Consider the following 57,671-nt stretch of genomic DNA (forward strand, 5'->3'; position numbering starts at 1 on the left):
ACCGTGATCTTCAAACTGCTGTCATAAATCGAATCCCGGCCTTCTTTCTTTAGATTCATACTTGGGTAAATTTAAGTTACAGACTTACTACCCAAAACTGTAAAGCGATTTCAGGACGTGACATATCGTGGTACGGCAAAGGAGCGAGTCAGTCCCCCGTAAATCCCTGATGAAAGTGGCCCCCGCACGTTCGTTCCCTCGACTATACAGGATTACCGGATTAAGTTATTGATTGCCCCGCATTTCGATGCGGGGCTTCTTTTTGGGAGGCAGTGCAATGCTGCTCGGATGGTGCTAAACGTTTATATGTTGGGGAAAGTTAACAGAAATGGCTATATGTAATCGCTGAAAACCTTGCATTGTCATAAATATACCTGGTAATGACTACGTTATCTCGCCAAATTTTTGTAATCTCGAACGCTGCGTTGAATGGACGATTTTCCTGCGAAAATTGGTGTGGTGCAGCCGGGCTTGGTCACGGCCTGTGACTGAGGTGGCGAAGCTGGCGAATGCGGCAAAGTTAATTTATAAATATGCGTTCTACTGCAAGGTATATGTTCGTTGTGTTTTTGACCATGATCTCGTATGCTGTATCAGGTCAGAAAACGGAAAATGGAACATTTATAATGGTCGAAACCGATTCTTTTGGCAGCAGGATTGAAGAAACTATTAAGATCTATCAAGAGTCGATTTGGTTTGAACGAAAGAAGTTTGGCAACAGTGTTCTTCCTGGCGAAAAGTTCACCAACTGGTCGGGAGATGTTATGTATAGCAGGAAGCGGAAGGGGAATGTAGATGGGCCATCCTATTTTGGCTGGTTAATGGTGATGAGTTGTGATACATGTCCGGCGTTTTGGAAACATACGCTAAAATCAAAAGATAGTTTAAAAGCCGAAACTCATGAATGGGTGACTGGCGATACAGATACATTAATTAATAATGGAGATACAACTTATATGACTCCAACGTTTGTGAGTGTTGACGATCCCACTGATTTGGACAGGGTGAGGGCGCTTACTTTTACATTTACATCGGCAGGTGATATTCTAATGGACGGAAAGCTGTATAGGCGGAAAAAGAAAAAACGCTAGAGAATAAGTGGACATCAGGGCCTTTGGTTGTTCACTGTCAATGTAATTAGCTTATGAAAATGAACAAACTTTTTATACTTATGGGATTGATGGGTAGCCTGCCCGATGACGCCAGCGGGCAACAAGCCCAGCGGAACGATAATTCTTATCCCCAGGCGGTTATATCGAGGATGAGAATCCTGGAAGGTCGCTACGTCAACTCAATCATTAATAACGGTGGTATCTATTCCCTGATTGATCTGCCTGTTTATGAAGACGGCGTGGTAAACTGTTGGGATAAAGTCGATTTGGAGGAGTTGAAAGCAAAGATTTCAAAAGGCTGGCTTTCGCCCACTGCGCCGGATAAAGGAAAGATCAGCTGCATCCACCTGGCAGGTTGGGAAATTGCGCGTTCGAAGTGGTATTATACCAAAGAAAACTATCACGACTTTATTGTATCTGTCGTTAAGACTATGAACCCCACACTTTCCAACTTATACTACTCCAATGGAATTACAGCGAAGGTGATCGGCAATGTTAATTATTCTACTTTGTCGTATTCCGGTGAACAGCTCATTAGAAAGGACAGCGAAAAGAATATTTCATTCAAGGATTACAAAGGGAAAAGGGAGCATTATCTATACAAGAAGTCGGACGGCGTATATTGGCTAGCTAATTTCAATGTTTACGCCGATGGCAGTGTTTTAATTGATGGCATAGATAAGTCTATTAAAATTGACAAGGTACAAGAACTGGAGCCTTTGATCCAGCATGGCATCATTGCCACCAAGGTTCCTGATAATTCGACCATCATTATCAAGGATCTGGGAGAATTTGTGGTCGCAAAAACTTTGTACTCCGCTGATGTGAAAGACAAGTTCGTAGAAATAGGCGACATCGTCAGCTCACTGAATGGCAGGCCGACAACTTCTGGTGATTGTGTAAACGCCTTTAATGAATACAATAAGCAACCCACCAAGGAGAATAAAGCCAAATTGAAAGTGGCCTATGAGAGGATTCCCAAACACCTGAGGGTTTATGTTCTCGGCGATATGGATGCGAAGGACTGGCCCATCAGGAAGGTCATTTATGAAAATGAATAAGCGCTTTGCTGCCCGGTGATTTGGCGAAGTGGTAATCGACCATTTTAGATAAATATAGTAACAGTCCGTTTGAATATTTAATAAGGTGCCTGATATGAAAAGATTCTTTGTACGTGCGATTGTCTCGACAGTAATTTGCATTTGGTCGGCAACAGCATTGGGACAGCCACAGTTCGATATACAATCGTTTAATCAAAAGTTTGAGACGGCTCAATGGTTGTATCAGTATGATATTATTGCCTGGTGGACTTCAGATAGTATTCTTGCTGCCCCAAAAGAAGAACAAAGCAAGCTGGGTGGCGAATGGTTTTGCTTTCAGGAGAAGGATATCTGGCATGCTGCCTACGGAAAGTATGTCAATGATCAGTTTGAGCAGGTGTTTCATTATACGGTAGACACTGCTTCGAAAGTCAGGAGGGTCTATAATCCCATAGATACATTTCTTGCTAATTCCTACTCCCGGGCGTTGAGGAATGCCAACAGGCAAATCAAACCGCTGAAAGATACTGTCAATGTCAGGTTCAATCAGTTCATCAAGCGCAACGACGATCAGACGCTGTCTATTTGGCTGTTGCCCGCATTCTCTCAAAGCGGCGTTGCGGTTTATGGAGGCGAATTTTACTATAAGTTTGATCCAAGCGGGCAAGTAATGCTCGATAAGACAGAATACTTTCAAGGCCAATTCAAAGGTTTTAAAGCCGATAACCCCAGAGAGATCTGGCTCAATTATCGCGACGTTGAGAAGCCTACGCTGGGGGCCATTTTCTTCGTGTGGTATTACAAGAAATATTTTACCAGGATCACGATCGACAATAAGCCTTCTAATAGTACTGTTCTTTTTGAACCGGATAAAGGCTACTATTGGATACATGTGGTAAAGGATTAATAGAAGCTGGTTTAGTGAGCCTATTTGAAATCGCCACGTATGTGTATTTATTTGTATGAAGGAATATGATCTTAGTACAAGCGAAGAAATTGCAAGGGTAGCAGGACGAAAGTCTGACTATGAGCTCATTCGTGAATTTGTTATGTGGGATTCCAGGGAAAATGAAGCAGCATTACAGGTAATCGTGTTGGAAGTTTATAGAAGGCGAGGAAGGCTTACCTTCCTTATATTTTCCCTTCTTGCCTTCCTGACCAATTTTATTGTGATGCCTGCAGCACTCATAGCGATGAGTGACCGGTTGTTTTATTTTGAAGATACGCCGAAGGATATAAAAAGGATAAATCTGGTCGGATTTGTTGTGGTTGGATTAGGTCCTCTCTTTTTTTTGGAATAACCCAACTTTTTTCAGCGGATGGTCGAAGGGGTTTATTTATAATATGGAAAATATGGTTAGTGTTGGTGTTTTGTTTTGGTGTAGGCAAGACCATTTTTGACCTGAAAAGATTTGTTCGTTTACGCGATTGGGCGCGATGATCTCAATAAGTTGCCATTGAAGCATTGGGACAGGATGTAAATGCGGCTTGTCAATATGGAAAATCAGGATACCTGCAAGGGTTTGGCCGTTAATGTAAGGTAGACTTTATGAAATATAAAAGCCCCGTTATCACCAGGTAACGGGGCTTCTTATTTACGCGAATGCCGCGCGATTATTTCCTTAAGTTGTCTATTGCTTCGGTACCGAATTGCTGCCGATCACCGTCCAGTCGTTGTTGCCATGCCCCTTGGCGATCCAGCTATCCATTTCGGCCGCGATGGCTGGTAATATGGCAAGATGAACGCCTGCCTTGTCGGCTTCGTTGATGAACAGTTGGGTGTCTTTGCGCGCCATACTGAGCTCCCAGGATGGCTGGTCGTGATTGCCGGATGCCATCCGCTTGAGGCGTGCGGGTAACATCGCCCCGGGGTTCCACATATCGAACAGGCCCGCTACATCGCTCACGGCAAGGTCCATGGATTTTGCCAGGGCAAGGGTTTCGGAAAGGCCCACAGTAAGCGTGACCAGGAAACAATTGCCCATCAGTTTAACCGCTGCCGCTTTGCCTTCCCGGTCGCCCAGGTTGAGCAACTTGCCGGTCAGCGCTGAAAGGGTGGGGGTGAATTGCTCCACCACCGACTGATCGCCCGACACCAGCATGTAGCCGGTGCTTTCGAGGGCATTGATGGGCCCCATGAACACTGGTGCATGCAGGTAGGTGAATCCTTTCGCTTTCCAGTCTTTGGTGCGTTGAACCGCCCCTTCCACGGAGGTGGTGGTATGATCGATCAGGGTGGCACCTGGTTTCAAACCGGCTGCCGCTTGCGCCAGTACTTCTTCTATGGAGGCATCGTCCTTTAAGGTGATGTGTACGATGTCTGCTCCCTTCACGGCGTCGGCCACTGCTGCAAATGCTTTTGCTCCGTCTGCTTCGAGGGCGGTCGCTTTCGATGCCGTTCTGTTCCAAACCTGTACCTGTTCGCCTTTCTTTATTAATGCCTTCACGAAATTGGACCCCAGAAGGCCCATACCTATAAATGCCCGCATAATAGATTGTTTTGATAAAGATATTGAATTAATGGTGTAGCATTTGCTGATAGCAGGAGGTGGTACTTTCCGATATCTGTGCATCTTCTTTTTGATCATCTTAAGGATTTCCCCTACTTTAGAATATCGCTATTCGACCTGCTCACTGTTTCATCCCCTTGCCTGATAACCCATTACATCATTTAACAAAACGGGCCTGTCTCTTTGAAGTGCAGGCCAACGATCCCTTTCTATTCATCCAAAACTCCATTACTATGGGTAAGTTCGTTATTTCTACCAGGTCCGATGGCGAATTTCAGTTTGTACTGAAAGCCGGTAACGGTGAAGTCATTCTCACCAGCCAGGGCTACAGCTCCAAGGCCAATTGCACCAACGGGATTGAGTCCGTGCGTAAGAATTCGCAGGACGACAAATCATATGAGAGAAATACTTCCTCGAATGGTAAATGGTATTTCAACCTGAAGGCCACCAACGGCCAGGTGATCGGCACCAGCCAAATGTATGAGAGCGCTTCCGGTCTCGATAATGGTATCGACTCCGTAAGGTCCAATGCGCCTGATGCTGTCGTTGAAGAACTGACAGCCGCTTAGTATTCACTACCAGTCGCTTTCGATCGGGTCCTGTTGCCTCGGAGGCAGTGGCCCGGTCGTTTGCTGTCATGCTCCCTTTCCCCGTAGTTTTTCCTTCGACTTACTCCTCGTTCACCGGTTGCCCTCCGGAGCTTCCGCTTCGATCCGCTTCCCTTTCTGCTGTCCATCACGGTTAATAGCCCTGTCATTTCCGGATGCTATTGGTGGTTGCGCCGCTGCGCATCGTCCGGTATCTATCCAGTTCATTCAGCTATTCCCAAACGATTAACCTAAATATTCCGCTATGTGGTTTGTTCATGTATTCCGGCAGTATCCCGAACTGGCTGTTTTTCTAACCATCGCACTTGGCTTCTTCATCGGTCCCCTCAAACTTGGTAAATTCTCCCTGGGCACAGTAACCGCCGTTCTACTCATGGGTGTGTTGATTGGTCAAATGGATATCCAGATATCTCCCAACGTAAAGTCTGTTTTCTTCCTCATGTTCCTTTTCGCGGTAGGCTATAGTGTAGGCCCGCAATTCTTCCGCGGTCTTAAAAAAGACGGCATTCCTCAAATGATATTCGCCGCAGTGGTTTGTGTGCTGTGTCTCGTATTTCCGTGGCTATGCGCCAAATTCATCGGCTACAACGCCGGGCAGGCGGCCGGGTTGCTGGCAGGCGCCCAGACCATCTCTGCCGTGATCGGCGTGGCCAGCGATACCATCAACCAATTGAACATCGATGCTGCAGCGAAAACGTCTATGATCAATGCCATTCCGGTTTGTTATGCAGTGACCTACCTGTTTGGTACGGCCGGGTCGGCCTGGTTCCTGGCCAGTGTAGGGCCCAGGTTCCTGGGAGGACTTGAAAAAGTAAAACAACAAAGCAAGGAGCTGGAAGCGAAGATGGGTAGTGGCGGCGAGTTTGACGACCCCGGTATGGTAGCTGCCAACCCCATCATTTCGTTCCGGGCCTACCGCATCACCAATGACTGGTTTGCCAATGGCAGAACGGTTCAGGAACTGGAGGATTATTTATCGCAACAGCAGCTTCGCCTTTTCGTAGAGCGCATACGCCAGAATGGCAAGATCGTTGAGCCTGATTCCGCTGTGAAAGTGTATCCGAAAAATGATATCGTACTCAGTGGCCGCCGGGAAAACCTGGTGGGCGAAAGCAACCTCATTGGTCCTGAGATCAATGATATGGAGCTGCTGCATTTTCCCGCCGAAGTATTGAATGTGCTCATCAGTAAAAAAGAGATAAGCGGTCTAACCGTAAGAGCGATCCGCCAGCAGTCCTACATGCATGGTGTGTTTATCCGCGATATCCGGAAAGCGGATATCTCCATTCCGGTGTTGCCGGATACCAGCGTTGACCGGGGCGATGTGCTGCAGCTGGTAGGTACCAAAAAAGACGTTGAAACGGCAGCAGCCAGTCTGGGATATCCCGACCGCGCTACCAATAAAACCGATATGTTGTTCGTAGGCCTGGGCATCGTGATCGGTGGTTTGATAGGTGCCCTTACTTTCCATGTAGGTGGCGTGCCGCTGAGCCTGAGCACCAGTGGCGGTGCTCTCATTGCCGGACTTTTCTTCGGCTGGCTGCGTTCTCAGCATCCCACATTTGGCCGCATTCCCGAACCGGCTTTGTGGGTAATGAATAATGTTGGTCTCAATATGTTCATCGCTGTCGTAGGTATATCTGCAGGCCCCAGTTTCGTGCAAGGCTTTAAAGAAGTAGGCCTGGGATTATTTGTGGCAGGCGCTATCGCCACGACGGGTCCCTTACTGGGCGGTTTATTGATAGGCCGTTATATTTTCAAGTTCCATCCGGCACTCACCCTGGGTTGTACGGCAGGCGCCCGTACTACTACGGCTGCCCTGGGTGCCATCCAGGATGCCATCGGCAGCAAGACACCGGCTTTAGGTTATACGGTTACCTACGCTGTAGGCAATACGCTGCTTATCATCTGGGGCGTCGTGATCGTATTGCTCACGAAATAGCTTATTCCCCCTTTAAACGCACTTTAAATCTTTATCAATGGCAAAACTTACTAAAATACGCACCACCCGCGCTCAGGAAAAAGAACTGTTGCAACTGAGCCCTTTTGAGTTGAAAAATACGTTGATCAGCCTGGCGCAGGAAGAAACACAGAAGAACGCTACGACGATGCTCAATGCCGGTCGAGGTAATCCCAACTGGATCGCTACTACGCCGCGGGAGGCTTTCTTTACTCTGGGATTGTTTGGCCTGGAAGAATGCAAGCGTGTCGATAACCAGCCTGGTGGCCTGGCCGGTATCCCGGAAAAGAAGGGGATAGCGCAGCGGTTTTTGAAGTTCCTTTCGACCAACAAGAAAGCCCCCGGTATCGAATTGCTGGCGGCCACTTATAAGTATGGCATTAAAGAACATGGGTTCGATCCGGATAGCTGGGTGCACGAATTGGCAGAAGGCATTATCGGTGATCAGTATCCGGTGCCCGACAGGATGCTGCGTTACCCCGAGTTTATCGTGCACGATTACCTCGTGCAGGAGATGTGCGATAACAAGGCGCCCAAAAAGAAATACAAACTCTTTGCCGTTGAAGGCGGTACGGCTGCCATGTGCTACATCTTCGACAGCCTCATGCAAAATTACCTGGTGAAGAAGATGGATTCCATAGCATTGATGGTACCCACGTTCACGCCTTATATTGAGATTCCCGAACTGGAACGCTATGAGTTCAATGTAGTCAAGATCAACGCTTCGGCTATGAACCGCGAAGGGCGGCATACCTGGCAGTATCCCGATAGTGAGCTCGACAAATTGAAAGACCCGGCCATCAAGATCCTTTTCGTGGTGAATCCGAGCAATCCGCCGTCGGCGGCCATTCATCCCAACAGTCTTAAACGCATTGTGCAGATCGTGAAGGACCATAATCCGAATCTGGTGATTGTGACCGATGATGTATATGGCACTTTTGTGCCCGGCTTCCGTTCGCTGATGTCGGTGATCCCTCAAAATACGATCGGCGTTTATTCGTTCTCCAAATACTTTGGTTGTACCGGCTGGCGCCTGGGCGTTATTGCGGTGAACGAGGATAATATCTTCGATACATTTATCGCCAACCTGCCCCTCAAGCAGAAACAGGCTTTACGTGAACGCTACGGTACCATCACCCTCGATCCCGATGAGTTGTTGTTCATCGACCGCATGGTGGCCGACAGCCGCCAGGTGGCGCTCAACCATACGGCCGGCCTGTCGCTTCCTCAACAAATACAAATGATGCTGTTTGCGGCCTTCGTTTTGCTCGATAAACGTAACAAGTACAAAAAACTTACACAAGACCTCGTACAGAAGCGACTAAAGCTGCTGTGGAAGGAATTACAGATACCATTGGTGGCCGATCCGATGAACGCGGGCTATTATACCGAAATAGATATCCTCGTATGGGGCCGTAAGGTATACAGCGACGATTTCAACGAATGGTTGAAGAATAATTTTGAACCGGTGGATATCCTGTTCAGACTGGCAGAAAAGGCTGGTGTGGTATTGCTGAATGGCGGCGGCTTTGAAGGGCCCGATTGGTCGGTGCGGGTGTCACTGGCCAACTTGCCTACCGACATGTACAAGACGATTGGCCAAAGTATTACTGCCATTATGAAAGAATATGCGGCTGCCTGGAAGGCGGGAGAGGGGAGGACTTCCTTATGAGCAATACAATCGTCGTCCTGTCGCTGCTGTTGTCGTGTACCGCTTCATTTGGCCAAAAGCAAATGCAGATCGATACGTTCGCTGTTAAACATCCTTTGATACCGGAGGCCAAACAAAAGTTATTGAGCAATATCGATGTGATCGCCAACATGCAAAGCTCCCTGCGTAATGAATTTGTGGATGGGGAGTATACCAAAGGCCGGTTCATCATGAACCAGTTCAGGCTCGAGCTAAAAGGTAAGATCCATGACCGCGTGTATTTCCGGTTCCGGGACCGCTATACGAAAAATACGGATCCGCAGTCGGAGGATAATATGTCGAGCTCTACCGACCTGGCCTATATACAGGTGCAGGCGAGCAATAAGCTCAGTTTTACGATCGGCAAGTTGTGTGCCGATTGGGGCGGCATCGAGTTCGATATGAACCCGATCGATATTTACCAGTATTCGGATATCGTGGAGTACTCCGATAACTTCTTATTGGGTATGGGCTTGCAATGGCAGGCCAGTGAGAACCATTCCTTCAGTTTTCAGGCTTTGAATTCACGCACCCGAACTTTCGAAGAGATCTATGGTACGGTACCGGGTATTACTGAATCGAAGTTCCCGTATGCTGCTGTGGCGAATTGGCGGGGCACCCTGTTGGGTGACAAGCTAAGCACCATCTGGTCGTACAGTATTTTCAAAGAGGCCAGCAATACGTACATGTATTACGTTGCGCTGGGCAATCAGCTTTCGCTCGGGCGCTTTCAGCTGGCGTATGATTTCAAATACAGCAAAGAAGACCTGGACCGCAAGGGGATCTTTTCGACGTTTACGGATCCGACCAATACACAACCCGCTGCGCAGGATGTATTGTATGCCAGCCATTGGCTGAAAGCAGATTACCGGATCGGTAAGATCAATTTGTCGGCTGTGGGGATGGTCGATTTTGCGAACTGGAAGGGCAATCCCGATCCAAATAAAGAGAATAAGCTACGAACTGCCTGGGGATATATTCCAACGGTAGAATACTTTCCTTTCAAGAATTTCAACCTGAAATTCTTTGTGAATTATGTGGGCCGCGTATACCGGTATACGGATTATGCCAAAAACCGTTTTGGAGCGGTGAATTCGAATACGGGTGTTATTTCGCTCGGCTTTATTGCTCCCTTGCATGTTTTGTAAAAATAATTTGTGTATCAACGCGGGTGGGCAGACGGATAATGTTTTGTGTTAGACTCCTTATGGCGGCGTCTTAACCGCATGGCAAAGGATACCAGGAATATGCCGAAGATCAATGCATAGAACCCAAAGATGAACGTAATGGTGAGCGCGCCGGCTATAGGGTTTGATAACAACAGGATACCAAACAGGATGCTCAATATGCCTGCCACAATATACCAACCTTCGTTCCGGATCAGTTTGCGCAGGTTGATGGCCACTACGATCTCCAGTATGCCGATGATAATGGCCCAGAAGGCTACGAGGTAAATGAGTGCTGCGCCGGTTACGAAAGGGTTCCTGAACGTTATAATGCCTACAATAATGCTGATGATGCCGATCGCCAGCATCCAGCCCCAGGAAGCCATAATTTTACGATTACTGATGGCGGCCACCACGGAGAATATACCGTCTATGAACATGTAGGCGCCCAGGAATATGACCAGGGTGGTGAAGGTACCCGCCGGCGCCCATAATGCGATGGTGCCAAGCAGTATGGCAAATATACCTCTAAGCAGGAAGATCCACCAGTACTGTGAAAAATGCAGACTCATAAGAACTGTTTTATGTGAGGAAATGAAGGCTTCGTTTGTTGGAGCGGGCAGTGGATGTTATCGGTGAACATCCTGTAACAATGTTGAGTCGATTGAGCTGTATGTAGCGGTGTGCAGTGATGATAAAGTTAGCGAAATATATAATACGATCCTGTTCGTGGTAGAAAGTTAGATAGCCAAGCAACGATTGCGGTAATATGGTGGTCATCTAGAGTCTCTATACCTTCCTTGAAATGCACCTACACTACTGCCGGTTTATACGTTATGGTTCTCTTATACTGTTGCTGATGGCGGCAGACGCATGCCGAAGACCCAGGCACGATCCTCCGGGACCTACGCCGCCCGTCGTCATTATCCCCGACGATGCCATTATACGGATTCCGGTTATTGTTCATGTGTTGTATAACCAGCCCGACTTTAACATCTCCGACGAAAAGATCGTTTCGCAGCTCAAGGTATTGAACGCGGATTTCAGGATGAGCAATATCGATATTGACCAGGTGCCGGCTGAGTTTGCCCACCTGTCCGCCGATGCGGGGATCGAATTTGTACTGGCCACTGAAGATCCGGAAGGGAAGGCTACCGATGGTATTGTGCGCGTGCACACGGCAGTAGATGGCTGGGCGGGCAATAACCCAACGGGTACCATTCCGGTCGAGAAGCTTAAGCTCTTTCGCACTGCCGATGGCGGCAGTGATGCCTGGCCTGCCGATCGCTACCTGAATATCTGGATAGCGGAAATGTCGGACCGGCAGGGTAAGATGGGTCTGGCAGGTTATTCCAGCTACCCTGGCGCCGATGCGCGCATTGACGGTGTTGTCATAGACCCGCGGGCCTTTGGTACGCTGGAGCCGCTCGTTGATGGGCACCGGCTCGGACGCACGGCCACGCACGAGATCGGCCATTGGTTCAACCTGCTGCATATTTTCGGCGATGCCGATGATTGTGCCGCTACCGATCATGTCGACGATACGCCCAGTACGGCCACCCGGTACCTGGGACATCCTACCTATCCACAAAACTCCTGCGGACACAGCAATATGTTCATGAATTTTATGGACTATGTCGATGACGAGTCCATGTTCTTTTTTACCAAAGGGCAGCGGGAGCGGATGCGGAAAACATTCCATGCGCGGGGAGGACGACACAAACTTTACCTCAATTGCCGGGATAAGGCCGAAGGAAAGGATAAAGAAGAAAGCCCCAACCCTCCCTCCGATCATCATTGGGGCGGCTGAGGCCATCTCCTGCATTTGCTGCGTGGTTTTGTTCCTGCCTTTACATCATTGCCTTTCTAAGTCATCACCTTTGTTTACGGCCCGGGGCTTCTTGCCCGCCGGGCCGCGGTCTTTTATATATGGGAGGGACTGAACGCTTCTTCATGTGTGTCTTGCGGCACATAGTCTTCTGTCATCAGTTCGCCAATATCCTGTTTCTTTTTGCCCCTGTTGAGCCTGTTCACGATCTTATCGAAGATCGAGTACATAACAGGCACCACTACGAGGGTAAGGAACAGGGAGCTGATCAATCCACCAATGATCACCCAGGCCAGGCCGTTCTTCCATTCGGCACCGGCGCCTTTGGCGATCGCGATGGGCAACATACCGATCACCATCGCAATGGTCGTCATGAGGATGGGGCGTAAACGGGCATGGTTGGCATCGATGAGCGCCTGGTAAGTACTGGCGCCTTCTGCCTTCCGCTGGTTGGTAAAGTCGACCAGGATAATCGCGTTCTTGGCCACCAAACCGATCAACATGATCATACCAAGGATGGTAAACAGGTTGATGGAGTTGTTGGTGAGCGCCAGTGCCAGGAAGGCTCCGATGATCGCCAGCGGTATCGAGAACAATACCACAAAAGGATATACGAAGCTGTTGTACAGCGCGACCATGATGAGGTACACCAGTACGATCGCGGCCAGCAGGGCTATACCCATCGATCCGAATCCTTCGCTTTGGTTTTCCATATCACCACTCCATACAAAACCTACTCCTACAGGGCGGGGCAGTTGTTCAAACTGCTTTTGCCATTCGGCGGCTACGGTTCCGGAAGGGCGTCCCACACTCTGTGCCTGGATGGTTACCGACGTGCTCTTGTCACGACGCTCCAACTGGCTGGGGCCCGAACCTTCTTTTACGGTTGCAAACTGAGAAAGCCGTACCTGTTGTCCCTGGTCGTTGATGAAGATCAGGTTGCTTACATCCTGTATGTTTTGGCGGTTGAACTTCTCATACCGGATATTGATGTCGTACTCATACTCACCCTGGCGGAACTTGCCATCGGTGTTGCCGCTAAAGGCGGTTTGCATGGTACCACCAACAGTAGCCAACGAGAGACCCAGGGAGGCCATCTTATCGCGGTCTACCTGCACACTGATCTCGGGATTGCCCGCTTCTACCGACAGCCGCATTTCTGTAGCGCCCGGTATCTTCTTCAGCTGTGCCATGGCGGCGTTGGCAAAGGTCATCACACTATCGAGTTCGGGGCCGGTGATCACCAGCGCCAGGGGCGCCTGCTCTGCCGTACCCAGGATACTTACCGGCACGGTCTTCACCTTGGCGCCAATCAGTACCTTTTCGAGTTCGCGTTTGGTTTTAACAGCGTATATATTGGCCTCATCCTGCCTTTCGGTCTTTGGTACCAGCTGCACGTCGATCTCTGCTTTGTAGGCGGTAGACTGAGAGGCGCCCATACCGTCGCTGCTTTGACCGATGGTGGTGATGAGTTTGGTTACTTCTTTCTTGGTCTTGAGGTGTTCTTCTGCCTTACGCGTCATGGCATTGGTTTGCTCGATGGACGCGTCTTTGGGCATTTCGATCTGTACGAGAAATTCACCGCGGTCGGTCTTGGCAAAGAACTCCGCCCCGATAAAGCCAGCGCCTACCAGGTAGAATGAGCCGAAGAACAATACGAGCATTACGCCCAGCGTGGTCTTTTTATGGCCCAGGCACCATTTGAGGATACCGGTAATCCAGTTGGTAAAGCGGTGCATACCTTTCTCAAAACCTACGATGATCTTACCAAAGAAGGTTTTGCCCGTGATCTGCTCCAGCTTACCAAAGCGCGAAGAGAGCCAGGGTACGATGGTGAAGGAGGACAACAGCGACAGCAGGGTAGCGATAGATACCGTTACGCAGAATTGCTTCAGGATATCCGCGGCCAGGCCGGTACTGAGGGCAATAGGTATGAACACCACTACGATTACCAGGGTGATGGAGGTTACGGTAAATCCAATCTCCTTCGTGGCCTCATAGGCGGCGCGTACGCGGTTCTTACCCATCTCCATGTGGCGATAGATGTTCTCCAATACCACGATGGCGTCATCGACCAGGATACCTACTACCAGCGAAAGCGCCAGCAGCGACATCAGGTTGAGGGAGTAACCCAGCAGGGCCATTCCAATAAACGTCGCGATCAATGAGGCCGGGATCGCCACCATGACGATGAGGGCGTTACGGATACTGTGCAGGAAGAACAGCATCACAAATGCTACCAGTACCACAGCCAGTATCAGGTCATGGATCACCGCATCGGCCGATTGCAGGGTATATACCGAGCTATCGTTGGCGATATCGATCTTGAGTCCGGTGGTGGAATAGTCTTTCTGTAACTTCTGGATGGCAGCCGTGATCTGCTTGCTCACCGCTACGGCATTCGCATCCGATTGTTTGATGACCTGCAGGGCGATAGACGCCTGCTGGTTTACACGGGCCAGTTTCTCGACGTCTTTCTGCACGTCCTGTACGTCGGCCACATCTTTCAGGCGAACTTGTACGCCGTTCTTGCTATACACTACGAGGTTGCGCAGTTCATCTACGTTCTTATACTTACCGGCCAGGCGGATCAGGATGTCCTGCTCGCGTGTTTGTACACTACCGGTTGGGAAGTCGAGGTTGGAGGTGAGAATGGCATTCTGTACCTGCCCTAAAGAAAGGCCAAAGCCCTGGAGGCGGGTTGCGTCGATGTTTACCTGGATCTCACGCTCCTGGCCGCCGATCAGGTTTACCTGGGCTACACCCTGCACACGTGATAAAACGGGTGCAATGCGTTTGTCCATCAGGTCGAAGAAAGCTGCTTCTTCGAGTTTGCCCGTGGCCGACAGGGTCATGATGGGCAAGTCGTCGAGCGAAAACTTATTGAGGGAAGGTGGGTCCACATCATCCGGAAGGTCTTTCAGGATGGCGTTCACCTTACGTTGCGCATCATTGAGAGCATAATCTACATCCGTACCGCTGTTGAGCGTGATGGTGATGATGGACAGGCTCTCGAATGATTTTGTTTCGAGCTTCTTGATGTTCTCCATGGAGGATACGGCATCCTCGATCTTCTTGGATACGGTATTCTCTACTTCACTGGGCGATGCCCCGGGATACACCGTGGTGATGGATACCACCGACGGAGCGAATTTGGGCAGCAGCTCATAATTGAGCGATTTATAACTTAACAAGCCGCCGAGGATCAGTACCGTAAACAGTACGATGACCAGGGTAGGCCGTTTGATCGATATTTCTGCAAGTTTCATGAATTCTTTTTTTGGTTTAAGCCAGCCTTACTTCACGATGGTTATGGGTGATCCTTCGGACAGGTTGATCTGTCCGCTGGTGATCACGGTTTCTCCTTCCTGTAATCCCTGCAATACTTCTACTTTGTCGCCCAGTACGCGGCCGGCGATCACTTTGCGCAAACTGGCTGTGCTGTCGCTTTTTGCCACAAATACCTGGTTGCTGTTGACGCTGCCGATAAAGGCGGAGCGGGGAACGAGGATGGCTGCTGCCTGTGCCGGGAAATCGAAGATGGCGGTGGCATACATGCCGGCCTTGATCTGGTTGCCTGGATTGGCGGCCAGTGCGATCTCGATGGGGAAGCTCAGGGTAGCATCGGCCTTGGCAGCGATGAAGGTGACGGTGCCGGCAAAATCCTTGTCGGGAAATACACTGGCTTTGATCTTCACCTTGTCGCCTACTTTCAGGTTGGCTACCTGCGATTCGTTGACGGTTACCTGCAGTTTCAAACGGGATATGTCTACCAGTTCAAACAGCTTGGTGCCGGGTGATACCACGGCGCCGGGCTCGATGTAGCGCTTGTTCACCACGCCATTGATTGATGAGCGGATGTATGCATCACCGATCTTGATCTTTGCCTGGGCTACGCGTGCTTCTGCATTGCTGAGGGCCAGCCGTGCCTGGTCGAGTTGTTGTTGTGTTACACCGCCGGTTTTGAAGGCATTCTCGAAACGCTCTTTATCCTTGATGGCGTTGTTGTAGTTGGCCTGTGCGCTTTCGAGGTCTACGTTGAGCTGATCGGTCTTGATCACCGCGAGGGTTTGTCCTTTGCTGACGGTGCTGCCTTCGTCTACCAGTACCTGGGTAACGCGGCCAGAGTTTTCGGCCATGAAATCCAGTTGCTGGCCGGGTATGAAATTACCATTCACGCCAAAGTCGAGCGCGAGCGATTGTTTCTGTACGGGTGTAACGCGAACAGCTATGTCGCCATTGGCTTCGGCTACTACCGCTGTTTTCTCTGCATTCTTCTTCTTATTGTTCTTCAGTGTCGAGGCGATCAGCGCCACAGCGCCAACGAGCACTACGATCGTGATAATGGTGCGTATAATAGATCTCTTTTTCATCCTGGTTGAGTTACTAGTTTAATAAAGATTTTAAGTTGCCTTGTGCTTTGATGAGCTGTATCTCTGCTACCCGGTAATCGAGCAGGGCAGATGAATAGCTATTGTGCGCTTCGGTGAGCGAGGTTTCTGCATCGAGCAGGTCGGTGAGCGAAGCAAGGCCATTGTTGTAGTTGTTCTGTACATTGAAGAACACTTTTTGCGCCAGGGCCACATTCTCCTTCTGTGTATTCAATACGATCACACTGCTGTTGATCTGCGTTTTCGCATTGTGGTAGTTCATGTTCAACCCCAGCGATGTATTTTGTATGTCTTCCTGCAATTTGCGGATGCTTACATCGGCCTGGCGGATGCGTGAGCGGGTGGCGAAGCCATTAAAGATCGGCACACGCAGGTTGACGCTCACTGCCGAGTAATCGAACCAGTTTACGCCTGCTTTCTGGAACCAGGGCAGCTTGTTGCCCAGTCCCTGGTAGGCATAGTTGCCGTTGAGGGAAAGGGTAGGATAGTACTCGGCCTTATAGGCATCCTTCTGAAGCTTCAGCAGGGTTTCCTGTTGTTTGAGCAATTTGTATTCGGTACGGTTGCTGAAGTTCATGGTGTCGGCTATGCTGACCGCCTGGGGATGTATGGCTTCGAAGGCGACAGCCGGCAGCGCGATGTGTGTTTCGATCGACATGCCCATCGCATATTTCAGCTGGTTTTCCAGCTGGCTGACTGCATTCAGCAATTGCTGCCGCTGAGATTGGAGGTTGGAGACGTTTACCGTGATGCGGTCTACGTCGATCTGCTTGGCCAATCCATTCTCGTACTGTCCTTTTATGATCTTCTGTACTTTGATCGTGTTCATGAGAGTAGTATCTATCACCCCGATCATCTGGCGTTGTACCAGCACGCGGTAATAGAGGGTGGCTACCTGCTCTATCAATTGTTCGTCGGTGTATTGTGCCGCGATCCTGTAATATTCCTGGGTCGATTTGGCGGCTTTGAGGCCGGTGAATACGCCCTGGTCAAACAGGCTCTGCGAGACCGAAATGCCTGCTCCGGAGCTCCATTTTTGTCCGAATGCTACCAGCAGGGTTTTGCCGGGCTGGCCAGCCAGTTCGCCCGGTAAGGCGCTCTGCTGCAGGATCGGGTTGTAAGTAATGTTGGCGTTGCCGGTGATCTGTGGCAATGCGCGTGACTTTACTTCCTCGATCTGGTATTGTCCGTTTTCGATATCGAGCTTTGCCTGACGGGCTGCATAACTCGCTTTCAATACATAGTTCAGAGCGTCCTTCAGCTCAAGCGTTGTGACGCTGCCTGCCGGAATGAGGGTGCCGGGTGCTGCCGCAGGCGCGGTGTCTTGTGCCAGGGCACGCCCTCCGGTGAGCCCTGCTATGAGCAGGAGGCTCCAGGAAAGTCGTTTCATCATTCGATTGTTTTTCACGTTCATAAAATCATGCGTTTATTGCTGTTTGGTGTTTGCTGTTTTTGATTCGGCAAGCGCTTAGGGCTGTACTTCCCGCACGGTAAATTCCTTCAGGTACTTATCGATCAGCCTTACCCCTTTCGAGGTGGAGAGCCCGTACAGGTAATGAAGGATCAGTTGTTCATTGATGGTTGCCTGCGGCCACAATTGCTGCTGGTTGATCTCCTTTTTCGTGTTGATGCCGGTGATCGAAACCTGGAAGCTGGCAATCAGTTCGGGAATGATCTGTGTCCGGTACAACTGCTCCTCCTGGCCGCGTTTGATATTGTTCAGCAGCAGCTGGTATAAGGTTCCTTTTTTGAAGTTGTTGTACCGCTCAAAGGCTGCATGGTGGTACTTCTGCAGGTCGTGCAGGAGTGTTTCATTCATAATCCCCACCGTTTGCTTTACGGAATGCCAGATGAGGAAAATCTCATGGATGGCATTGGACGCTTTTTGAATGATGGCGGTACAGTCTTTTTCCAGTTGTGTAAGCGGATCTCCGTACACCATCTCTACCAGTTCGTTCTTATCGGTAAACCAGGTGTAGAGGGTCTTTTTCGATATGCCCATGCTGCCGGCGATCTCATCCATCGTAATGCTCCGCACGCTGAACTTGCTGAACAAAACGGAGGCTTTATGTGCGATCTCTTCTCTCATGTTAACATAACTATTTAATCTTCGTGTTTAACAATTTTGTCAAAGTGTGGGTATAAAAAATACCGTTATTTAAACAGCATTTTTAAAATGATCTCCTTCCTGGCCAGCAACATTTGCTTGTATTGCCTGTCGGAATACTGGAACAGTTTCTTGAACAGGGGCTGTATCACCACCGGGTGCGACAGCAGGGAGATGAGGCTGATGAGAAACTGAACGGGTTCCATTTTCTCGATGGTGCCCTTCTTGATCTCGGCTTCGATATCGCGCAGGAAGTTCTTGAGCCTTTCCGTTTTCTTGAGATCGGTGATGATCTCGTTCTGCTTTTCCACATCCTCATTGATACGCGTTACCATGTAGGTGTCGAGGTAAGGGTAGGTGAAGGCCTGTTCCATGAATATGTCGATAAAGTGCTCGATCTTCTTTCTGAAAGAGGTTTCGGTACTCATCGCCATTTCGAGCCGCATGTCCATCGTAGCGCGCGCTTCCCTAAGGATCTGGTCGAACAGGAGATCGCGTGACCGGAAATAGTAATTCACCAGGGTTCTGTTGACCCCGGCGGCGTCGGCTATTTCCTGCGTGGTCGCGTTAAACCTTCCTTCGGTGAAGAAAAGCTTGCGGGCGGCGTCCTTGATCTGCTGTTCGGTTTGACTGTCTTTTACTGCCATTGACAATAAAGTTTGACAAAATTGTCAAACAAAGGTATTCAACAACACGGTATTTCCAAACGGGAGAGTTGTTAAAATGGCTTTAACGCCCTGGAGAAGGGTGCTAAGTTATTCTTTTACAGTGAATTTGGGAAGTGGGAAATCTTATCCACACTGGGGTGGTGGAAACTCCGCCCGGGACAAACGTTTCCGGTGTTCCGGGCGGAGCAGGTTTTCTCGCATGGGTTCGGGTGCCGGCGGGCGCTTTTATCGGGACCTGCAGGAGCGGGAGGCATGGGCAGTGGTAAGTGGCGACGAGTGCTGCCAGTCCGTCTCACTGACCGGTTTCAGCCCCGCTTAGGCTTTAGCAGCAGCCTGAGCCAGGCGCTGTCGAGGCAACCTACATCGCCGCTACTTCAGCCTCCAGGCGCTGGTAGGCGTTGGTGGTGGCGGGTGCGGGTGGTGCTACCATCGCACCAGGAGCGGCGGGTGCTACCGGGGCGGGTTGGGCGGCCTGGGCAGCCTGGGCATTCCTTACCGCCTCTACTTTCCGTTGGGCTTTGGTACCCTCGGAATTCTCGTTCGTTTTAAAGCCAAGATAGGCCCCTGCACTGATGCCCAGCATGGCCAGTTGCCAGGATTCAAACTCTATGAAAGGAAACTTTTGCAGACCCACATTCGTGAGGAAGGAACTGATATAGGCGATCCCGAATATCAGGTTGAAAATGACGGTTTGAAACCGGTGGATGCTGATGCCACCTTCATCCGACAGGAGGTCGATAAAGAGCCCCTGGGTGTCGGTAAGGTCCTGATGGCGGATAGGCGCCTGGCCTTTGTCCTTTTGCAATTGGGTATTATCGATCATTTTGCCAAACATGGATACAGCCAATCCTCCTCCCAGGAGGATCACACTGCTGGGAGGGAGTGCCACCAGGTAACCGGTGTATATGTAAAAGGTTAGATAGCAGGATAATATGATCACCGTCCACCAGAACAATTGCACCCGTGCAAAACTGTAGGGCCTGTCTTTTGCGGGGCGCAGTGCGCTCGTTTCGGGATAGTAGCTGGCGTCCTTGCAAAGGGCTGTTTGACTGAGTAACCAAAGGCCTGTACCAGCTATCAATACGAAGCTGATGAGGAGGGGAAAGGCTATGCTCTTCCTTTTGAGGTCGGCATAGATCCTTTCCGGGTGGTCGAAGTCTTCTTTCCAACTTTTGATATATCCTGCTTTATTGGCTTCTGCCACAGCATTGGCGATGCTGTCTTTCTTTTTCTGATCGTTTCCGGTGCTGTCGGCCGCAGGGGCTGCAGGTTTCGCATCCTTAGCGGGTGGGGCCGCTTTGGCAGCATCTTCCCCCGCACCTTTTTTGGGCTCGGCGGGAGCCTCCTTTTTCTCTTTCGCGGGATCAGCCTTGTCAGCGGTTTTGGTGGGTTTGTTGGCCGTGGTGTCTATATTGTTGGGACCCTGGCCCCATGAAACCGTTGTGGCCAATATAAGCAGTATTACTATGGCAAAGCGATACATAACCTGGTGTTTTTTTAATGAAGAATAGAACAGTCGTTCACTAAAAGTAGTGCAGGCTGTATTCGTCACCTACCGTGTTTTAACCCATGTCGGTTACCGTCAAAACAGCTGTTTTAACGGTTTTTGCGGACCGTTTAAACCCGGTGCCTAGTTGTGGCACAGCTAATAAGAAAAGGGGACTGGTAAAACGGCAAGGGTCAAAACCCAATTCCTATTGAGATGATTAAAATATTATCCTTTGTAAAAGGATTGAAGAAATATCCACTTGAGGTCAGCCTATAAAAAGAATATTCAGCAAACAATCCACGCTGCACATCAAAGCCGGTTTGATACAACAAGGTTTTTTGATAAGAAATACCCGTCCGAAGAGATCTGACAGGGCTAAAGGCCAGTTCGCCCCAGGTGTAAAAAAAACGGCTCTCCTTTCCGCTAAAATCTATTACATATTCCGATTCGGCATAGTAGTCAAATTTCTCGTACTTTAAACTCAATTCAAGACCGGGAGCAACACCGTTTATATTACCCAACAGTCCTCCCAACATGGGCGTTGCCGTAATTTCAAATTGGCCAGTCTTTTCGAAATTCCACCCTGTAAAAACAGACACCGTGTGCAGGTCTTCGTAATTATACCTTGTTTCAAGATGTAATTTTTTGTGATCCGTATAGCCGATCAGCGTGAATGAATTCTTCTCATTGGGCAGGATATTATAATAAAATGATGCGGCACCGGTCCATTTCGCTCCGGGAGCAACTGTCTGCTGTTGTTGTGCTGAAAGCAGGCAACAAAAAATGAAAAGCGGGAGTAAAGTCAGTGTTAGTTGACGTATAGCTGTCTCCTGAAACACAATGGGTTGACTATTAGTTGTACATTTCATGATAATGCCGGGCAACGGATAGTTCGGGCCGGTCGCTGTTGGCAGTGGCCATCTTTAACAACTGTACATAGAGCTCGGCGGCCCTGGCTTTTTCTTTCCCTTGCGAAGCAGCCTGCGCTGCGCCATACAGGGAATTGAACCGGTTGGGATTCTTTTTCATGCTTTTATCGTAGGCTACCAGCGCTTCTTTGGGACGCCCGATGCTTAACAGCAGATCTCCGAGTTGCTCACGGGCGGGCAATACTTCGGCCGGCGTGACAGGATGTTTTTCGGTATTGTCTTCCATGGCTGCTGCCAGCTCCATATAGGAAACGGCCGTATCTATCGCCCCCTGACCGGCATACCACCAGCTCCGGGCTATGTTGATCTGTACAGCGACCTGGTTGGCCTTATAGCTGTCTTTTTGCGCGATAAGGGTATCGTGCAGTTGTTGCATGATCCCGATTTCAAGTGCTGCATTGGCCTGGTTGCCCGTATGCGCGGCTCCCAGCGCTCTGGCAAAATGAATGATCGATCGTTGCCAGGGGTAGGCCGTCCAATCAAAATTGGCTGACGGCGTTTGCAGGGTAGCGGCTTTCTTCCAATCCTTATTTTCGAGCGCCATCCGGGCAGGAATGGCAGCAAAGGCATAGGCTACCTTGAAGTTGGCCGGGTGCACTTCGCGTATTGCCGACAGATAGTTCAGTTGTTTCCTGGAATTTAGATTGTCGCCCTGTTGCAGGTATCCATACATCATGTAATCCAGGGCATGCAGCTCTTCATCCCAATGCCCCTTGATGCCCGCCTGCTCTGCATAACATTGTGCCGATGATGCGGCCTCCTGATTTGACTGTATACATTCATTCCACATTCCCAGTCGCGTAAATATATGGGAGGGCATATGAAGGGCATGAGCCGAAGAGGGGGCCAGTGCAGCATACCGGCGGGCGGCTTCCAGGGCATTTTGCGCGAGGCCAGGTGCATCATACGAATGGATGAGGTAATGCACCACGCCGGGATGATCGGGATAACTTGCATAAAGCGTATTCAATAGTTCGCCTGCCACTAATTGTTTTTGATAGGTCTTGTCGGCCGGATCGGCTGCTGCATCCAACGCCAGTGCATAGAAAACCTTAGCTTCTCTGTCATCAGGATAAGCTGCTTGCAGGTCACGCATCGCCGCTTCAAAGCGAAGACAACGCGTGCGATGGGAATCTTTTTCGTAACCGGCATAAAAGGCATCTATTGCTTCGAGGTACTTTGCTTCGCGGGGTGTTGGCGATGGCAGTTTTTTAGCGATGGCTATGGCAGTGGCACCTTTCTTCAATTCTTCGGGCAATGGTGGCGTCCAGAGCGGATGAAAATTGCTCATCGCTATTCCCCAATAGGCCATATAACAGGATGGCTCTGATTGAATGATCCCTGCAAAAACCTTTTCCGCCTCATCGTATTCGAAGGAGTGCAATAGTTTGAGGCCAAGTGCGAATGGGGCGACATTGGCATCACTCACGGTGGCATTGAATGTGAGGGTGCCAAATTTGGATTGCAGCGGGCCACACACAATGAGTTTCCCCTCTTTGAGTTGCAGGGCGGCTATCTGCTCTGGTGCAGGCGCCTTGCCATTGTTTCGGCAAGTGCAAAGCAGTAAACAAGCTATCGCCCCGGTTAGTCGGGAAATGTTGGAGGTGGACATGAGGAAGATATTTAAGGTGATGCAGGGTGCGCGACCGATTGATGCCTGAAATATTTGTAAGGTTTGTGGACATTATACGCCCTTTCATTTTTAGAGAAAATGACCATATTTCAAAGTTGTGCTATTAATACGGGACCGGTACGGGAGCGGTACGGAGCGGGTACGGGAGCGCTACGGGCCGGGTGCCTGCGGGCGGAAAACTGGTTGCACAACAAGTTAGGAATATTTTACTACTGACCTTCCTGATTTTTACTCCTGACTGGAAGCAAAATTACAACAGAATAAAACCGATTCCAGCATTAGTGAGCCTTATGTCAGGTTATGTCATGTAAAGTCATGACATTTCTTTGTTTTATCTGCAGTAACGGGGCGGTTTTTATTCCTCATCCATCGATGGCTGCAGGTTGACGCGGCTGGTTTTGCGGGAAGGACGAACGTAGTAGAAAAATAGGCGGGCTGCCGGCAAGGTGGTTGCCAGCCATTGCAACAGCGGTATCAGCAGAAGGATTAAACATCTATACGTTTGCATGCAGGATCGGTTAAAGCAGTATGCTGCTCAGCAGAAAGGCCATCGCCACGGTTACCAGTACGGCGGTGAGCCCCGGTATGATGAAACTGTGGTTGATGACGAATTTGCCGATGCGGGTAGTGCCGGTACGGTCGAAGTCCATCGCCGCCACCAGGGTTGGGTAGCCGGGCAACAGGAAATCGCCATTCACGGCCGGGAACATCGCCAGCAGGTGCGGATTGGAGATGCCCAACGCTACGCCCATGGGCATCATGGTGCGGGTGGTGGCTGCCTGACTGAAAGTAAGTGCCCCCATGAGGAATAATGCGAAGGCAAAGGTCCACGGTGCATCCTGGGTGATCTCTCCAAAGGCTCGTTTGATGAGTGGTTCATTGGCATCCATAAAGGTGGCGCTCATCCATACCACGCCCAATACCGATACTACTGCCGTAGCCATCGAAGTAAATAAGCTGGCTTTGGTGACCTCCGAAGGGGCAGTCCTGGTGAGTAACATCATGAGTGCTGCGGCAGACAGCGTAATGATGATGATGAGGCTGGTGAGGTTGAGCGAGCCATCGGCATTGACGCTGAAGTTGGGCTTGCCGGCGCCCACATTGGGCACCAGTTGTGGGAATGATCCAAAGAATATGATCAGCAGGATAGCTGCTGCAAATATGCCCACGGCCAGTTTGGCGCCGGGTTTTATTTCGGTATTGCCTGAACTGCTTTTGTCGATACTGGCGGCGAAGGCCGGATCTTTCATCTTCTCCAGGAATTCAGGATCCTCGGTCAGCTCTTTTCCTTTCCTGCGCACCACCAGTATGCCTGCCAGTATACCCATCAGGCAGGAGGGGATACATACTTTCATGATATCGACCGATGCGGTGGAGGTGGCCAGTACCGTTGCCATGGTGGCGGTGGCTGCACTCATGGGGCTACCGGTGAGCGACAGGTGCGAGGCGATGACCGATATGGTGAGTGGCCGCTCGGGTCGTATGCGCTTTTTGGCCGATACCTCGGCGATGATGGGCAGCAGGGAATACACGAGGTGTGAGGTGCCAGCAAACAGGCAAAGGAAATAAGTGGTGAAGGGCGCTATGAATACGATGCGCGATGGATTGCTGCGGATGATCTTTTCGGCGATGCTGACCAGGTAATCGAGGCCGCCCGCTGCCTGCAGCGTGGCGGCCGTAGTAACGATGGCCAGGATGATCAGCAACACGGCAATGGGAGGTTCGGCCGGTGGCAAATGGAACACGAGTACGAAGATCAGCAGTCCGACCATTCCCATTACGCCCAGTCCGATCCCCTTCATCCTGGAGCCAATGAGTATCATAGCCAGCAGGATGATCAACTGGATAAGGGTGATCATTGGGTGATGAATTTGGGATTGATGAGGTTGTCGATGGAATAGATCTCATCCCATTTGGCCTGGGTGATCAGTTTCTTTTCTTTCACGGCGATATCATGTACCGATTTGCCGGTCTTCAACGCTTCTTTGGCAATGGCGGCCGACTCTTCATAACCGATGATCGGATTGAGTTGCGTCACTATGCCGATGCTTTGCATGACCTGTTGCTTGGTGAATTCTGCATTGGCGGTGATGCCCACCACACATTTTTCGCGCAGGGTATTGCAGGCCTTGGTGATGTATTCGAGTGAGGTGAAGAGCGAGAAGCCGATCACGGGTTCCATTACATTCAGTTGTAATTGTCCCGCTTCGGCGGCCATGGTTACGGTGAGGTCGGCTCCGATCACGTAAAAGCAGGTTTGGTTCACGACTTCCGGTATCACGGGGTTCACCTTGCCGGGCATGATGGAGGAGCCCGGTTGCATGGGCGGCAGGTTGATCTCGCCCAGGCCGCAACGCGGTCCGCTGCTTAAGAGTCGAAGGTCATTACAGATCTTGCTGAGCTTGATGGCGCTGCGCTTAAGCGTACCGCTTAGCTGCACAAAGGCCCCGGTGTCGTAAGTGGCTTCGATGAGGTCGGCCGCCAATATAACCGGTATGCCGCTGATGGCTGCCAGGTGCTTTACGCAAAGCTCCGCATATCCTGCGGGTGCATTGACGCCGGTACCGATGGCCGTGGCGCCCATATTCACTTCGGTGATCAGTTTCTCGGCCTCGCGGAGGCGCAATACATCTTCTCCGATGGTGGTGGCAAAGGCATTGAACTCCTGGCCCATTGTCATGGGCACCGCATCCTGCAATTGGGTGCGGCCCATCTTGAGTACGGTAGATAATTCTTTTCCTTTATTGTAAAACGCTTTCTGCAATTGTTCGAGCGCGTCGGCAAATGCATCGATCTTCAGGTAGAGGGCAATGCGGAAGGCGCTGGGGTAGGCATCATTGGTGCTTTGCGAGAGGTTTACATCGTTGTTGGGATGGAGATAGTCGTATTCGCCTTTTTTGTGTCCGAGGTGTTCCAGGCCGACGTTGGCGATGACCTCATTCGCATTCATGTTGGTAGAGGTGCCGGCGCCTCCCTGTATAAGATCACTGATGAACTGGTCAACAAACTCGCCCTTGATCAGCCGGTCGCAGGCGTACACGATGGCGTCGGCTTTTTTAGGGTCCAGCACGCCCAGTTCCTTGTTGGCGATGGCGGCTGCTTTTTTTACATAGCCGAATGCCTTGATGAAGAGTGGCTCATTGCTGATGGGGATGCCGGTGATGTCGAAATTCTCTTTGGCCCGGAGGGTTTGTACGCCGTAATAACAATCATTGGACAACTGCTTTTCTCCCAGGAAATCATGCTCTGTGCGATAAGTAGGCATAGCCATTTATTTGTAAGGTGGATAAATACTGTATTGGCTGCCAGTTGAGACTGATGCAGCAGTAAATATTTAATGCCGGTGGGTTGCAGGGGAGTGGCGAGGACAGTAACAAGGCGGGTAAGCGCAACACATTATTGTACTAGTGTGCGAAGCCGATGAACCAAATATAAATAAAAGGGGATGCTTTCCAATAAAAATAGGTGGATCCTGTATAAAACCGGGCAGATAAGTTTGAACAGATTAAAGGCTTGTTAAGAGCTGGTGTAGTAAATGAAAAGGTCCGGCAAAACCGGACCCTCTATGATTTCGCACAATCGTATTTATTTTCTGGTATTATGCATGTTTACTTTCATGATCCAGCAGCCATTGCTTGCGCCAGATGCCGCCGCCATAACCGGTAAGGTTACCGTCTGACCCGATCACCCGGTGACAGGGTATCAATATCGAAATGCGGTTGAGGCCATTGGCATTGGCCACTGCTCTGATGGCAGAAGGTTGTTGCAGGTGCACGGCCTGCTGTTTGTACGAACGGGTAGTGCCAAAGTTTATGGTGATCAGTTCTTTCCAAACTGACTGCTGAAAGGGTGTGCCTGGTGCATCGAGCGGTACCGTGAATGCTTTACGTTGCCCTTCAAAGTATTCCTGCAATTCCTGATTGAGTTGATCGAAATGGCGGTGTTGTCCCGGCAGCAGGGGAGAGCGCAAGAGCTTTTGCAATTGCTTCAATTCGGTCTCCAGCATCTTGCGATCGGTGAACTCGAGCAGGCAGATGCCTTTATCGGTGGTGCCCGCCATCATAGGGCCCAGCGGCGTGGTAATGCGGGTAATGGTGATCACCTGTCCCGACTTACTGTCAACAGGCGCAAAGCCGGTGCTTTTCTTGAAAGAATAATTAAAGCCACTTAGGGAGTCATAGCCGTTATCGAAGGCGGCGCTGGTCACTTTTTCACCGTAACGGATCATGCCAAAGGCGTGGTTGATGCGTTGCATGCGCTGGAAGGCCTGGAAGGTAAGGTTGTGGTGCTTCTTGAACCAGCGGCGTACCTGTGCCGGTTCAATACCCATTTGGCGCAGCTCGTAATCCCGGATCTTTTTATCGGGTTGCTCCTGTAAGGAGGTAAGCAATTGTTTGATGTAGGCAGGCGCTTCATCCTGCTGCTCGAGGGGCGAGCATACCTTGCAGGGACGGTAGCCATGTTGGATGGCTTCTTTGCTGGTGCCGTAAAACTCTACGTTCTCATATTTGGGTTTGCGTGCCGTACAGGTAGGACGGCAAAAGATACCCGTTGTCTTTACGGCGGCGAAGAATACGCCTTCAAACTGGCTGTCCTTTCTTACCAGGGCGTCGTACATCAGGTCCGGTGTAAGCGATAAATGCATACTTCAAATCTTTGTGCCACAAATGTAGGAAGCGAAGCAGGTGTCTGCCAACCGAAAAATGAACAAGCATTTTTGAGGCGAGCCCGCCTGCGTGCCTGCTGGCAGACTGGCGGGCGGCGGTCAAGGCCTTGAGCTAGCTTTTACAGGCAAGCGTCGCGTTTTCCTAAATGCTCTTCAGCTCTTTCTTAGTGAACTCATTGTCCACATTGCCGGTATTGAGGGTGCCAGCCGGTTCAAACAGCAGTACCTCCACTTCTTCCGGTGCATTGGGCCGGTGCTCCACGCCCCGGGGTACGATGATGAACTCGCCTTCATTGAGCGTAACATTCCGGTCGCGGAACTCCATGATGAAACTGCCCTTTACGACCAGGAACAGTTCATCTTCGTGTTCGTGGTGGTGCCAGGTAAATGGCCCCTGGAACTTGACGAGTTTTACGTGCTGACCGTTCAATTCGCCCGCGATCTTCGGACTCCAGTGTTCGGAGAAGGTCGAGAATTTCTCTGCAAGGTTGACTTTATTCATAGCTGGGTTTTATGGTAAAACAGTCCGGTGGCGGTTTTGTTGCTGTTGCCGGTAGCCGTTTTCCGGTTGTTGGGACGGAGGCTGCCGACGAATAGCATATAGCCGGAAGGCTGGCTGTCATGAGCTTAAACAAATGCTCAACGACCTCAAGTACTGTGGCGGGCTAGGCCATTACCGAGATCATGTCCAGTACCACATCGCCCAATGCCTGCTCGCCTTCCATCTGCACATAGGGTAACACCTCCTGGCGCCGCCAGCTTTTGGAAAACAGTTTCCAGGCCACTGTGCCTTCGATCGTGGTGTGGGCAACCGGTGGGTTGGAGGGCTGCGTTGTCAATTTCCACGAAGCTGCAGCCCCGACAGGTTGATCCTGCACCTTTGCCTGCTTCAAGGTAACTGAAAATCCCGACGTTGCCTGCTTCTCCACAAACCAATCGCCGCCACCTTCGCCACTAATGCTTACCTGAATGACGGTGCCGGCGGCAGCTTCGGTGTTCTTGTACACGACCGGCAGGGCACGCATAAAGGTATCCAGCACCGGATGGTATAAATCGGCTGTCATGATGCCGGGTTTGTTAACGGCATCTCGTATCTGTTGCTGGTGGTGCCATTTTTCCGTGTACTCCCGGGCGATATGAAACCAGTTGGCCGACACAGACTCGCCGGCCCAGCCAACAGAAAAGACAGCGGTGGCTGCAGGATCGAGCGTGGTGTAATAATGTGTAGCCTGGGGGCAATAGGTTGCCAACAGGTCGGTAAGTATTTGCGGGCTTAGTCGCCGGCTGGCGCTTACCCAGTCTGCATTGAGCCGGTTGAGGTAATCGATGAGATCCTGGTTGTTGTGGATAGCGCCGGGCGGATCACCCGCATGCCCATCCCGGGCGGATGACAGTGTACGGAGATGTGTGTCGAGTATATGGGCAGCCACATCTTTCACCGTCCACAACCGCGCAACAGTAGGCAGGTTCCATTCGTCTGGCGTGAGCGAGCGAAGCAGTTCGATCAGCTTTTGATCGAGCACTGGAAACAAATGGATCGTTTTGATAGGAGGGTTCATGCAGCAAATATAAAAGAGGCGGGCTTCACCCGGCAGGACATTTTTCCCGGATGAAGCCCGCTTATCATAAGGAAGTAATTATTTCGTTTTGCTCACCAATCCACCCTTGCGGCTGTCGACCGAGATGGTGTATTTGCCGTTGGCCTGTACGATCCAGCGCACGGTAACCGTGCTTTGTCCGGGTATATTGGCTACCTCGATGGTGGCCGGGTTGGTCTTCTGTTCAATGGTGATACCGAGGTCGCGGTTCTCCACCACCATACCAGCGATGACCTTCGCACCCGTAAGGCTGATATAATCCGGTCGTTCGATCTTAAACTTCAGGTCCTGGCTCGCATGGGTGGGTATGATACGTTCGTTCGCGATCACGGCAGTGATCTCTTTCAGCCCATCGCCCAGGTCTTTTTCTGTTATAGAATCGATCGATAGTTTAGGGGTTTGATAACAATGGAATATGCTGAACGACATATTGCGGTGTGCATCGCTCTCCATCAGAAAGCCGGGGTGCATACGGCCGAAGTTCTTCTTAAATCCACCGATCTCTATTTTGCCATATTGCGGATGGTCGTATTCGTGCCATTGCACAAAACCATCTCTGAAGAGCAGGTTGCGGTCGAACTTGTAGGAAGGGTCTTCCTGGGAGTCATCGTCGTCATCGCCGCCCTTGTTGAACATGAGGTAGGGCGTCCAAAGTTCATTGGAGAAGGTATACACGCCACGGCCACCATAAAACCAATCGAGCTCGCCGCCGTACGCTGAGTAAAGATCCTTGTATACTACCAGGTAACGATAGCCGGGCAACAGCTCTTCGCCTTTTTTGCCGAGTACATCATAAATGCGCACATCGTTGGCGTTGTAGGTGCCTACATCTTCCTGGCCACCGGGGCCGCGCAGGATCATGCCGCCCGAGTTGTGGTAAGATTGTGCCGCAGCGATATTGGGATGCTTCATTACAAATTCCATCACGGCGCGGTTCTCGGGCAGTGAGAAGGGGTATTTGTAAGCACCGCCCTGTATATAGTTCGGCTGCCAGCCCCATCCCCAATCGCGGTTGGGGTCGTACTCGAACGTGTAACCATCTTCGTTGACGAGTCCATCACCATCGTTGTCGATGCCTTCTACGCCGAGTATTTCATAGTCGCCTTTTTCTTCGGGACCTACCTGCACCATCTTGCGCGGGTCTTTGGTATCCTGTTTCCACCGGCCGTTGGGGTTCTTGCGGCGCATCATAACAATGTTGCCATCTTTGTCGAGGTCGTCATAGCCATCTTCATCTACGGCGCCATCGCGGTCATTGTCTACAGGGATCAATCCTGAGCGGGGCGAATTGGCGTTGTTGGCTTCATGGAAGAAATTATCGCGGGCATCGGGATTGATGGTGGGGACGATGTAAAAGGTTTTGTCGGCCAGCAGGTCCTGGATGTATTTGGTGTCGCCAAATGATTCCGTGAGGTACCAGGCGGTGTAGAGGGCAAACTCGCTGCCCTGCACTTCGTTGGAGTGGATATTACCATCGATGTACATGGCGGGCTTACGGGTTACGTCGCCCCCTTTTTTGTAATCACTGATGGTGAGGCACCACAGGTCGCGACCCTGGAAGGATTTGCCGATGGATTCCAGCTTGCAGAGGTCCGGATAGGCCGCTGCTATTTTCTTACAAATATCGGTTATGCCTGCATGATCATTGTAACGGTTCCAGCTCATGGATACTTTGGGGCGTACCGGACTGCCGGCGCCTTTGAATACCTGGTTGGGTTGCTGGGCCTGCAGCGAAAGGCCGGCGATGGCCAGGCTGCAGCTCAATATTACTCGGGATATATTGCGTTTCATTTTGTTCAGTTTTGTGTAGCGATCCGAAGAATGCTCTAAAGGTTGATATCGGTTTTAACGGTGCCGGTGGTGGGGCTGCCAGCTTCGATCGTGATCTTGCCGCTGCCTTTTACCAGCCAGGTAAGTGGTTGGGAGCTGAGGCCGTCGAGGGTATTCAGCAATTGTGTCTTACGCCCGCTGATCACCGATTGATTGCCGCCGGTGTTTACTTTCACCTGTATGCGTTTGATCCAGTAGCTTCTTTCGCCCAGTTTGGTATGGGAAGCCAGGAGTCCTTTGTTCGCTACATCGAGGCTGATGCGGGTGAGCCCATTGCCGAGCTTTTCCGTTTTTACATTCAGGATATCGAGTTCGGGTTGATAACCTGCCAGCTGCACGACGAAGCTGGTATGCTTCTTCACGATCTCGGGTACGAGTTTATAAGGCGGGTTGATCAATACATAAGGGTCGATGCCTCCTACTTCTGCCGTTCTGCCTTCGAAGTCGGGATGTTGAATGGCTTTCCAGGGTGTAAAGGTATTGGTGATACCTTGCTGGGCGGCCCAGCGCAGATAATTGGCCACGGGATCATCTACCGTCAGTGCTTTTTCTTTCTTCGCCGTATCGGCCTTTGCTTTTGGTACAAACCAGCCGGGTGTGCTGAAGCTGTAACGGGCATAGTGGTAATAACCCCAGGAAAGGAAATCTCCGCCGGCGGCATTCGCTTTAGGCGCTTCCTTCATACCGGTTACTTTATTGTATAGTTCAGATACCAGTGCATTGGCTTTGGCATCGGCTTCGATGTATCCCGCAACAATGCGTTGGTTGGCCGCTGCAGCATTGTAGGCAATGGGGGTAGAGAGATTGTTATTGCTGCTGAAGCTCACCACTGCGTAAATGTTGAACAGGTCGAATAGCTGATCGGTGATGGCCCTGGTTTCTTTTTCCGATACGGCGTATTCACCGGCGCCTTGTGTAAAGGAGGGGTGCTTATACGTGAAGTTCTTATTGAACCAAACTCCACCCGGACCATCTTCGTTGAATTGGTTGTCCTTATCGTTATCGATGCCTTCTGCAATGAGCAGGTATTTTCCTTTTTCTCCTTTCGCTACATCGGCTTTGATCAGCACGCGCGGATCGTCGGGATGCAGTTTGTATTCTCCCAACGGCGATTCAACGCGCACCCAGGTGATCTTGCCATTGCCGTCGAGATCGTCGAAGGAGTCTTCGTCGGTTTTACCATCGCGGTCATCGTCGGTGGTGGTGGCATTGCCCTGGCGTTCGAATTTAAGGGCAGCAAAATACTGCTCTGTGGCGTCGGGGCTCATGTTGGGGAATACATAGAACGTGGTTTTGGCGAGCAGTGCTTTGATGCTGTCGGTAGTGCTGCCTTTCAGCAGGTCTTCCGCAAAGCCGATCGCCAGTTCGGTGCCCAGCAAGTGGTTGCCTTCTACTCCGCCCACGATGGCAATGGCTGGTTTGGCGCCAGTGTTGCCGCTGCCGATGGTGAGCATCCATACCTCTTTATTACCTTGGGTATGCGCAATGGATTTTACAGAAGCCAGTTGCGGATACTGTTTGGTGAGTGCCTGGATACGGCTGGTTTGTTGTTGGTAGGGGGCGTAATCCTGTTGTGCCTGCAGCGCATTACCGCATACCAGGGCCAGCAGGATCGCTGTCAACTGTTTTCTCATGTAAGCCAGATTTTTTTAGGCGCTAAATATAAAGAAAAGCGGTTACCGCCCGCGGGATATGGTAAGAAGGTGAGGAATATGTGAAGAATGGTGCCGGCGGTGCGGGTTGTTGCCGCGCCATGTACCCTTGGGTTGCTGCACAAGTTACGGCGACGAGATTCCACGGGCCGCTGCACAACAAGAAGCCCCCGCCTTCTGGTAGCGGGGGCATTCATAACCCTTAACGCATGAAAAAAAGCCTCATCATAATGAGTTGGCGATGTGTGGTATCAGAGATACATTGCTTGCTGACAATGCGATTGTACGCTTATAGAAACGTGGCGTTGGCGCAGATATTTATGCAATCGGTTGGAGTGCCGGATAGAAAGGATGATCCGTCGTATAAACCTGTTTAAGGAAAATCCTGGTGGGGGAATAATGAAAAAGGGCGTCCTTGATAGACGCCCTGATTACATATGATTTGACCTGTTGTTTAGGTCCTTACTGCTTTTGGTTGCAGGGTGGTGAGGTTTCCGATGTTAACGGGTTTACCGGTGTCGATACTGTTGCGGGCAGCAATGCCGATCAGGATCGACATAGCGCCATCGCGGCTACCGGCTGCCTGGTGATAAGGATCGTCGCCGGGCGTGAATACCTGTTTGCGTAAGCGCGTATCGCCGCCACCGTGGCCCGCTTCGTTGTTGGGGATGCGGATCACTTCACGCTTGCCGAAGTTGGCTGTCACTTCAATTTCATCGTACGGCTCAACTTCCCAGGGCTGGCTCTCTTTGATCCAGGCATCGATGCGGCCTTTGGTGCCATTGAAGGCGATGCGGTATCCTTCGTAGGGGGAATACGCAGTGAGTGAATAGCTCACCTGCACTTTGTTGGCATACTTTATCTGCACCGCCATCTTATCGAAGATGTCGATGTCTTCTTTCCATACACAGCCGTCACGCAAATACCCATCGTATTGTTCATTGTCGGCGTACAGTTCCATGAGGCTTTTGTTCTTGGTCATATCCCAGTAGAACTTGCACTCATTCTTATGGGGGCAGGGCCTACAGTTGGTGTGCCGGAAGGCGTTGTTCTTTCCATAATGCTCGAGGGCGCCGAAGGCAAATACCTGTTCGGGCTCCGAATTGATCCACCAGTTGAGCAGGTCGAAATGGTGGGTGGCTTTGTGCACCAGGAGCGAGCCGCCATTCTTGCGCAGGCGGTGCCAGCGACGGAAATAATCGGCTCCATGCGAGGTGTTGAGGTACCAGTGGAAATCGACCGAGGTGATCTTGCCAATGGTGTCGTTGCGCAACAACTCGTATATCTTCTGACGGTGGGGTGAGTAGCGGTAGTTAAAGGTGACGGTCACTTTTTTGCCGGTCTTTTTCTCAGCGTCGAGGATGGCCTGGCATTTCTGCTCGTCGATGGTCATGGGTTTTTCGGTGATGATATTGGCGCCGTACTCCATGCCTTTGATGATGAATTCGTGGTGGGTACCATCTACGGTCATCACCATCAGGGTATCGGGTTTGGTTTCCTTCATCATCTTATCGAAGTCGGTAAACGTAGGGCAGGAGAGGTTCATCGCTTTGCGGGCGGTCTCTACCCGGCCGGGATTGATGTCGCAGAGGCCTACGAATTCTACCTGGTCTTTGAACTCACTGATCACGGGTTTGCCCCACATGCCGATGCCGCGTACGCCGGTACCTACCATGGCTATACGTTTTTTGGCAAATGGGGTAGTTGCGGTATCACTGGCGAGTACAGAATCGGCGATCAGCGATCCGGCGATCAGGCTGCCGGATTGTTGCAGGAAGTTTCTTCGGTGCATAGCAATCTATTATTTGAATTTAAGATAGCGAATGCACCGCAAAGCGGAAAATACTTTTACGAAATTGGATAATTTAACTGAATAATAGGTTGATTTAGACTTGTTTGGGAGCAGGATGGTGCAGGATGGTGGAGTGCGTATGGGGGCGATGGATGGAGTCGGGAGGTGTTGGCGGGAACTCACTAGCCGGTACATGGATGCGGTCTGCTGCTTGTTGGACAGGAACTGGCTTGCTGAAGAAAGGGATGCTGCCACCGGGCAGGGGCACCGTGGGTAAAACAGTTGGGAGATCATCGGGCCGCTGCAACGGCTGCTCCGGCCAATGCCAGCAATTGTTCGTGTAGCTGCATCACCTGGGGTATCACGGCATTTTGCTCATCATTGACGATTACAAAATCGCACAACATCATTTTTATCTTTTGCTGGATCTGCTTGTTCATGCGGGTGATCACTTCTTCGCGTGTGATCTTATCGCGCTGCATGGTACGATGGATGCGCAATGCATCGGGGGCCGATACGCCGATGACGTAGTCGAGCTGCGACTGGGTGCCGCTCTCAAATATGATGGCTGCTTCTTTGATGGCATAGGGAGCGGTTTGACGATCCATCCAGCGTTCGCCATCGCGGATGGTGGCAGGATGTACGAGCGAGTTGATGAGCTTCAGTTTTTCCGGATCGTTGAATACGATGGCGCCCATCTTTTTCCGGTTGAGTATCCCATGGTCGTACATATCCGCACCGAAATGCGCTATGATCTGTTCGCGCAGTTCGGGATCGTTGTTCATGATGCTCCTCGCTGCATCATCGGCATAATATAAGGGTACACCAAGTACTTCAAATACTTTTGCCACCGTGCTTTTGCCGGATCCGATACCACCCGTTAATCCAATTCGCAGACTCATAACGCAGCAAATGTATTATATCCGGTTAAGTTTTGATACTATTGATTATTGCTTATTTTGTTGCCCGATCAACCTCTAACTCCAACAACTATGTTACGACAAGTCTTAGGGCTGTTACTGGCAGGCGCATTACTGCAGGCCTGCAGCAATGCTGAAATAACCGTTACACCCGTCTCTGCCGGAAAATGGAAAGGCGAATGGGAGCGTGCCGGGCGAATGAATAGTGCTACTTTGACAATCGACTCGTTAGCTGTGGATAGCATACAATTCTCGATAATGGCATTCAGTGGCGGTAATAACGGCGAGATTGAAGGGAAGGCTGCGATCAGGGGCAATAGGGCTGTCTTCGAATTAGCAGAGGCTAGCGATACTTGTCGCCTTATCTTCGAAATGCAGGGCGATAGTCTGATCTCGATCGACCAGCAGGCAGGTCAGTGTGGTGCCGGCGCCGGTGTGAGCTTTGGCGGAAAGTATACGAAAGCCGGTGCTTATGTGGCCGACCTGCATGAAGGGGCGCCTGAAGAAGGACTCGAAAACGATGACCTCATTGCACTGGGCATCTTACGCAATCCTGCGGAGGATTCGGTATTCAGGGCACTGGTAAAGAAGGATTATGACCTCTTCGTGAGGACGACCCAGTTGGTGTCGGAAGATGAGGACCTGGACAGTCTTGGCGCCCGGGTGTCGTCATCGGGTGTGCGTGGGTTGTACACACAAATGGAGAATATCATCATGGTCGATTCTGCCCGTCATTTCTGGGCGGCGGTGATCGAGGATGGAAATGTGTATTACTATACCAACCGACCGCTCGCCGACGATAAGCTACCTGCTACGATCGATAAATGGCGCTCGCGATTTAAAGAGTATCCGATCAGCAAGCGGTATGAAGAGATTGAATAATAATAAAAAAGCCGGATGATGATCAGACGGCACCCTATATCGCTTTTGACGATGTGGCCGCTAATATTCGATTTTCACCGTCGTGGTTTTGCCAGAATCTAACATGATCTCTTTTTCTAAAAGCACCTTCGATGGATAATATACGTGACTATAAAGCCTTAAATAGGCTTTGTTGCTTTCGGAATACGAAAAGCTGTCGATAAAGATCTCTGCGGCGAATGGTGGCTTAAAGCTCTTTTCAACGCCCAGGTTCCCAAAGGTTTGTCCAGTACGGGTTATGTAGTCCAGGCGAACATCTATCGTATCTTTTGTCCCGTTGCCTTTTTCCGGAAATGTGTTTAGTGTGAGGTCGATTTTTACGTAACTGGCGACGTCAAGCATTAATGTGTCGTAGCGGTGCTCATAAACATACCAGTTTCTACCGTATACACCCGTCTGCACCATCCGGGGCTTCGATACGAGGGGCCAGTAAAAGCGGTCGGTTCCCCAATCCGGCACATCGATCGAGTATTCCCCGTTCTGATCGGTGGTGGCTGTATAGATGAGGCTTTCGGACAATGGTCCCTGTCCACGTCTAACGAAGTGAAGCTGTATTTTTGCTGCTGCAACTGGCATTCGGTCATACTGCCGGAGCACTACGCCTTTAAAAGTTTTGGACTGTTTGTCCTTCCCACAGGCACATAGTATACAGAGTGACGTTAAAATATAACCTAATGTCTTCATGGTAGGGGTTTGATAACCCAAAATACGACAAGGAGTAAGAAATGAAAAGGAATGTCTCACCTTTAAATAAAGGTCCTGAGCATTTTTCAATCGACTAAAAGACGCCACCACTACCCGAAATGAGAAAGAGGCTGCATCATTGATGCAGCCTCTTTCTTACTAAAATATTCCTTTAACGCTTATTTGGCAGTTGTAGCTGCTGCGTTGGCCTTGTTCAGGTTGTTGGACCACTCGATAGAGATAGCACTCTTCTCGATCTTGATGTAGCTGCCGGGGCTTGTTTCCAGGTCGATAGTACCGTCTTCATTTACCTTGTTCACTTTACCGTGGATACCAGCGATGGTAACCACCTTATCGCCTTTTTGCAGGTTTTCCTGGAATGTCTTGGCTAATTTGGCTTTTTTAGCTTGAGGGCGGATCATGAATAACCAGAAAATGAGGATCATACCACCCAACAGTACCAGTTGCATTGTACCGCCGCCGGCGCCTGCCTGTAAGAAAACAACTAAAGATGTCATTTTGTATGTCTGTTTTAAAAATGTTTTGTATCAGGTTCGCGGCCGCAAGATACGGGAATCATAATAATTTAACTTACCGTATCTGTTTCAGCCTTGTTAATTAAGCAATTACTCCGCTTTTTTGGCCTTCACCTCTACCGTAAACTGCAGCTTGTGTTCGCCGCTTCCTTCGGTATTCGCAATCACGAAGATGCTTTTTGAATTGGGGCCAGGTTTGCCGGCACTGTTGAAAGAGGCCTTGATGATGCCTTCTGCCCCGGGCGCTACGGGTTGCTCGGGTTTTTCTGCCACGGTACAACCACAGCTTACGTTTACATTCTTGATGACGAGGGGTTTGGTACCGGTATTCTTAAAGCGGTAAGAGATATCTACCACCTGGCCTTCCGTGATCGTGCCCACATCCTTTACAGAGTCGATCCATTGCAGGGTCGTTACGTCGGCTGGTGCCGCCGCTTCTGTGGAGGTCGCTGTTACGGTAGTGGCCGGAGTTACTTTTTGTTCTGTGGCTGCGCTTTCACAGGCTGCTGCCAGTACGCCAATCGCCAATGTCAGATACAGGAATGATTTCATGCGAATGATAAATTTATAGGTATGCTTTTAGTTGGAGGAGGATGGTTTGAATGCCACTTTATGCATCTTCTCGTCCTTCACCAGGTCTTTATGAATATTATCGAGTATACCGTTTACAAACTGTCCACTCTGCGGTGTGCTGTATTCTTTGGCGAGGTCGATGTACTCGTTGATGGTTACCTTGGGGGGAATGGTCTCGAAGTACAGGAATTCGCACACGCCCATGCGCATGAGGATCATGTCGAGTACGGCAATACGCTCGGGATCCCAGTTCTTGAGTTTGGGTTTGATGTGCTCCATGGTAACTTCCTTCTTATTAAGGACGGTTTCCAGTAGTCCCTTGCCAAACAACCATTTTTCTTTGCTGATCAACTCCTGGAAGTTGAAGGAGGAAGGCTTGTTCAGGAAGTTTTGCACCAGCAAACGGAGCATGTCGGCATCATCGTCCCAATTGGTGAAGTTTTCTTCCACGAAGCTGGTAAAGCTTTCGTTGGGCAGCAGCAGTTCATTAAAGATGAACTCCAGCATGGCCTTTTCCTCTTTCTTATCGCGGCCGGCTACGGCAATGTATTGCTGGTATTTGTCGGTTTCTACCAGTTGGTGATAGAGTTTGCGCAAGAGGTCGGTATTCTCCAGCAGTTCGGGACGAGTTTCTTTCACTGCTTTCTGATAGGAGGGGTATTCGAGGATCTTCCACAGCAGTTCGTTGCCAGCCAGTTTGATGTTGACGTTGAGGTCTTCGTAAGAGGGCAGGTGCTTGCCGGCACGGTTACGGGCGTCAATTTCGGCATAACGGGCCACTTCGGTGAGATAGTGGATCAGATAAACAAACAGCTGGTGGGTTTGGTCAAAATGTTTCTGGAGGAGCTTGAACGGATCGTTCGGTTTTTCGTTGGTTTCCTGACTTTCTACGGAATAGAGGGCCTGCATTACCTTCACACGGATGTTTCTTCTGCTGATCATGCTAAGAGCTTATTTTGAACCGGCAAAACTAACGCTTTCCGGCGGAATAAGGAATTTGGATTGCCGATTTCGGACTGGCAGCCTGTTAAATCAGCAGTCGGTTTACGGGCAAACCGCCGCCCAGGCGGGGTAAAACCGGTTTAATGGACGGTTCAGCATCAACCGGTTAAAAAGCTGGTGGAACATCGTTTGGCCGGCGGGCTGCTAAATTGGCATTAGTGGTGTGTGAAATATGTCACCGGGTACGCAAAGCCCTGTCAGCCTTTCCTCCACAAGCTGAAAAAATGACCTGTAAATCCGGTTTGGTATAGATTATGTTTACCTTTGCGGACCTTTGGACGGGGGCACGCTCCGGCCATGAGGGAGCCTAAATCTCAATTATAAACTTTTTCACCAAAATCAAAAAACTGATAAACTATGGCTAAGAAGCTTAATGTTACCCCCTTGCACGACCGGGTAATTGTGAAACCCGCTAAAGCGGAAGAGAAAACTGCCGGTGGTATCATCATTCCTGACACTGCCAAAGAAAAGCCCCAGCGTGGTACCGTGGTTGCAGCTGGTCCTGGTAAGAAAGATGAGCCTGTAACAGTAAAAGTAGGTGATACCGTTCTCTATGGTAAATATTCCGGAACTGAGATCCAGATCGAAGGCGATGACCTCCTGATCATGAGAGAGAGCGACATCTTAGCAATCGTTTAATTCATTCCCGATTAATTTCCACCATTCATTAATTCTCAAATTGAATATAATATGGCAAAACAACTGTTCTTCGATATCGAAGCGCGTAATAAAATGAAGAGAGGGGTTGATACCCTGGCAAATGCGGTAAAAGTGACCTTAGGTCCCAAAGGCCGTAATGTGGTTCTCGAAAAGAAATTCGGTGCACCTGCTATCACTAAAGACGGTGTTACTGTAGCAAAAGAAATTGAACTGGAAGACCCCATCGAGAACATGGGTGCTCAGATGGTGAAAGAAGTAGCTTCCAAAACTGCTGACATTGCAGGTGATGGAACTACAACCGCTACCGTACTCGCACAGGCAATCATCGCCGAAGGTTTGAAAAACGTAGCAGCAGGTGCCAACCCAATGGACCTGAAGCGCGGTATCGACAAAGCTGTTGCAGCTGTAGTTGAAAACCTGAAGAGCCAATCCCAGTCTGTTGGTATCGACAGCAAGAAGATCCAGCAGGTAGCTTCTATCTCTGCCAATAACGACGAAACAATCGGTAAGCTGATCGCTGAAGCGTTCGGTAAAGTAGGTAAAGAAGGTGTTATCACTGTAGAAGAAGCGAAAGGTACCGATACCAACGTTGACGTGGTAGAAGGTATGCAATTCGACCGCGGTTACATCTCTCCATATTTCGTTACCAACAGCGAAAAAATGGAAGCTGAACTGCAAACTCCTTATATCCTGATCTACGACAAGAAGATCAGCGCTATGAAGGATATCCTCCACATCCTCGAGAAAGTTGCTCAAAGCGGTCGTCCGTTGCTGATCATCGCCGAAGACCTGGAAGGCGAAGCACTCGCTACCCTCGTAGTGAACAAGCTCCGCGGTACCCTGAAAGTAGCAGCTGTTAAGGCTCCTGGTTTCGGCGATCGTCGTAAAGAAATGCTCCAGGATATCGCGGTTCTTACCAAAGGTATCGTGATCAGCGAAGAGCAAGGTTACACTCTGGAAAAGGCTGACCTCAGCTACCTCGGTACAGCAGCTTCAGTTACCATCGACAAAGACAACACTACTGTTGTTGGCGGAAAGGGTAAAAAAGATGATATCGTTGCCCGCGTTAACCAGATCAAATCTCAGATCGAATCCACAACTTCCGATTACGATAAAGAAAAATTACAAGAGCGTCTCGCTAAGTTGAGCGGTGGTGTTGCTGTACTGTACGTAGGTGCTGCAACCGAAGTGGAAATGAAAGAGAAGAAAGACCGTGTTGACGACGCCCTGCACGCTACCCGCGCTGCCGTTGAAGAAGGTATCGTTCCCGGTGGTGGTATCGCTTACATCCGCGCTATCGCCAGCCTGGAAAAGCTGAAAGGAGCTGTTAATGAAGACGAGCAAACAGGTATCGCTATTGTTAAGCGCGCGATCGAAGAGCCTCTGCGCCAGATCGTGTTCAACAGCGGTATCGAAGGTAGCATCGTAGTTCAGAAAGTGAAAGAAGGACAAGCCGATTACGGATTCAATGCCCGCACTGAGAAGTACGAAAACCTTTTCCGCGCTGGTGTAATTGATCCTACCAAGGTTACCCGCATCGCACTGGAAAACGCCGCTTCTATTGCCGGTATGTTGCTCACTACTGAGTGTGTAATTGCCGACAAGCCTAAGAAAGAAGAGCCCCATGCACATGGTGGTGGCGCTCCTGACATGGGCGGCATGGGTTACTAATATCATTATAGTAACGAATAATACGAGATCCCGCAGGTCTTGCCCATTGGGCGAGGCCGCGGGATCTTCCTTTTGGGGGCAGTCGGGCCACACCACGGGCTGGCACATCGCGCTCATCGCCGCACCGCTTCGTCGTTCCAATTGTACGAATCAGACAGGATTCCGCACCGCCTGTATAATACCCGCCCGTGCGGCCCGCGCATCTCCTTTATATTTAGGGTCCTTAATACAGTCAAAATGAAGAGAAGCATGTTATGGCTGGTTGCTGCCCTCGGTATGGCACAGCTGGCTCAGGCCCAAAGCGCCGAAGATTCAGTAAAGGCAACAGTAAATCAGTTGTTCGAAGGCATGAAGTCGGCCAATGCGGCCATGGTGAGCGGCGCCTTCAGCGATAGCGCCATCCTGCAAACCATCATTACCCGCAATAAAGAAGGTAAAACGGTGGTGCGCAACCAGCAGGTAAGCGCCTTCGCGGATTTTGTGGGTAAACAACAGCCGGGTGCAGCGGACGAACGCATCACTTTCGAAACGGTAAAGGTGGACGGTCCGCTGGCGATCGTATGGACTCCTTATAAGTTCTACCTCAATGGGGCATTCAGCCATTGCGGAGTGAATTCCTTCCAGTTGGTGCGGCTAAACGGGCAATGGAAGATCCAGTACCTCATCGATACCCGCCGCAAGGACGAGTGTAAGTAAGCGACATGAAAAGGTCGTGGCCGAAGGGCGGGGACCTGGTAGCGCTCCGAAGGCAAAGACGAGTGTAAGTAAAGGACCATCACGAAAGACCATCAATAGCGAGAGGCCGAACAAACAGCATCGACTGCTGACTGTTCGGCCTCTTAATTCTTACTACCGGGCCTGATCCCTGCCAGGCACCTGGCTGTATGTTTTATTTCTTCAACCGGTATTTCTTATTCACTTTCCGGCTATTGAAGTAATCGTTCAGTTCTTTTTCGGTCATCGTGTTGTCGAACTCGAGCGGAATATCGATCAGCTGTACCTGTATTTGCTTCAACTCGTCTTTGAGCTTATTGGTCTTCTTGGCAATGTCGGGATCCCGTTCTCCTACGATGGAGTTATCCTGCAACATATATTCCATACGCTTGATAGCCGATCGGATCGAGCTGGCCTGGTTTTGATCAAATACTTTTTGGGGTGCTACCGCTTCCTTGATGGGGACCAGCGATACGCCCACACTCGGTAATATCTTACCGGTTTTTTGGGAGCCTACACTCGTGGAAGATGTGAGGATCGTTCCTGTCAATGCGGTGGTGGAACTGGTAATATCGAAACCTGTACGGGCATTCTTCGTCTTCTTTACGCCTTTGTCCAACTGCACAAAGGTGTACTTGAGCTGCAATACATAGGTCCGGATGTTGCGGGAGATCTGGGCAAACTCCTGCAGGGCAAACGGGTAGTTGAGGGCGTCTTTTACGATCACCTTTACAACGGCGGTATCCCGCACCATGAAACGGTTGGAGCCGATAAAACTTAGCAGCAATACTTTTTCCTTGCCCGGGTCGGTTTCCTTGACAAAGTCGAAGGGAGGCGACCAGATGAATTCATCATCGCACTTTTTAACCGGGGTATAATTCTTCATGGGCAGGTTGGCCAGGAAGGTAATATTGTCGATGGGAAAGCTACCGAATTCGCATTGTACTTTAAAGGCCAGGGTGTCTCCTTCCTCGATGGTCACCGTCGAGTTGACCGAAGGTTTCATTTTGGCCGGTACGATCTCCGTATTGTAAAATACGATGGCAAAGGAGGTGTCGATCCTTTCGGCCGGGTTATCGAGGCTTTGTACGCCGATATTGACCCGGTACTCATTATCGTACCGCAGTTTACCACTTAAGAAATAGGATTTTTCTGCTTTGAAGGTCAGCGTACCATTGTCTTTGTTGATGCGGAGGCCGACGGGCGAATTGCGCAGGTACCAGTAATACTTGGATTCATCTTTGTTGATCTCCAGGCGGTAAATGAGCGTGGAGTCTACGTGCAGCGTGAAATAAGGATTGAGGTTCTTGATACGCAGTATCGTTTCCATCGAATCGATATGGACAGGGGAGGTCCCCACTGTATCCATCGTTTTTGTTGGAATAGTGTCGGTCTGTCGATCTTGTGCTGCTAACCAGGCGATTGGTGCAATCAGCCAAACGATCAGCACCATCGTTTTTTTTACGAAGGGATTTGGACTTATCATGTTTTAGAATCGTGGCCGAAGTTAAACAACAAAACAATAAAAAACCCATCCAAATGGAAATCTGGATGGGACTATAACCAAAACCAACTGCTTATGAAAAGAGTTTTAAGAAATATTTAAAGTATTTACTTACTGAATGTTAATTTGTTTAACACTTGCCTTAGGCTGTTCTTTCTTGGGCAGGTGCAGTTTCAACACACCCTGATCGTACTTAGCCTGGATATTTTCTACATCGATGTTCTCATCAACGCTGAAGCTTCTTTTAAAGCTGCGTTGTACAAATTCCCTGCGAACTGTTTTGTACTCTTCATTCTTCGTTTCTTCTTTCTTTTCGAAGCTGATGGTGAGTAAACCTTCTTCCACTTTTACCTGGAAATCTTCTTTACTTAAACCGGCAGCACTCAGTTCTACATGGTACGCGTCGGGCGTTTCATGGATATTTACCGGAGGATTGTGCAGGGCACTGTCTTTCCAGGTAGCAGGGATCTGATTGAACAGATCGTCAAATACTGAATTGAATACGCGGTTAGCGGGACGGTTGTTGAATTTTACGAGTGTCATAGCTTATAACTTTTTATTGTTTTGAATGATTTGTACAGCTGTATAGTCAAACGGTATACCAGTGCCAGAAAACAGCTTTTTTACCGCCAAAATGGAAGAAACCGGAGAGGTGATAGGACAAAATGACCTGTTTTGGTGCTATTGATATGACAGAGTGGCTGGTTGGTCTATTTCGAAAAGCTGACTTCAACTTTTTGCGTAGATTTGCGTTCTAACAATTGAACTTAAAAACATTAAATAATTATGTATCCAGCTGAAATAGTGCAGCCCATGAAAGAGGAGCTGACAGACTATGGTTTTACGGAATTACTGACGCCTTCAGACGTTGACAGTCAGATCGGTCAAACGGGAACTACCCTTGTAATGATCAATTCGGTATGTGGATGTTCGGCCGGATCGGCCCGTCCTGGTGTATTGATGGCGGTAGCCAATGCAAGCAAAAAGCCCGATCACCTGACTACCAGCTTTGCTGGTTTTGATCTGGATGCGATCAGGAAATTGCGCGAGCACCTGTTGCCTTACCCTCCATCATCACCTGCCATCGCGCTTTTCAAAGATGGCCAACTGGTGCACTTCATCGAGCGCCACCAGATCGAAGGACGTCCTGCGCAAATGATCGCGCACAACCTGATCGGCGCTTTCGATCAGTACTGTTAAGGAATTATGCTGATTAAATTCAGCTTTGTTCATAGTGATAAACCTTCCCATTCCTGGGAGGGTTTTTTATTGCTGCCAGCTTTTACTTATCATTGCACATTCAAAACCTATAACCGTTCTCATTAAATTCAACTACGCTTATACATGTATCCCAATTTATATTATGCTTTCCGTGATCTGTTTGGTGTTGAGGCTTCGGGATTGCGCTTTGTAAATTCATTCGGCTTTTTTGTGGCGCTCTCGTTCCTCGCAGCGGCCTGGGTGCTTACCCGTGAGCTGAAAAGGAAAGAGCGGGCAGGCCTGCTCACCGGCACCGATGTAAAGATCGTAGTGGGTAAACCGGCTACTATAGGCGAGATCTTGCTCAACTTCATACTGGGCTTTATCCTGGGATATAAGATTGTTGGCCTGTTCCTGTCGAAGGATCCTGCTGCCGCCGATCCCCAGGCTTTCATATTCAGCACGGCCGGTAACCTGCCAGTGGGATTTGTGCTCGGGTTGCTATTTGCTTTTATTAAATGGTGGGAGAAGAATAAGTTAAAGCTCGACAAGCCCGAAGAGCGTAGCGTGCGCATCTGGCCGCACGACAGGGTAGGCGACCTGGTGATCTATGCAGCCCTGTTTGGCTTTCTGGGCGCCAAAGTTTTCCATAACCTCGAAAACTGGAACGAGTTCTGGGCCAGTCCGATAGAAGCCCTTCTTTCATTTAGTGGTTTAACTTTCTATGGCGGGTTGATCTGCGCTGCGGTGGCGATCTTCTTCTATGCCCGTAAGCACAATATTGGTTTCAAGCACCTTTGCGATGCGGTGGCCCCCGGCCTCATGATCGCTTATGCCATTGGCCGCATTGGCTGCCAGGTGGCCGGCGATGGCGACTGGGGTATCCTCAACAGTGCCTATGTAACTACGGTTGATTCGAAAGTGCAGCAGGTGGACTCAACCGTGTTCAAGGGAGCCCTGCAGGCCAACAGCCGTTTCTATTTAAAGACCTTCCAGGTGGAGTCGCTTGACCAGGTGCACCACAAATCGGTAAAAGCGCCCTCCTGGCTACCCGATTGGATGGTGGCTTACCAATACCCGCACAACGTGATCAATGAAGGCGTACCCATTCCGGGCTGCGTTGACCAGCAATACTGCAACCAATTGCCGATACCGGTTTTCCCGACACCGTTCTATGAGTCGGTCATGGGTTTCCTGTTATTTATATTACTGTGGTCATTGAGATCAAAGCTCAAAATACCCGGAACCATGTTTGCTGTTTACCTGATTGTGAACGGATTGGAAAGGTTCTTTATAGAAAAGATACGGGTCAACACCACTTATAGCATCAGTGGTTTCCATCCCACCCAGGCCGAGTTGATCTCTTCCGGACTGGTGATCATTGGTGTGGCACTCTATTTTTACCTCTCGCGCAGAAAACCAACTGCGGCGCCCCAGGCTATTTAAGTGCTTGCGAATTGCCTTAGTTTGATTTTCAAGATTTAATATTATCTGATTGATATTTATAAAAAGGACCGGTTACCGGTCCTTTTTGTTTGGCGGCCGCCGGGCGAGTATAGTTTCAACCAATCCTACCAGGTTCAGCACCAGGCGTTTCTGAAGCTCCTGGCAGCTTGTTTTGACCGTTTATAGGTATTTTGGCCGTTCGGCCGTAGTTTTTAGCCATTCATCCCAAGCGACAGTCTCCCTGTAACCTTCTCCAAAGTTGTGCGTCCTATTATCGTTCCCCGTTATTTACCGGACATCAGTATTATCAGCCATCTACCACTTGGTAATGTACTATGTAACACATAGTACCTACTTTTGGACTGTAATAATCAAGACAAAGTATTCAACTAAATAAAGAGTATAGCCATGAGAACAAAACTAGTCGTAGTGTCCATTATCCTGACTGCTTTAAATCTATCCGCATTTGCCCAGCAACAGGCCGGCAAAGTGGGTGGTAAAGTAGGAGGGGCCGATAAAGCCTCTCTCCAGGCCGCTACCGTAACCCTGCTGAAAGCCAAAGATTCTGCCGTTGTGAAAATGTCCGTTTCCGACAAGGAAGGCAAATTCGAGTTTGAGAATGTACCTAATGGTAAATACCTCCTTCTCGTATCTGCCGTAGGCCACGAGAAGAAATATACCCCCGCTTTTGAAATGAACGGCCTGGCAGTGGATGCCGGCCAGATCGCTCTTACCGGCACCTCTAAAGAAATGAAGACGGTTACCGTTACCGCCAGCAGGCCGATGATCGAGCAAAAGATCGACCGTACGGTGGTGAATGTTGAAGCTTCCGTAACCAATGTGGGCGCCAATGCCCTCGAAGTGCTGGAAAAAGCCCCCGGCGTTCAGGTCGATAAAGATGGTAACATCAGCCTCAAAGGAAAACAGGGCGTGATCGTGATGATGGATGGCCGCCCCTCTTACCTTACCGGTCCCGAGCTCGCCAACCTGTTGAAAGGTATGCAGGCTTCTCAGCTCGACCAGATCGAGATCATGACCAACCCTCCTGCCAAATACGATGCCGCCGGTAACTCGGGCATCATCAACATCAAAACCAAGAAGAATAAGATCAAAGGGTTCAATGGTAATGCTACGGTGGGCATTGGTCAGGGTGTTTATTTCAAGACCAACGAAAGCATCAGCCTTAACTACCGAGATGGTAAGATGAACCTTTTCAGCAGCTATAGCTTTGGCTACAACGAGAACTTCCAGCAGCTGGATATTTACCGCCGGTACAAGAACGAAGACAAGACCACCAACGCCATCTTCGAGCAGGTTGCTTTCATGAAGCGCCTTAACCGCAACAACAACCTGAAACTGGGTATGGATTATTACCTCACCAATAAGACCACCATCGGCTTTGTGCTCAGTGGTTCTTACAATCCACAAACCAACGACGGTGACAATACCAGCTACCTCAAGAATCCTCAAATGGCGGTAGACTCGATCATCACAGCCGATTCCTACATCAAAGAAGTATGGAAGAATGCGAGTGTGAACCTGAACCTGCGCCATCAGTTCGATTCAACCGGTCGTGAGCTCACTGCCGATGTGGACTATATCCGCTACGACGCTACCAACGAACAGAACTTTATCAATACCACTTTTGATCCTAAATGGGTAAAGCGTTATGATGAATTGCTGAAAGGCGACCTACCCCTGTCGATCAATATCTACTCGGCCAAGGTCGATTATACGCATCCTTTGAAAGGCAATGCCAAACTCGAAATGGGTATCAAGTCGAGCTACGTGAATACCGAAAACAAAGCCAACTACTTCGATTTCCGCGGTGGTCAATGGCAGGCAGATTACACGAAGACCAACTTCTTCGATTATAAAGAGAACATCAATGCGGCTTATGTAAGCCTCAACAAGCAACTCGATAAAAAATGGGGTGTGCAGGCTGGTCTGCGGTTTGAGAACACCAACCTGGATGGTATCCAGTACGGTAATCCTACCCGCAAGGATTCGGCCTTTGATCGTTCTTACAACAGTTTGTTCCCTACGGTCTACATCAGCTACAATGCCAGCAAGACCAATCAGTTTGGCTTGTCATATGGCCGTCGCATCGATCGCCCTTCGTATGAAGACCTTAACCCTTTTATGTTCTTCATCGACAAGTTTACTTATGGATCGGGTAACCCCTTCCTGAGGCCTCAGTACTCCAACAACTTCGAGTTGTCGCATATATTCAAAGGCTTCCTGACCACTACGCTGAACTATAGCATTACCAAAGACCTGTTCAACGAAGTGTTCAGTCAGGAAGAACTGGCCAATGGCGATAAGGGATATGCTACTATCGTGCGCCAGGGTAATATTGGCCGCCGGGAGAATGCAGGCATTGCGGTGAGTTTCAATATGCCTATCACCAAATGGTTTACCACCAGCCTCTACAGCAACTACAACTATACCAAGTACAGCGGTGTGTTGAATGGTGAGAAGCTGAGCATCGAAGCCGGCAACCTGATGTTGAACATGAACAACCAGTTCAAGTTCAACAAGGGCTGGAGTGCAGAGTTGAGTGGCTGGTACCGTTCGAAAGGTCCCGAAGGACAGATCATCCTGGAAGCTTTTGGTCAGATGTCGGCCGGTGTTGCCAAACAAGTGTTAAAGACCAAGGGTACCGTGAAGTTGAATGTGCGTGATATCTTCTATACCCAGCAGCCCCGTGGCGATATCAATTTCCAAAGCACCGAAGCCCGCTTCAAGAACTGGCGCGATTCGAGGGTAGTGAATGTAACCTTTACGTATCGTTTCGGTAAGCCTTTGAAGAATGGCAATGGTCAGCGTAAGAAAGGTGGTGCTGGTGATGAGCAGAACCGCGTGAAGGGTGGAGGCGAATAGTGCCTCTCTGCGGCCCCCGGAGATGAGCATGCAGTTTTTTGCGGGTGGGGTGCTGCAACCGGTTGAAAAATCTGATGTAAAAATACCAGCCTTTGATGCAATAATCAGGCATACCACTTTCTGGTAGTTTTGGCTGGTATGCGGTTTGTACTATAAAAAATGTGTTTCCCAAAATGAATAAGTTTTCGTCAAATGGGAAACAGTGTTCAGTCTGACAAAAGTAAGTAGCCAGAAAAACAAAATGATTAAGCGGATGTAGGGTAACCGGTGGCCATGAGGTAGAAATTTTGATCGTTGCTGAAAAAAAATATTGATACCAAAATGGCCATCGGATACAGTGAGCAGGCAGATGAAAATGCGATTAAAACAGTTAATGAAATGTTACGTGGAGGAGAAGCCGTTTAATCGTGTTTTAATGATCTGGCGGGGCTTTTGGAAAATTTTAACAGGACGCGGCACAACCTTTTCTTTTTAAAATGGTCTTATATAAGGTAGCCAACGATGAAAAAAATTATACTCATAGCAATAGCGATCATGTACCTGGTAGGCTGTGGAATTTCGTACATGTAAAATAAAATGACCAAGGTGGCCGTTTATAGATTGTTGGATTGATGCAGCGACAGAGAGTATAACAGTAAAGCAGATCTTAGATAAACTCATTATAAATTTTTTCTCATAAGCAGTTAGTTTTGGTTAACGGGCCCCATGTCTATGGGGCCTTTTTCATTGTATACCTTCAAAGAAGTCTTCAGTATTCCCGCCAATGGAAACTGCTACCGCAAAGGGAATTGATTACCGCTAAGAGAATGAATGACCGTAAAGGGAATAGGCTACCATTAAGGGAATTGGTTGGAGTGTTGAAGTAGTGTGTGTTGAATACGCAGGCAGTCGCTGTACAATTTATCGGTAAGAAAATTCATACAGTTCACTCACCGGATCCGATTGCCAGTATTCTTTAGTAGCGACGTTCATGATGGTTACTCTTCCTCCACCTCCGCCACCTGTATCGATGTTGTTTACATTGGCTGCTTTCATGGGTTGATCGGTATCCCATACAATTGTCCTGGTGTGGCCAATAAACACTTCGTTGAACGGCGTGGCCATGCGAAATTTCGTTTTCTTCTCTTTGCCTTTGTTGCCCGCCTCCCACGATAAGGCTTCGAGCCATAGCTTGCGATCCCAGAAGAGGTCTTTATTGATCTGCTGTTCGATGGGTTTGCGCCGGTTGAACCCTGCATGCACAAAGCAGTTGTTGAGGTCGTCGATGTAGAACAGCCTTTGTGACTGGAAGAAGTCGCGGTGCGCCAGCGGTATTTCGGCTGGTTGCAACAACAAAGGACTGGGCTGGCCATATAGTGGCAGACCATCGGCGCGGCCGGCTGCGTGGAGATAGGAGCGCAACGTGCCTTCACCGCCTTGTGCAAAATGATAGGGGTGGCGACCGGTTTGGATGAATTCAAGGAACCAGTCGTCGTGGTTGCCCCGCAGGGCAATCAGGTTTGGGATACTGAGCAGTTCATCCACGCAGGCATACACTTCATCGAAGCCATCGGTAACGTCGCCCAGTTGGATCAGGGTGTCGTGCTGCCGGTCGAAGCCGGACCGGTGCAGGCATTGTACCATCGCCTTGTAAGCTCCATGAAGATCGCCCATTACAAAAGTGCTCATCGGAAGGAAGGGATTTGTGTCCGCAAAATAGGATATTATGATTTGCATACATTTTATAGCTTTGCGCAAAATGTTGCTATGCCCTCATTCGATATCGTTAGTAAAGTAGACGCTCAGGCATTGGACAATGCCGTAAACGTAACCAACAAGGAGATCACCAACCGCTATGACTTCAAAGGCACGCATGTGGTGATCAATCTGGACAAGAAGGAGTTCAAGATCAACCTCGAAACGGAAGACGACATGAAAATGCGCCAGCTCGTGGATGTGTTGATCAACCGGGCTCACAAGCAGGGTATTGCCCCGCAGGCCTTCGATACGTCGAAGGAGTCTTATCCCAGCGGCAAACTGATCAAGCAGGAAGTGAGTGTGCGCAACGGGTTGAAGCAGGAAGATGCCAAAAAGGTCGTAAAGCTGATCAAAGATTCGGGCCTCAAGGTGCAGGTGCAGATCATGGACGATACCGTTCGCGTAACCGGCAAAAAGATCGACGACCTGCAGGAAGTGATCGCATTGTGCCGGGGGGCGGAGCTGGGCCTGGCGCTACAGTATGAGAACATGCGTAGCTAAGTGGCGGGCGCTTGCCGGAATGTTTCTCTGGCGGGTATGGTCAAAACATCTTCCCAGCGGGCAGGGGAGTGCCCTTTGGGGCGTTCTAAGGGAGCGTTGGGGCAACTATAGCCAAATGCGCTGCCGGGGCTTAAAAAAGGCCGCGGGGCGACAAAAGGTAAACTTGCTGTTGAACCCTTAAACAGCCGCCGGGCCTTGATTTGGGCGATCCGTGTGCCGCGCAAATGTGCATAACCTGGTGCACAACTGGTGCATATCCAAAGCCCTTAATATTTGGAATCAGTATAGTATCTAAAGTATCTTAGATGTAGAAAGTCGCTCGAAATACCATAAACAGTCTTAAGAGCGAGTTTTAGAAAGCATTGGATTAGTAAGTTATACAAGCGAAAGCAAGTATAGAATATTAACCCGGTGCTTTTTTCTTTTGGATGCCTGGCTAATGCCGGGCTATTTTTTTTGGTACTTGTCCGGTCCTTAACAGGCTGATTGTGAGTCTATTGAAGAGGGTTCAGCCGGTAAGAATGGCACTGGCTTTTTTCGACCTTTAGCTAAATAGGCGTGTAACTCCCTGATACTGTACCAAGTATCCTACCATTTTTCCACTCGTAAATAGTGGGGGTTGCACTGTTCAGGGGACTCCAGTGCGGTTTCCAGTATAGCTCAGTGCCATTCGCAGGCAATATCACTAGAGTAAAACACGGCTTTTGGCAGGCCTGGTCATAGGAATGGTGAAAATGATGCGGAACGCCGGCAAGCAGTCTCCAATTTGAAAGATTGGGGTGCAAGAGAGCCGGCAAGCAGACTCCAATTTGAAAGAACGGGGTATAGGAGAGCCGGCAAGCAGAAAATTTGATGGCGGCGGGGCAGGGGGCGTACCCTTCCCGGTTACTGCCCAACCTTAAACAGTGTTTGGCCATCATTAATCTGGCCGCTTAGGGTGCGTTTTTGCGCCTTTCGTCATTTTTTCTATTTTATATTCTTTAACTATTTGGCCTGCAACCGTAATGAATTATCTTCCATCTATATAGTAGTTGAGACAACGCAAACGATTGAATTTTTCCAGTTGCTTGACTTTAGTCAATAAACAGTGTTGCAACGACAATTTTGTTGAACTTAAATTGGCTGGCAATTGAAATAAATTTAATTTGGCGGTAAGACAGTCGGGAAGTAATTTTGCGGCTTTGTAAATAATTAAACATTGTACGGCAAAATCCGTACAACCTTTAAATCAGAGAGTTATGAAAAAAGGCATCCATCCCGAGGGTTATCGGTTCGTTGTTTTCAAGGACATGAGTAATGGTACTAGTTTTTTGAGCCGTTCTACTTCGCCAACTAAAGAAACTATTAAGTTTGAAGATGGCAATGAGTATCCGCTGATCAAATTAGAAATTTCCAGCACATCTCACCCCTTTTACACAGGTCAGAATGTGTTGGTAGATACAGCCGGTAGAATTGATAAGTTCAAAAAACGTTACGAAAAGAAGAAATAAGCTTAACTTCAGCATAACATTTTTTGTTTTTCATGGCTATACTTTCCCTTTCCTATTCTTAGGAGAGGGATTCTTTTTTATAGGCCTGCCTCATTTTTCATGAATATCCAATAATCTGCTCCTCCGGAATAACGTTGCTTGCATACCGTGTTGATTGATCGCTTGTATAGGTGTTCCTGATTCACCAGCCTGGAATCAGGATTGCATAACAGGATGTATTACATTTGAAACTTAGTCTGTAAACAAGGTAAACTCAAGCCATGGTATTCCTCAACGATAAAGAAGTACGCGAGCATTTGTTCCCCTTCACGGAGATACGTTCGGCCGCCGATATCCGGATCGGTATCCTCACCATTCGCGAAAAATGGGAGGCGCTGCTGGGTCAGCAGGTTCAGGTGGTAGAAGATGGCAGCCAGGTAGTATCGCCCGATGCAGCCCTGTTTGCGTCCAACATCATCCCCTCGGCTGCATTTATCCATTCTCTGCAACAGGAAGGTCATACCCTCAAGAAAGATCCCGACTGGGACGCTATCAAAATACTCCAGTATCCCTGGCATATATTTCAATGGAACGATTGGGCTTTGCGCGAAGACTTCAAACTCGTTACCAAAGACCGTGTGTCGCAGGTAATTCCGGAGAGCGTGCAGGTGATCAATGCCCAGGACATATTTATTGAAGAAGGAGCGCGCATCAGCCACTGCATGCTGAATGCGTCCACCGGGCCCATCTATATCGGCAAACAGGCGGAGATCATGGAAGGCAGTTTTATCCGCGGACCGTTTTCGCTGGGCGAAGGTGCGGTGGTGAAAATGGGCAGTAAGATCTATGGCGCCACTACCATCGGCCCTTATTGTACGGTGGGCGGCGAGATCAAGAACAGCGTATTCTTTGGTTATTCCAACAAGGCCCACGATGGTTATCTCGGCGATGCCGTGATCGGAGAGTGGTGCAACCTGGGGGCCGGTACGTCCAACTCCAACCTGAAGAACAACGCCACCGATGTAAAAGTGTGGCACAATCCCTCCAAAGATTATATACGGGCCGGTATGAAATGCGGTTTGCTCATGGGCGACTATTCCCGCGCGGCCATCAATACCTCCTTCAACACCGGTACGGTAACCGGTGTTTGCGCCAATATTTTCGGGGAAGGACTTACGCCTAAATTCATTCCCAGTTTTACCTGGGGCAGCAAAGCTTTGTCGCGGTATGAATTCGACAAAGCCCTGTCCGACATCAGGAACTGGAAGAAATTAAAAAATCGACAACTCACAGACGAGGAAACAAAGCAATTGAAACATATTTTTGAGCAATCATAAAAAAACCAACCAACTCATGCGTAAACAAATTGCCGCTGCTAACTGGAAGATGAACTGCACTTATCAGCAGGGGGAAGAGTTACTTGACAATATTCTCGGCGCCCAAATTGCCCTGGCCGACCACCAGCAGGTGGTATTTGCCGTTCCGTTCCCTTACCTCATTATGGCGAACAGCGAAGTGGCCGATGAAAAGAACTACTTCATAGCAGCACAAAATTGTTACAATAAGAAATCAGGGGCGTATACCGGCGAAGTTTCTGCCGAAATGCTTCACTCCATAGGTATCAAATATTGTGTACTGGGTCATAGCGAGCGTCGCGAATATTTCCAGGAAAGCAACAGCACCCTGGCCGAAAAACTCGACCTCTGCCTCGAATATGGTATCACGCCCATCTTCTGCTGCGGTGAGCCGCTCAGCATCCGCGAAGCGGGTACACAGAACAGCTTTGTAGAAGTGCAACTGAGAGAATCCCTGTTCCATTTATCCGAAGCGGTGATCTCGAAGATCGTGATCGCTTACGAACCCATCTGGGCCATCGGTACCGGTAAAACCGCCACTTCCGATCAGGCGCAGGAAATGCATGCACACCTGCGCGGTGTATTGGCGAAGCAATATGGTCCTGTGCTGGCCAACACCGTGCCCATCCTGTATGGCGGCAGCGTGAAAGCCAATAATGCGGCTGATATTTTCGGTCGTCCGGATGTGGATGGTGGCCTCGTAGGCGGCGCCTCCCTCAATGCCAGTGAGTTTATCGCCATCATCAAGGCGTTGAAATAATCTCTTCTCTGCTAGTGTTGCCGGCAACAGGAAAAGTTGCCGGCAGCCAGGCAGTTTGATCCTCAGCCTCTTCTATTTTCCTGCCAATAACTTTACGTATTCTATTTCCTTCTTCGTAACTTTAATAGACCCGCCAGTTGCGGGCATTTCTACCCTGTTCATATTGATGCCCCCTTGCCTTAGATCTCCACTGCAATGCGAAAATTGACTTCTTTTATTTGACGTTCCAGCCTGGAAAAACCTGGTTGCACTGAATCCGGCTTTCACACAACTGCTTCCGCCAATTGGACAAGATTTGTTAAAGTTTTCCACATCGTATGGTTGTGGAGTAATAATTGTCGTACGTACTTTAAAGGAGGGACCACTATGGAACGGAATACCGTACTACAGCCATTTTTGAGCCACCTGGCCCACGAACGCGATACCTGTACCCGGCTGCTGGGGCTTTTTATGTCGGGTAAGAACAGGGATGCCGTGAAACTGGATGTCCTGAACTTCTGGCAGCAGGACCTGCGCAGGCATGTTGATGCAGAAGAAGCAGCCCTTATACCTTTTCTCCAGCGACATCACTTTAATCAACAGCTTACAGCTCTTATACACAGAGAGCACGATACCATCCGCATACTCGCCGATCGCCTGTTGAAGGATAAAGAGTCCGACTATCTTTTTGAGGTATTTATCAAGCTGGTGCACCAACACCTGCTATTCGAGGATAAAGTAGTTTTCCATCATATCGAAGAAACGATACCGGCGCCCGAGCTGGCACAACTAAGGTTGGTGGCTTAATAAGAGGAGGTGGAGGCGGCCTGCCTGCTCAACTGCTTGCGGCAGTATTCATTGAACTCATCTTCATCGGCATCATCTTCTTCATCGTCTTCCACTTCGCGCTGGAGGACGCGGTTGTTGAGGAAGTCCATGGTGAGCAAACCATCCTTCAAGACGATGTTGTCGAACTGGCTCCATTGATACCTTTTCTTGAACAGGGAGTTGAAGACGATCTCCTGGTCGGAGAAGCCAATTTCTATGGAGTATTTTACCTGGTATTCGAGGAGTGCCAGGATGATGAATACGAAAGTGAGCCATTGGAAGAAGGGCATCTTCATCCATACAAGGGCTGCTATGAGCAAGGCGCGGCTGTAATAAACTTTCTTTCCTTTGGAGGAGTATACCACATTCCAGATCAGCACTACGGTTACGGCGATTGAGCCTATCAGGTAGGCTACCGGCACTTCGCCCACTACTACGATCATTTCCCGTGCGAAGAACAACACGGAGATCACTCCCAGCAACAGACCGATGATATCGATGTATTTGGTTTGTTTATTCTTAAGGCTAACGACGTATTGATAGACCATGCGGGGCGCTTATTAATTGCAAGCTACCAGTAAATTGCTTAACTTCCATAAAACGCGGGCGCCAACATTGGCGTCCCATTCATTTTCTCCCACACCCACTTCGGTGAGGTCGAAGCCAATGAACTTACGGCCGCTCTTGATGATCCTTTTCAATAAATAATATACTTGTTGTGCTTCGAAACCGCCCGGTACGGGCGTACCGGTATTGGGGCACAATTTGGGATCTAGGCCATCGATATCGAAACTCAGGAATACGTTTTGCGGTAATTGCTCTACGATCTCGTCGACGATCTGTTTCCAGGATTCGCCTTCATAGATCCTTTCCTTGATCGTTTTATCGAGGTAAGTAACAACACGGTCTTTGTTGTTGCAGATATAGTTCCACTCTTCTTCGCAGTAATCACGGATGCCGGCCTGTACCAGTTTGGTGAGTTGCGGCACTTCTTTCAGCGCATTGTACATAATGCTGGCGTGGCTGTAGCGGAAGCTTTCGTACCCCTGGCGCAAGTCGCAATGCGCGTCGATCTGCAATATGCCGAACGATTCGTATTTCTCTGCGATGGATTTGTAATAGCCAAGGGCTGTGCTGTGATCGCCACCGAGGAGGGCTACCAGTTTGCCCTGGTCGAGCAGTTCCTTGGTTTGATCGTATACCCAGTTGTTGAGGTATACGGCACCTTCGTTGATCTCCTTGAGCGATTTGCACATGAAGTTGTTCTTCTCCACGGCTTCGCCTTTGGATATATAATCGATGTATAGCTCTGCTTCCTTGCGGAGGTAGTCGCTTTTCAACAGTATCTTCTTGTCGGGCACGCGCATGTAGAAGCCCTGTTTCCAGGCGTCTTTTACGTCGGCATCGTACAGGTCGACATGCATACTTGCTTTAAAGATATGGTCGGCAGCCCGGGCTGTGCCTGCGTTACAGCTAACTGTAACTTCCCAGGGCACAGGAAGAATTACTAAGCGGGCATCTTCTTCTGTGAAGGGTAATCCGAATATATTATTATTGGGGTTACTTACTCCGTTGGGATCAAAATGCGATAAGTCTGTCATTGTTGAAGAGGTCTCTTCTTTAAAAACGCCGTGCAAGGTAGCACAGTATTGAATAGAA

Annotated in this window: 50 protein-coding genes; 21 read left to right on the forward strand and 29 right to left on the reverse strand. The window is 49.6% G+C overall.

What is annotated here, in order from left to right; genetic code table 11:
• Positions 1 to 533 precede the first annotated feature (533 nt).
• From P2H89_RS04760 to P2H89_RS04775, 4 genes are all read left to right on the forward strand, one after another.
• Positions 534 to 1,091, forward strand: coding sequence for a hypothetical protein (locus P2H89_RS04760; protein WP_275825394.1), 558 nt, complete (start codon positions 534 to 536; stop codon positions 1,089 to 1,091).
• 59 nt (positions 1,092 to 1,150) lie between these two features.
• Positions 1,151 to 2,173, forward strand: a complete 1,023-nt coding sequence (locus P2H89_RS04765) for a hypothetical protein (protein WP_275825395.1) — start codon at positions 1,151 to 1,153, stop codon at positions 2,171 to 2,173.
• A 94-nt stretch (positions 2,174 to 2,267) separates the two neighbouring features.
• A complete protein-coding gene (locus tag P2H89_RS04770) occupies positions 2,268 to 3,059 on the forward strand; it encodes a hypothetical protein (protein ID WP_275825396.1) in 792 nt (263 codons plus the stop codon).
• A gap of 55 nt (positions 3,060 to 3,114) precedes the next feature.
• Positions 3,115 to 3,453, forward strand: coding sequence for a hypothetical protein (locus P2H89_RS04775; RefSeq protein WP_275825397.1), 339 nt, complete (start codon positions 3,115 to 3,117; stop codon positions 3,451 to 3,453).
• A gap of 330 nt (positions 3,454 to 3,783) precedes the next feature.
• On the opposite strand, the gene P2H89_RS04780 is transcribed toward P2H89_RS04775, so the two are convergent.
• A complete protein-coding gene (locus P2H89_RS04780; RefSeq protein WP_275825398.1) occupies positions 3,784 to 4,641 on the reverse strand; it encodes an NAD(P)-dependent oxidoreductase in 858 nt (285 codons plus the stop codon).
• A gap of 254 nt (positions 4,642 to 4,895) precedes the next feature.
• On the opposite strand from P2H89_RS04780, the gene P2H89_RS04785 reads away from it, so the two are divergent.
• The 4 genes from P2H89_RS04785 (at position 4,896) to P2H89_RS04800 (ending at position 10,068) form a co-directional block, all read left to right on the forward strand.
• The gene (locus P2H89_RS04785; protein WP_275825399.1) at positions 4,896 to 5,231 is read left to right on the forward strand and encodes a YegP family protein; all 336 of its coding nucleotides are present in this window, start codon (positions 4,896 to 4,898) and stop codon (positions 5,229 to 5,231) included.
• 283 nt (positions 5,232 to 5,514) lie between these two features.
• Entirely contained in the window at positions 5,515 to 7,212 is a 1,698-nt protein-coding gene (gene aspT / locus P2H89_RS04790; RefSeq protein ID WP_275825400.1) for an aspartate-alanine antiporter, read from the forward strand.
• Between the two features lie 37 nt (positions 7,213 to 7,249).
• Complete coding sequence (gene aspD / locus P2H89_RS04795; protein ID WP_275825401.1) at positions 7,250 to 8,902, forward strand: aspartate 4-decarboxylase; 1,653 nt, start codon at positions 7,250 to 7,252, stop codon at positions 8,900 to 8,902.
• Positions 8,899 to 10,068: a porin gene (locus P2H89_RS04800; protein WP_275825402.1), complete on the forward strand. Its 1,170-nt coding sequence runs from the start codon at positions 8,899 to 8,901 to the stop codon at positions 10,066 to 10,068. The genes aspD and P2H89_RS04800 overlap by 4 nt, the downstream gene beginning before the upstream one ends.
• Before the next feature lie 14 nt (positions 10,069 to 10,082).
• On the opposite strand, the gene P2H89_RS04805 is transcribed toward P2H89_RS04800, so the two are convergent.
• A complete protein-coding gene (locus P2H89_RS04805; protein ID WP_275825403.1) occupies positions 10,083 to 10,658 on the reverse strand; it encodes an HdeD family acid-resistance protein in 576 nt (191 codons plus the stop codon).
• A gap of 233 nt (positions 10,659 to 10,891) precedes the next feature.
• Between P2H89_RS04805 and P2H89_RS04810 the strand changes: the two genes are divergently transcribed.
• Positions 10,892 to 11,896: a M43 family zinc metalloprotease gene (locus P2H89_RS04810; RefSeq protein ID WP_275825404.1), complete on the forward strand. Its 1,005-nt coding sequence runs from the start codon at positions 10,892 to 10,894 to the stop codon at positions 11,894 to 11,896.
• A gap of 113 nt (positions 11,897 to 12,009) precedes the next feature.
• Here P2H89_RS04810 and P2H89_RS04815 read toward each other — a convergent pair whose 3' ends face one another.
• The 18 genes from P2H89_RS04815 to coaE all read right to left on the reverse strand — a co-directional run bounded on the left by P2H89_RS04815 (position 12,010) and on the right by coaE (position 35,571).
• Positions 12,010 to 15,183: an efflux RND transporter permease subunit gene (locus tag P2H89_RS04815; protein ID WP_275825405.1), complete on the reverse strand. Its 3,174-nt coding sequence runs from the start codon at positions 15,181 to 15,183 to the stop codon at positions 12,010 to 12,012.
• A gap of 27 nt (positions 15,184 to 15,210) precedes the next feature.
• Complete coding sequence (locus P2H89_RS04820) at positions 15,211 to 16,287, reverse strand: efflux RND transporter periplasmic adaptor subunit (protein ID WP_275825406.1); 1,077 nt, start codon at positions 16,285 to 16,287, stop codon at positions 15,211 to 15,213.
• A gap of 13 nt (positions 16,288 to 16,300) precedes the next feature.
• Positions 16,301 to 17,698, reverse strand: a complete 1,398-nt coding sequence (locus P2H89_RS04825) for a TolC family protein (protein WP_275825407.1) — start codon at positions 17,696 to 17,698, stop codon at positions 16,301 to 16,303.
• A gap of 75 nt (positions 17,699 to 17,773) precedes the next feature.
• Complete coding sequence (locus P2H89_RS04830; RefSeq protein WP_275825408.1) at positions 17,774 to 18,394, reverse strand: TetR/AcrR family transcriptional regulator; 621 nt, start codon at positions 18,392 to 18,394, stop codon at positions 17,774 to 17,776.
• 65 nt (positions 18,395 to 18,459) lie between these two features.
• Positions 18,460 to 19,059, reverse strand: a complete 600-nt coding sequence (locus P2H89_RS04835) for a TetR/AcrR family transcriptional regulator (RefSeq protein WP_275825409.1) — start codon at positions 19,057 to 19,059, stop codon at positions 18,460 to 18,462.
• Positions 19,060 to 19,438: 379 nt separating this feature from the next.
• Positions 19,439 to 20,563: a hypothetical protein gene (locus P2H89_RS04840; RefSeq protein ID WP_275825410.1), complete on the reverse strand. Its 1,125-nt coding sequence runs from the start codon at positions 20,561 to 20,563 to the stop codon at positions 19,439 to 19,441.
• Between the two features lie 197 nt (positions 20,564 to 20,760).
• The gene (locus P2H89_RS04845) at positions 20,761 to 21,408 is read right to left on the reverse strand and encodes a hypothetical protein (RefSeq protein WP_275825411.1); all 648 of its coding nucleotides are present in this window, start codon (positions 21,406 to 21,408) and stop codon (positions 20,761 to 20,763) included.
• 13 nt (positions 21,409 to 21,421) lie between these two features.
• Entirely contained in the window at positions 21,422 to 23,110 is a 1,689-nt protein-coding gene (locus P2H89_RS04850) for a hypothetical protein (RefSeq protein ID WP_275825412.1), read from the reverse strand.
• Positions 23,111 to 23,486: 376 nt separating this feature from the next.
• Entirely contained in the window at positions 23,487 to 23,639 is a 153-nt protein-coding gene (locus P2H89_RS04855; protein ID WP_275825413.1) for a hypothetical protein, read from the reverse strand.
• A 10-nt stretch (positions 23,640 to 23,649) separates the two neighbouring features.
• Complete coding sequence (locus P2H89_RS04860) at positions 23,650 to 24,990, reverse strand: anaerobic C4-dicarboxylate transporter (RefSeq protein ID WP_275825414.1); 1,341 nt, start codon at positions 24,988 to 24,990, stop codon at positions 23,650 to 23,652.
• Positions 24,987 to 26,396 (reverse strand): aspartate ammonia-lyase, encoded by a 1,410-nt coding sequence (gene aspA, locus P2H89_RS04865; protein ID WP_275825415.1) that lies wholly within the window; start codon positions 26,394 to 26,396, stop codon positions 24,987 to 24,989. The genes P2H89_RS04860 and aspA overlap by 4 nt, the downstream gene beginning before the upstream one ends.
• A 333-nt stretch (positions 26,397 to 26,729) precedes the next feature.
• Positions 26,730 to 27,776 (reverse strand): methylated-DNA--[protein]-cysteine S-methyltransferase, encoded by a 1,047-nt coding sequence (locus tag P2H89_RS04870; protein WP_275825416.1) that lies wholly within the window; start codon positions 27,774 to 27,776, stop codon positions 26,730 to 26,732.
• Between the two features lie 163 nt (positions 27,777 to 27,939).
• Positions 27,940 to 28,299 carry a cupin domain-containing protein gene (locus P2H89_RS04875; RefSeq protein WP_275825417.1) on the reverse strand — a complete coding sequence of 120 codons (360 nt, stop codon included), beginning with the start codon at positions 28,297 to 28,299 and terminating at the stop codon, positions 27,940 to 27,942.
• Between the two features lie 163 nt (positions 28,300 to 28,462).
• Positions 28,463 to 29,356 (reverse strand): maleylpyruvate isomerase N-terminal domain-containing protein, encoded by an 894-nt coding sequence (locus P2H89_RS04880; protein ID WP_275825418.1) that lies wholly within the window; start codon positions 29,354 to 29,356, stop codon positions 28,463 to 28,465.
• Positions 29,357 to 29,434: 78 nt separating this feature from the next.
• Positions 29,435 to 31,186, reverse strand: a complete 1,752-nt coding sequence (locus P2H89_RS04885; protein WP_275825419.1) for a M14 family metallopeptidase — start codon at positions 31,184 to 31,186, stop codon at positions 29,435 to 29,437.
• A gap of 35 nt (positions 31,187 to 31,221) precedes the next feature.
• Positions 31,222 to 32,859 carry a M14 family metallopeptidase gene (locus P2H89_RS04890; RefSeq protein ID WP_275825420.1) on the reverse strand — a complete coding sequence of 546 codons (1,638 nt, stop codon included), beginning with the start codon at positions 32,857 to 32,859 and terminating at the stop codon, positions 31,222 to 31,224.
• A gap of 472 nt (positions 32,860 to 33,331) precedes the next feature.
• Positions 33,332 to 34,669, reverse strand: a complete 1,338-nt coding sequence (locus tag P2H89_RS04895; RefSeq protein WP_275825421.1) for a Gfo/Idh/MocA family oxidoreductase — start codon at positions 34,667 to 34,669, stop codon at positions 33,332 to 33,334.
• 290 nt (positions 34,670 to 34,959) lie between these two features.
• Complete coding sequence (gene coaE / locus P2H89_RS04900) at positions 34,960 to 35,571, reverse strand: dephospho-CoA kinase (protein ID WP_275825422.1); 612 nt, start codon at positions 35,569 to 35,571, stop codon at positions 34,960 to 34,962.
• A gap of 90 nt (positions 35,572 to 35,661) precedes the next feature.
• On the opposite strand from coaE, the gene P2H89_RS04905 reads away from it, so the two are divergent.
• Positions 35,662 to 36,471 (forward strand): hypothetical protein, encoded by an 810-nt coding sequence (locus P2H89_RS04905; protein ID WP_275825423.1) that lies wholly within the window; start codon positions 35,662 to 35,664, stop codon positions 36,469 to 36,471.
• Positions 36,472 to 36,531: 60 nt separating this feature from the next.
• On the opposite strand, the gene P2H89_RS04910 is transcribed toward P2H89_RS04905, so the two are convergent.
• The 4 genes from P2H89_RS04910 to nusB all read right to left on the reverse strand — a co-directional run bounded on the left by P2H89_RS04910 (position 36,532) and on the right by nusB (position 39,245).
• Positions 36,532 to 37,194 (reverse strand): hypothetical protein, encoded by a 663-nt coding sequence (locus tag P2H89_RS04910; RefSeq protein ID WP_275825424.1) that lies wholly within the window; start codon positions 37,192 to 37,194, stop codon positions 36,532 to 36,534.
• Between the two features lie 179 nt (positions 37,195 to 37,373).
• Positions 37,374 to 37,712: a preprotein translocase subunit YajC gene (gene yajC, locus P2H89_RS04915; RefSeq protein ID WP_275825425.1), complete on the reverse strand. Its 339-nt coding sequence runs from the start codon at positions 37,710 to 37,712 to the stop codon at positions 37,374 to 37,376.
• Positions 37,713 to 37,820: 108 nt separating this feature from the next.
• Positions 37,821 to 38,282 (reverse strand): DUF1573 domain-containing protein, encoded by a 462-nt coding sequence (locus tag P2H89_RS04920; RefSeq protein ID WP_275825426.1) that lies wholly within the window; start codon positions 38,280 to 38,282, stop codon positions 37,821 to 37,823.
• A gap of 27 nt (positions 38,283 to 38,309) precedes the next feature.
• Entirely contained in the window at positions 38,310 to 39,245 is a 936-nt protein-coding gene (gene nusB / locus P2H89_RS04925) for a transcription antitermination factor NusB (RefSeq protein ID WP_275825427.1), read from the reverse strand.
• Between the two features lie 417 nt (positions 39,246 to 39,662).
• Here nusB and P2H89_RS04930 point away from each other — a divergent pair, with 417 nt between their 5' ends.
• The 3 genes from P2H89_RS04930 to P2H89_RS04940 all read left to right on the forward strand — a co-directional run bounded on the left by P2H89_RS04930 (position 39,663) and on the right by P2H89_RS04940 (position 42,332).
• Positions 39,663 to 39,944 carry a co-chaperone GroES gene (locus tag P2H89_RS04930; protein ID WP_275825428.1) on the forward strand — a complete coding sequence of 94 codons (282 nt, stop codon included), beginning with the start codon at positions 39,663 to 39,665 and terminating at the stop codon, positions 39,942 to 39,944.
• Positions 39,945 to 39,995: 51 nt separating this feature from the next.
• On the forward strand, positions 39,996 to 41,636 hold the full coding sequence (gene groL / locus P2H89_RS04935) for a chaperonin GroEL (protein WP_275825429.1): 1,641 nt from the start codon (positions 39,996 to 39,998) through the stop codon (positions 41,634 to 41,636).
• Between the two features lie 237 nt (positions 41,637 to 41,873).
• Positions 41,874 to 42,332: a nuclear transport factor 2 family protein gene (locus P2H89_RS04940; RefSeq protein ID WP_275825430.1), complete on the forward strand. Its 459-nt coding sequence runs from the start codon at positions 41,874 to 41,876 to the stop codon at positions 42,330 to 42,332.
• A 193-nt stretch (positions 42,333 to 42,525) separates the two neighbouring features.
• On the opposite strand, the gene P2H89_RS04945 is transcribed toward P2H89_RS04940, so the two are convergent.
• Positions 42,526 to 43,680: a hypothetical protein gene (locus tag P2H89_RS04945; RefSeq protein ID WP_275825431.1), complete on the reverse strand. Its 1,155-nt coding sequence runs from the start codon at positions 43,678 to 43,680 to the stop codon at positions 42,526 to 42,528.
• Between the two features lie 285 nt (positions 43,681 to 43,965).
• Complete coding sequence (locus P2H89_RS04950) at positions 43,966 to 44,397, reverse strand: Hsp20/alpha crystallin family protein (protein ID WP_275825432.1); 432 nt, start codon at positions 44,395 to 44,397, stop codon at positions 43,966 to 43,968.
• Positions 44,398 to 44,640: 243 nt separating this feature from the next.
• On the opposite strand from P2H89_RS04950, the gene P2H89_RS04955 reads away from it, so the two are divergent.
• The 3 genes from P2H89_RS04955 (at position 44,641) to P2H89_RS04965 (ending at position 49,383) form a co-directional block, all read left to right on the forward strand.
• Entirely contained in the window at positions 44,641 to 45,054 is a 414-nt protein-coding gene (locus P2H89_RS04955) for a BrxA/BrxB family bacilliredoxin (protein ID WP_275825433.1), read from the forward strand.
• 144 nt (positions 45,055 to 45,198) lie between these two features.
• Positions 45,199 to 46,500 carry a prolipoprotein diacylglyceryl transferase family protein gene (locus tag P2H89_RS04960; protein WP_275825434.1) on the forward strand — a complete coding sequence of 434 codons (1,302 nt, stop codon included), beginning with the start codon at positions 45,199 to 45,201 and terminating at the stop codon, positions 46,498 to 46,500.
• A gap of 408 nt (positions 46,501 to 46,908) precedes the next feature.
• Positions 46,909 to 49,383 (forward strand): outer membrane beta-barrel family protein, encoded by a 2,475-nt coding sequence (locus tag P2H89_RS04965; RefSeq protein ID WP_275825435.1) that lies wholly within the window; start codon positions 46,909 to 46,911, stop codon positions 49,381 to 49,383.
• 900 nt (positions 49,384 to 50,283) lie between these two features.
• On the opposite strand, the gene P2H89_RS04970 is transcribed toward P2H89_RS04965, so the two are convergent.
• Positions 50,284 to 51,051: a metallophosphoesterase gene (locus P2H89_RS04970; RefSeq protein WP_275825436.1), complete on the reverse strand. Its 768-nt coding sequence runs from the start codon at positions 51,049 to 51,051 to the stop codon at positions 50,284 to 50,286.
• 78 nt (positions 51,052 to 51,129) lie between these two features.
• Between P2H89_RS04970 and P2H89_RS04975 the strand changes: the two genes are divergently transcribed.
• The 5 genes from P2H89_RS04975 to P2H89_RS04995 all read left to right on the forward strand — a co-directional run bounded on the left by P2H89_RS04975 (position 51,130) and on the right by P2H89_RS04995 (position 55,991).
• Positions 51,130 to 51,621: a YajQ family cyclic di-GMP-binding protein gene (locus P2H89_RS04975; protein WP_275825437.1), complete on the forward strand. Its 492-nt coding sequence runs from the start codon at positions 51,130 to 51,132 to the stop codon at positions 51,619 to 51,621.
• 1,238 nt (positions 51,622 to 52,859) lie between these two features.
• Positions 52,860 to 53,111, forward strand: a complete 252-nt coding sequence (locus P2H89_RS04980) for a type B 50S ribosomal protein L31 (protein WP_275825438.1) — start codon at positions 52,860 to 52,862, stop codon at positions 53,109 to 53,111.
• Positions 53,112 to 53,371: 260 nt separating this feature from the next.
• Complete coding sequence (locus P2H89_RS04985; protein ID WP_275825439.1) at positions 53,372 to 54,427, forward strand: putative sugar nucleotidyl transferase; 1,056 nt, start codon at positions 53,372 to 53,374, stop codon at positions 54,425 to 54,427.
• Positions 54,428 to 54,443: 16 nt separating this feature from the next.
• Positions 54,444 to 55,205 carry a triose-phosphate isomerase gene (gene tpiA, locus P2H89_RS04990; protein ID WP_275825440.1) on the forward strand — a complete coding sequence of 254 codons (762 nt, stop codon included), beginning with the start codon at positions 54,444 to 54,446 and terminating at the stop codon, positions 55,203 to 55,205.
• Positions 55,206 to 55,571: 366 nt separating this feature from the next.
• A complete protein-coding gene (locus P2H89_RS04995) occupies positions 55,572 to 55,991 on the forward strand; it encodes a hemerythrin domain-containing protein (protein WP_275825441.1) in 420 nt (139 codons plus the stop codon).
• Here the strand turns inward: P2H89_RS04995 and P2H89_RS05000 are convergent.
• Both P2H89_RS05000 and P2H89_RS05005 read right to left on the reverse strand, forming a co-directional pair.
• On the reverse strand, positions 55,988 to 56,560 hold the full coding sequence (locus P2H89_RS05000) for a hypothetical protein (protein ID WP_275825442.1): 573 nt from the start codon (positions 56,558 to 56,560) through the stop codon (positions 55,988 to 55,990). The two genes, P2H89_RS04995 and P2H89_RS05000, sit on opposite strands and share 4 nt — an antisense overlap.
• 12 nt (positions 56,561 to 56,572) lie before the next feature.
• Positions 56,573 to 57,613 (reverse strand): agmatinase family protein, encoded by a 1,041-nt coding sequence (locus P2H89_RS05005; protein WP_275825443.1) that lies wholly within the window; start codon positions 57,611 to 57,613, stop codon positions 56,573 to 56,575.
• Positions 57,614 to 57,671: the final 58 nt, after the last annotated feature.

This window comes from Paraflavitalea sp. CAU 1676 (genome assembly GCF_029223285.1).
In the GTDB taxonomy this organism is placed as follows: domain Bacteria; phylum Bacteroidota; class Bacteroidia; order Chitinophagales; family Chitinophagaceae; genus Paraflavitalea.

Coding starts and splice junctions, on each gene's coding strand:
- P2H89_RS04760 (WP_275825394.1), top strand. CDS start 534: ATGCGTTCTACTGCAAGGTATATGTTCGTTGTGTTTTTGACCATGATC.
- P2H89_RS04765 (WP_275825395.1), top strand. CDS start 1,151: ATGAACAAACTTTTTATACTTATGGGATTGATGGGTAGCCTGCCCGAT.
- P2H89_RS04770 (WP_275825396.1), top strand. CDS start 2,268: ATGAAAAGATTCTTTGTACGTGCGATTGTCTCGACAGTAATTTGCATT.
- P2H89_RS04775 (WP_275825397.1), top strand. CDS start 3,115: ATGAAGGAATATGATCTTAGTACAAGCGAAGAAATTGCAAGGGTAGCA.
- P2H89_RS04780 (WP_275825398.1), bottom strand. CDS start 4,641: ATGCGGGCATTTATAGGTATGGGCCTTCTGGGGTCCAATTTCGTGAAG.
- P2H89_RS04785 (WP_275825399.1), top strand. CDS start 4,896: ATGGGTAAGTTCGTTATTTCTACCAGGTCCGATGGCGAATTTCAGTTT.
- aspT (WP_275825400.1), top strand. CDS start 5,515: ATGTGGTTTGTTCATGTATTCCGGCAGTATCCCGAACTGGCTGTTTTT.
- aspD (WP_275825401.1), top strand. CDS start 7,250: ATGGCAAAACTTACTAAAATACGCACCACCCGCGCTCAGGAAAAAGAA.
- P2H89_RS04800 (WP_275825402.1), top strand. CDS start 8,899: ATGAGCAATACAATCGTCGTCCTGTCGCTGCTGTTGTCGTGTACCGCT.
- P2H89_RS04805 (WP_275825403.1), bottom strand. CDS start 10,658: ATGAGTCTGCATTTTTCACAGTACTGGTGGATCTTCCTGCTTAGAGGT.
- P2H89_RS04810 (WP_275825404.1), top strand. CDS start 10,892: ATGCACCTACACTACTGCCGGTTTATACGTTATGGTTCTCTTATACTG.
- P2H89_RS04815 (WP_275825405.1), bottom strand. CDS start 15,183: ATGAAACTTGCAGAAATATCGATCAAACGGCCTACCCTGGTCATCGTA.
- P2H89_RS04820 (WP_275825406.1), bottom strand. CDS start 16,287: ATGAAAAAGAGATCTATTATACGCACCATTATCACGATCGTAGTGCTC.
- P2H89_RS04825 (WP_275825407.1), bottom strand. CDS start 17,698: ATGATGAAACGACTTTCCTGGAGCCTCCTGCTCATAGCAGGGCTCACC.
- P2H89_RS04830 (WP_275825408.1), bottom strand. CDS start 18,394: ATGAGAGAAGAGATCGCACATAAAGCCTCCGTTTTGTTCAGCAAGTTC.
- P2H89_RS04835 (WP_275825409.1), bottom strand. CDS start 19,059: ATGGCAGTAAAAGACAGTCAAACCGAACAGCAGATCAAGGACGCCGCC.
- P2H89_RS04840 (WP_275825410.1), bottom strand. CDS start 20,563: ATGTATCGCTTTGCCATAGTAATACTGCTTATATTGGCCACAACGGTT.
- P2H89_RS04850 (WP_275825412.1), bottom strand. CDS start 23,110: ATGTCCACCTCCAACATTTCCCGACTAACCGGGGCGATAGCTTGTTTA.
- P2H89_RS04855 (WP_275825413.1), bottom strand. CDS start 23,639: ATGCAAACGTATAGATGTTTAATCCTTCTGCTGATACCGCTGTTGCAA.
- P2H89_RS04860 (WP_275825414.1), bottom strand. CDS start 24,990: ATGATCACCCTTATCCAGTTGATCATCCTGCTGGCTATGATACTCATT.
- aspA (WP_275825415.1), bottom strand. CDS start 26,396: ATGCCTACTTATCGCACAGAGCATGATTTCCTGGGAGAAAAGCAGTTG.
- P2H89_RS04870 (WP_275825416.1), bottom strand. CDS start 27,776: ATGCATTTATCGCTTACACCGGACCTGATGTACGACGCCCTGGTAAGA.
- P2H89_RS04875 (WP_275825417.1), bottom strand. CDS start 28,299: ATGAATAAAGTCAACCTTGCAGAGAAATTCTCGACCTTCTCCGAACAC.
- P2H89_RS04880 (WP_275825418.1), bottom strand. CDS start 29,356: ATGAACCCTCCTATCAAAACGATCCATTTGTTTCCAGTGCTCGATCAA.
- P2H89_RS04885 (WP_275825419.1), bottom strand. CDS start 31,186: ATGAAACGCAATATATCCCGAGTAATATTGAGCTGCAGCCTGGCCATC.
- P2H89_RS04890 (WP_275825420.1), bottom strand. CDS start 32,859: ATGAGAAAACAGTTGACAGCGATCCTGCTGGCCCTGGTATGCGGTAAT.
- P2H89_RS04895 (WP_275825421.1), bottom strand. CDS start 34,669: ATGCACCGAAGAAACTTCCTGCAACAATCCGGCAGCCTGATCGCCGGA.
- coaE (WP_275825422.1), bottom strand. CDS start 35,571: ATGAGTCTGCGAATTGGATTAACGGGTGGTATCGGATCCGGCAAAAGC.
- P2H89_RS04905 (WP_275825423.1), top strand. CDS start 35,662: ATGTTACGACAAGTCTTAGGGCTGTTACTGGCAGGCGCATTACTGCAG.
- P2H89_RS04910 (WP_275825424.1), bottom strand. CDS start 37,194: ATGAAGACATTAGGTTATATTTTAACGTCACTCTGTATACTATGTGCC.
- yajC (WP_275825425.1), bottom strand. CDS start 37,712: ATGACATCTTTAGTTGTTTTCTTACAGGCAGGCGCCGGCGGCGGTACA.
- P2H89_RS04920 (WP_275825426.1), bottom strand. CDS start 38,282: ATGAAATCATTCCTGTATCTGACATTGGCGATTGGCGTACTGGCAGCA.
- nusB (WP_275825427.1), bottom strand. CDS start 39,245: ATGATCAGCAGAAGAAACATCCGTGTGAAGGTAATGCAGGCCCTCTAT.
- P2H89_RS04930 (WP_275825428.1), top strand. CDS start 39,663: ATGGCTAAGAAGCTTAATGTTACCCCCTTGCACGACCGGGTAATTGTG.
- groL (WP_275825429.1), top strand. CDS start 39,996: ATGGCAAAACAACTGTTCTTCGATATCGAAGCGCGTAATAAAATGAAG.
- P2H89_RS04940 (WP_275825430.1), top strand. CDS start 41,874: ATGAAGAGAAGCATGTTATGGCTGGTTGCTGCCCTCGGTATGGCACAG.
- P2H89_RS04945 (WP_275825431.1), bottom strand. CDS start 43,680: ATGGAAACGATACTGCGTATCAAGAACCTCAATCCTTATTTCACGCTG.
- P2H89_RS04950 (WP_275825432.1), bottom strand. CDS start 44,397: ATGACACTCGTAAAATTCAACAACCGTCCCGCTAACCGCGTATTCAAT.
- P2H89_RS04955 (WP_275825433.1), top strand. CDS start 44,641: ATGTATCCAGCTGAAATAGTGCAGCCCATGAAAGAGGAGCTGACAGAC.
- P2H89_RS04960 (WP_275825434.1), top strand. CDS start 45,199: ATGTATCCCAATTTATATTATGCTTTCCGTGATCTGTTTGGTGTTGAG.
- P2H89_RS04965 (WP_275825435.1), top strand. CDS start 46,909: ATGAGAACAAAACTAGTCGTAGTGTCCATTATCCTGACTGCTTTAAAT.
- P2H89_RS04970 (WP_275825436.1), bottom strand. CDS start 51,051: ATGAGCACTTTTGTAATGGGCGATCTTCATGGAGCTTACAAGGCGATG.
- P2H89_RS04975 (WP_275825437.1), top strand. CDS start 51,130: ATGCCCTCATTCGATATCGTTAGTAAAGTAGACGCTCAGGCATTGGAC.
- P2H89_RS04980 (WP_275825438.1), top strand. CDS start 52,860: ATGAAAAAAGGCATCCATCCCGAGGGTTATCGGTTCGTTGTTTTCAAG.
- P2H89_RS04985 (WP_275825439.1), top strand. CDS start 53,372: ATGGTATTCCTCAACGATAAAGAAGTACGCGAGCATTTGTTCCCCTTC.
- tpiA (WP_275825440.1), top strand. CDS start 54,444: ATGCGTAAACAAATTGCCGCTGCTAACTGGAAGATGAACTGCACTTAT.
- P2H89_RS04995 (WP_275825441.1), top strand. CDS start 55,572: ATGGAACGGAATACCGTACTACAGCCATTTTTGAGCCACCTGGCCCAC.
- P2H89_RS05000 (WP_275825442.1), bottom strand. CDS start 56,560: ATGGTCTATCAATACGTCGTTAGCCTTAAGAATAAACAAACCAAATAC.
- P2H89_RS05005 (WP_275825443.1), bottom strand. CDS start 57,613: ATGACAGACTTATCGCATTTTGATCCCAACGGAGTAAGTAACCCCAAT.